18 protein-coding genes are annotated in these 40895 nt (G+C 45.4%); 5 read left to right on the forward strand and 13 right to left on the reverse strand.

Going from position 1 to position 40895, the window contains the following annotated elements; translation table 11 throughout:
- Positions 1–460 precede the first annotated feature (460 nt).
- A complete protein-coding gene (locus CHB62_RS10975) occupies positions 461–925 on the forward strand; it encodes a hypothetical protein (RefSeq protein ID WP_089366886.1) in 465 nt (154 codons plus the stop codon).
- Positions 926–1909: 984 nt separating this feature from the next.
- Positions 1910–3457 carry a sulfatase family protein gene (locus CHB62_RS10985; RefSeq protein WP_009010390.1) on the forward strand — a complete coding sequence of 516 codons (1548 nt, stop codon included), beginning with the start codon at positions 1910–1912 and terminating at the stop codon, positions 3455–3457.
- A gap of 1381 nt (positions 3458–4838) precedes the next feature.
- Here CHB62_RS10985 and CHB62_RS10990 read toward each other — a convergent pair.
- From CHB62_RS10990 to CHB62_RS11005, 4 genes are all read right to left on the reverse strand, one after another.
- Positions 4839–7226: a TonB-dependent receptor gene (locus CHB62_RS10990; RefSeq protein ID WP_089366888.1), complete on the reverse strand. Its 2388-nt coding sequence runs from the start codon at positions 7224–7226 to the stop codon at positions 4839–4841.
- Positions 7227–7402: 176 nt separating this feature from the next.
- The gene (locus CHB62_RS10995) at positions 7403–8275 is read right to left on the reverse strand and encodes a sigma-70 family RNA polymerase sigma factor (RefSeq protein WP_009010387.1); all 873 of its coding nucleotides are present in this window, start codon (positions 8273–8275) and stop codon (positions 7403–7405) included.
- Positions 8276–9832: 1557 nt separating this feature from the next.
- Positions 9833–10345: a hypothetical protein gene (locus tag CHB62_RS11000; RefSeq protein ID WP_141240422.1), complete on the reverse strand. Its 513-nt coding sequence runs from the start codon at positions 10343–10345 to the stop codon at positions 9833–9835.
- 462 nt (positions 10346–10807) lie between these two features.
- On the reverse strand, positions 10808–13312 hold the full coding sequence (locus CHB62_RS11005; protein ID WP_089366889.1) for a YfhO family protein: 2505 nt from the start codon (positions 13310–13312) through the stop codon (positions 10808–10810).
- Positions 13313–13418: 106 nt separating this feature from the next.
- On the opposite strand from CHB62_RS11005, the gene CHB62_RS11010 reads away from it, so the two are divergent.
- The 3 genes from CHB62_RS11010 to CHB62_RS11020 all read left to right on the forward strand — a co-directional run bounded on the left by CHB62_RS11010 (position 13419) and on the right by CHB62_RS11020 (position 15115).
- Complete coding sequence (locus CHB62_RS11010; RefSeq protein ID WP_089366890.1) at positions 13419–14135, forward strand: 5'-methylthioadenosine/adenosylhomocysteine nucleosidase; 717 nt, start codon at positions 13419–13421, stop codon at positions 14133–14135.
- A gap of 256 nt (positions 14136–14391) precedes the next feature.
- A complete protein-coding gene (locus CHB62_RS11015) occupies positions 14392–14880 on the forward strand; it encodes an S-ribosylhomocysteine lyase (protein ID WP_089366891.1) in 489 nt (162 codons plus the stop codon).
- A gap of 46 nt (positions 14881–14926) precedes the next feature.
- Entirely contained in the window at positions 14927–15115 is a 189-nt protein-coding gene (locus CHB62_RS11020) for a hypothetical protein (protein WP_176414868.1), read from the forward strand.
- Between the two features lie 1568 nt (positions 15116–16683).
- On the opposite strand, the gene CHB62_RS11025 is transcribed toward CHB62_RS11020, so the two are convergent.
- From CHB62_RS11025 to CHB62_RS11065, 9 genes are all read right to left on the reverse strand, one after another.
- Positions 16684–17199: a HutD family protein gene (locus CHB62_RS11025; RefSeq protein ID WP_089366893.1), complete on the reverse strand. Its 516-nt coding sequence runs from the start codon at positions 17197–17199 to the stop codon at positions 16684–16686.
- A gap of 285 nt (positions 17200–17484) precedes the next feature.
- On the reverse strand, positions 17485–21264 hold the full coding sequence (locus CHB62_RS11030) for an endo-beta-N-acetylglucosaminidase (RefSeq protein WP_089366894.1): 3780 nt from the start codon (positions 21262–21264) through the stop codon (positions 17485–17487).
- A 200-nt stretch (positions 21265–21464) separates the two neighbouring features.
- On the reverse strand, positions 21465–25211 hold the full coding sequence (locus CHB62_RS11035) for an endo-beta-N-acetylglucosaminidase (RefSeq protein ID WP_089366895.1): 3747 nt from the start codon (positions 25209–25211) through the stop codon (positions 21465–21467).
- 427 nt (positions 25212–25638) lie between these two features.
- Positions 25639–28668 carry a GEVED domain-containing protein gene (locus tag CHB62_RS11040; RefSeq protein WP_089366896.1) on the reverse strand — a complete coding sequence of 1010 codons (3030 nt, stop codon included), beginning with the start codon at positions 28666–28668 and terminating at the stop codon, positions 25639–25641.
- A 99-nt stretch (positions 28669–28767) separates the two neighbouring features.
- Positions 28768–30600: a SusD/RagB family nutrient-binding outer membrane lipoprotein gene (locus CHB62_RS11045; protein ID WP_089366897.1), complete on the reverse strand. Its 1833-nt coding sequence runs from the start codon at positions 30598–30600 to the stop codon at positions 28768–28770.
- A gap of 156 nt (positions 30601–30756) precedes the next feature.
- Positions 30757–34134, reverse strand: a complete 3378-nt coding sequence (locus CHB62_RS11050) for a SusC/RagA family TonB-linked outer membrane protein (protein WP_089366898.1) — start codon at positions 34132–34134, stop codon at positions 30757–30759.
- An 863-nt stretch (positions 34135–34997) separates the two neighbouring features.
- On the reverse strand, positions 34998–36440 hold the full coding sequence (locus tag CHB62_RS11055) for an RNA/DNA-binding domain-containing protein (RefSeq protein ID WP_009010372.1): 1443 nt from the start codon (positions 36438–36440) through the stop codon (positions 34998–35000).
- A gap of 1472 nt (positions 36441–37912) precedes the next feature.
- Positions 37913–39751: a hypothetical protein gene (locus CHB62_RS11060; RefSeq protein WP_089366899.1), complete on the reverse strand. Its 1839-nt coding sequence runs from the start codon at positions 39749–39751 to the stop codon at positions 37913–37915.
- A gap of 24 nt (positions 39752–39775) precedes the next feature.
- Positions 39776–40009, reverse strand: a complete 234-nt coding sequence (locus CHB62_RS11065; protein WP_240616280.1) for an aminotransferase — start codon at positions 40007–40009, stop codon at positions 39776–39778.
- Positions 40010–40895 lie beyond the last annotated feature (886 nt).

The raw sequence follows: 40895 nt of genomic DNA on the forward strand, positions 1-40895 counted from the left end.
AACGAAAGACCAAGAGAAAAATTAAACTTTTCTACTCCAAAGTGTGAGTTCTTTAAACACGTTTTGTAATTTTGCACTTGCTGGTTGACTCTGCGCGGCCGTCTCCGAACACCCATGACAGGAAATATTCGGTCCAAAGCAAGGCTGTTGTCGATTTTTATTCGTACATTTGTCAAGTCGGTGCTTAGTCTATCTCGCTTGTTTCCAACGCTTAACAAAGCAGGTTTCACTATTCGACAAGCCACCGAACAGTCCTCTTTAGTACCGCTTCTTCTATGTGTTCTCCATTCAGGTCATTGAGGAATTAGGAGGTAAAAAAGTCTTATCAATCTCAGAAACGATGCTGTTTTTATATAGAGTACCACGAAAGTTTCTTATCATTTCGTCGATAATTTGCACGCTCCTTATCACTTTTCTTGTTTGGAAAACGACAAGACCAAAGTACGTATGCACGAACAGCATGGGTCCCGTAGTCGTCGATAGTTGGTTGGATAGGGGCTATAAGATAATCGGGAAATATAAGCTCTTAAATCCACAACCCCTCCCGCTCACGAAGAGCGACTGGCTGTTTATCCACAAGCAGCTCCCTATATGGGTGCGTAAACACTATCCTAATTATCGGCACATGCCCACAATAAGCCAACTGTCCATCGATTCCTTAAAGTCGAACACATCCTATCAATTCACCTTACTCCATGATGGCAAACTATTAGAAGAGGATGTCTACCTCCTTTCATTGCCTTCCTCTAACGTAAACCACCCACTGAAGATCTACATCCCCAAGGCCTCTGTCGCTGACGAAAAGCAACTTACGAAGGACGGCAGATTGGTCAGCAAACCCGTCTTAGTCTATCCCTTCTTAACAGAAGCATGGGAGAGAAACATCAACGAAACAAAGCCCTATGGTATAGGCGACATGTGGTAGAGCACGATATATGGCCTTGATAGCCAACGAGTCCAATCTCTTTTGCCCCTACTCCCACCCCATCTTGTCACTATTCCCACCTCAGCTTGTCACTACGCCAGCACCTACTTGCCACTACACCCAACCCAAACTATCACCACTTCAGTACCTATCTGCCACTACTCTCAACTCAACCTGCTACTACGCAAGCACCTATCTGTCACTACGCAAGCCCAAACTTGTAAACATCTTTCGCATTCCTTATTTCCAACACATGCTTTTCAAGCTTCAAGACCATGCCTTTCTACGTTCGAGAACATGCTCTTCTTGCCGATAGAACACGCCCTTCTTGCCCCTTGAAGAGGCCCTTCTCCAGCGCACCTCATAACCTTCTGATTTCATGTAGTTTATAAGCTCCATAGCAGAAGATATTATACCCCTATTTTACGGATAATCAGCTCACTTCCTTGTAGTGATTTTTCGCATACCTCTTCATCACTCTCTTCAGCAGTAACGCTCTGTGTCATCGGTCGGCCAAAAGGCATTTGAAGCCTCACCCCCAGCCCCTCTCCTATTATCAGCAGGCCAGTAGGGGTAACCTCACATACTACTCCCCTCTCCATTCGGAGAGCGGCTGGGGGTGAGGCCTCTGTGGTCTCTGTATGCCGAAGGCCTTCTGTGGTCTCGAAACAGTGCGCAAAAAGGTTCTGTTAGATCTGTGAGTTCTGTGAGAGAAAAACCTCACCAAGAACTGTGTTAGCAGCCCGATAGGGGTAACCTCACATATCACTCCCCTCTCCATTCGGAGAGGGGCTGGGGGTGAGGCTGCCCTTTCCTATCATCATGAATAAAACCTCCTTTCTCTTTGTACACTATAAAAAAAGTGTTATATTTGCACCAGTAAACCTAAATCAAAGCATTTATGTCTAAATCTACTACTGTCTTCTTGGGTATAAGGAAGCGTGCGCTATACCGCAACAAGTAGAGATAAACAACTTTATATATATGCAAACAAAAGTATTATACGGCTTGACAGGGGCACTGGCAATGGGTGCGGTCGTTCCTGCACAGGCACAGAAGAAACCGATGAACATCGTTTTCATTATGAGCGATGACCATTCGTATCAGACGATCAGTGCGTATGACAAACGGTTTATCAGTACTCCTAACATCGATTGGCTGGCTGATAACGGTGTGAAGTTCCAAGAGAGTTTCGTCGCAAACTCGCTTAGTGGGCCTTCACGTGCATGTATGCTCACTGGTAAACACAGCCATGCTAATGGCTTCACCGACAACACCAAGACCTTTGATGGTAGTCAGCAGACCTTCCCAAAGCTACTTCAAAAGCAGGGCTACCAGACTGCCATGATTGGAAAATGGCATCTCACCTCACTCCCAACAGGCTTTAATTACTGGGACATCCTCATCGGACAGGGCGATTACTACAACCCTGACTTCCTTAGTAATGGGAAGAGAATACGCCGTTCGGGCTATGTCACGAATATTATTGCGGACATGGCGATAGACTGGATGGAGCATAAACGCGATAAGACAAAGCCTTTCTGTCTGCTAATGCACAATAAAGCGCCTCATAGAGTATGGAATCCTGACACTTGCGACTTGCGTCTTTATGACGATGTAACCTATCCGTTGCCTAAAACCTTCTATGATGACTATGCTGGAAGACTTGCTGCTCAGAAGCAGAAGATGAGCATCATAAAGGATATGGACCTTGTTTACGATAATAAGATGGCCGACAAAGAGAACGAGATCCATACTACTACGGGACTTGAACCATGGGGACGTGCGAACTACAACCGCATGTCGCCTTCACAACGTGCACAGTGGGATAGCTATTACGACCCTATCATCAAGAAGTTTAAGGAGGATAAACTCTCTGGTAAGGCACTGGCTGAATGGAAGTATCAACGCTATATGCACGATTACATGCGAGTAATTCATTCTGTCGACCGTAACGTTGGGCGTGTCATTGAATACCTCCGTGAACATAACTTACTGGACAATACAATGATTGTCTACACCTCTGATCAGGGGTTCTACATGGGCGAACATGGATGGTTCGACAAGCGTTTTATGTATGAGGAGTCGTTCCGCACGCCACTATTGATTTACTTCCCTGGGGGTAAGCATGGCGTTATCAACGAGATGGTTCAGAACATCGACTATGCTCCAACATTCCTCGATGTGGCTGGCGCAAAGATACCTTCCGATATACAGGGGCGTTCGTTCCTACCTCTGTTAGAGGGTAAGAAGCCATCAGACTGGCGCAAGTCGCTCTATTATCACTACTACGAATACCCTGCCGAGCACTCTGTTTGCCGCCACTATGGTATCCGTACGAAGCGATACACGCTCATTCATTTCTACAACGATATCGACTCTTGGGAGCTATACGACCTGAAGAAAGACCCAGAACAGATGCATAATATCTACGGGAAACCCGGTACGGAGAAGCTAACAAAGAACTTGAAGAAGCAACTCCTGCAGCTTCAGGTGCAATATAATGACCCTATTCGCAATAAGGGACTATAAGTCTTGAGCGTTAACGCTACTGAGATACCCCTACAAAGAGGCTGACTTACAGTGCACAGCGTGTGTGTGTAAGTGCTCTTGTAGGGGTTTCTTTGTGTCTTATCATGCCTGCCTATCGAGGAAAGGACAGATGGGACGGACTGTGTGAGGACTCTTCTTCCATGAAAAACGCAAGGTTCTGTTACTATGAAATATCTTTACAGACACGTTAACCGAACCACTTAGAAAAGCTCTTCATATCCGTTTATTTGACTATCGTAACCTCCTTACTATCAAAGACTTGAAGGCGTGCTATCAAGAAGGGCATGTTCTACATGCAAGAAGGGCGTCTTCAAGGGGCAAGAAAGGCATGTTCTGCATGCTTGAAAGGCCTTGTCTTGGACAGAGTAAAGGCCCCTGTGGATAGGACAGGTAAACATTCTTTACACGACAGGGAGGGGGGACAGGGTAAAAGGAAGACAGGGTAACATGAGAACAAAGGGTAGTAACAGGGGAATAAGAGACAGAGTAACAAAGGAACGAGGGGTAGTAACAGAGGATGAGGAGACAGGGTAACATGAGAACAAAGGGTAGTAACAGAGGAGGAGGAGACAGAGTAACAAAGGAACAGAGGGTAGTAACAGAGGGAGAGGGGGATTGGAGTGTGTAATGTAGATGAAGGAGAATAACAGAGAGAAGGGAGAAAACAAAAGGAGGGGGTGGGGTTTTGGTGGGATTAGTCAACTCATATCGTGGATTGAGTCAATGTGTTTTGTTTGCTAATCGGGTCGTAATCGGATGGAGAAAATATAAGGATAATAGGTTGCTCATACCCTACTCTACGCAGAGAAAGCATGAGAACAATAAGACAGACTATTTTTGTAGAATATTCTGAAAGCTAAAACGTTTCGCAGATCATGAGGTTTTCTCAATAACAAAAGGCTGAAACGTTACGCAGACTATGAGAGTATCTCAATAACAAAAGGCTGAAACGTTGCGCAGACCATGAGACTCTCTCAATAACAAAAGGCTGAAACGTTGCGCAGACTATGAGAGTATCTCAATAACAAAAGGCTAAAATATTGCGCAGACCATGAGATTTTCTCAATAACAAAAGGCTGAAACGTTGCGCAGACCGTGAGACTCTCTCAATAACAATAGGCCGAAACGTTTCGCAGACCATGAGACTCTCTCAATAACAAAAGTCCGAAGCGTTTTGCAGACTATGAGACTCTCTCAATAACAAAAGTCCGAAACGTTTTGCAGACTATGGGGGTATCTCGGTGATCACGCCCCTCCCTTTGGGGGAGGGGACGGGGGAGGGGCCAGTATCTGGGAGTGTTGGGCCAGTCATCTGGGAGTGTTGGGGCCAGTATCTGGGGCTGTTTTGCTCCCTTCTCCCCTAAAACTCCACAGTGACCCTACCGTTTATTTGTCGGCCAGTGAGGTAGTTTGGCACAGCATACTGCTGTCCGGCGATGTCGGTAACCCAGTAGTATGAGTTGACGTTGTTTATCCCGAAGAGGTTTAAACAGTCTATTCCAAGCCAGATGTTCTTAAAGACTGTATTGCTGCGACCGTCATGGTTGTCTAATAGTCGGTAACTCATACCGATGTCGGCACGCTTATAAGCAGGTGCACGGAAGGTGTTATTCTCCAGTTCCTTGTGTGGTGCAGAGAACGGCAGACCGTCGGCATAGGCCAATTTGAGCGACATACGCCATCGTGTAGTCCCTGGGAAGAAGTCTGTAAAGTATAGGTTTAGCGCATAGCGTTGGTCGGTTGGGAGTGGAATACGCTTACCGTTCAACTTCATACTCGTGTTCATCACGCTAAGTGTCAACCATGAGTCAGCACCCGGAACGAACTCACCAAAGAGCTTGAGGTCGAGGCCTGTGGCATGACCCGAGGCCGTGTTCTCACCGTAATAAGTCACCTTCACATTATCGACCGAGTAAGGAACGAGGTGTGAGAGTGCCTTGTAATAAGCCTCAGCAGTGAACTTAAACGGCCTTCCCATCATCTCGAAGCGATAAGTCATGCCTGCCAACGCATGGATAGACTGCTGTGCTCGTATCTTCTGGTTCAATGTTGCGTAGGTGACACCATTGACGATTGACGTGTCGCGAAGCTCCTTATAGAACGGAGCTTGGTAATAGATGCCCCCTGCAAGACGGAAACTTAGGTTGCGGTTCCTGCCCGGTGTGATTGTCAACGAGGCTCGAGGAGAGAACAAACTCTCCCCATTAAAGTCCCAATGGGCAAAACGTACGCCATAGTTCAGCGTGAACAACGTCGGAACAGAGTCACGTGTTTGGAAGTTCCATGTGTCCTGTAAGTAGCTTTCGAAGCGTTTCGCATTCAGTTCGTTACGAGCCCGAAGCGAATAGATCATCTTTAAGTCGCGCCCAGTATGCGGTACGTTATACCCTGCCGAGTCACGGTATTCATATTCAGCCGAGTTCTCCTTGATGCGTTCGAGCTTATAAGTCACAGCCCCTTCGAGCCTGTGTTTACCCATGCGGTGCTGCATCATCAGTTTCAAACTGCGCACATTCGCATTAAGATAGTCGCGGGAATGCTGCATATACGTACCCACCCCGAGGTTCTCAGACGTCTCCGTCTGTGTGAGCCAATACTGTCCTTGTATGTCATAGCGTTCCTGCTCCTTCGTTGTGAAGGCCGAAGCGAGGAGGGAAAGGTCGGTGTGAGCACTCAAATGGCGTGTGATCGCCAGCGAACCAAAGAATGTTCTAAAGAGGTCACGTTCCTTTCCATCGAAATAGACACGGAACTTCTTGACGTTCTGAAGCGTTCCAAAGTTCGTTTCTCGGTCTTCTGGCTCAAAGTCATAACGGTTTTCTGATATATTACCGATAAAGTCCACCTGCCAACGCTTGTTGGGTTTCCATGAGAGATAAGTCTGATAATCGAGGAACGACGGCCGATACTCGCCCTTAGTCTGTAGTGATCCAAGGAGATAACGATTAGTTTTATAACGCACACCATTGGTCCACGTCAACTTCTTCGTAGCCAGTCCGAGGTAGGCCGAAGCCCCTAAGAGAGAGGCCGAAACCGTTGCCTCGGTCCTCTTCGGCCGTTTATAAGTGATGTCTAAGGCCGAACTCATCTTGTCACCATACTTTGCCTCGAAGCCACCCGATGAGAATCCGATGCTCTCAACCATGTCGGGACTGATAATGGAGAGTCCCTCCTGCTGTCCACTTCGCACTAAGAAAGGGCGGAACACCTCTATGTTATTGATATAGACAGAGTTCTCGTCGAATGTTCCTCCACGCACATTATATTGTGAGGATAGCTCCGAGTGGGTTGAAACACCCGCCTGCGTCTGTACTAACTCTTCGACAGCGTTGCCCGAAGTAGAGGGTCCTTGCTTCGTCTTCTGAACGTCTAACTCCTCCGTCGTACCGTGCTGCTTGGTCTTTCCTTGCACTACCACCTCTTGCAGTTCGTTGTCGTCAGCAAGCTGAACGAGTAGTGTCTGCTTCCCTTTTGGGCGCACGAGAACCCTCGTCTTAGTCCTGTAGCCAATCATAGAGAAGCGCACCTTCACGGAGTCTTCACTCTGTAGTTGCATATTGAACTCACCTTTCAGGTTGGTCATCGACAGTTTTCCTTGCGTAACAACCATCACTGAAGCTAACTCGATAGGGTTCCCATCCTTGTCAGAAACCTTCCCTTGTAGCGTAAATGATTGTGCACCTACTATCTGAGCAGCCACGATGAACAATAGTAGTAATATGTATTTCTGAATGTCCTTACGTCTCATACCTTATATAACGATGGTGTTGTGGTTTTATTGTCCTACTCAGTCGCTTAGAAGAGAAAGACTTATCGCAAAGCTCCCCTCGTCCCTCACGATTCTTCGTCAGCCTAAACAAAAAAAGTGGATGCGCCCTATTCGACACATCCACATCTATCATTAATGTTTTGTTGTAGCCTTTCTTAGCCCAAGTACTTCATGAGTACGCGAGCATTACCGCTCTCACGAATCTTCTCGATAGCCTTCTCACGAATCTGGCGAACACGCTCACGGGTAAGTCCCATCTCTGTTCCAATCTCTTCCAGACCCTTCTCTTGGCATCCGATACCGAAGCATTCGGTGACAATCTTTATCTCTCTATCCTTAAGAGTGTTCTGTAGAACGGCCCGAAGGTCGTCTGACATAGACTCGAAATCGACGCTGCGGTCGGTGCGAGAGTCGTCACCTGACGAGAGCATATCACTCATTGAGTTATCGTCATCATCGCTGAAAGGAGCGTCGATACTCATGTGGTGGTTGTCAGCACTTTGACTTTGACGGATGCGAGCTTCGTCGATACCAGTCAACTCAGCCAACTCGTGGATAGAAGGACGACGGTTGTGTTGCTGCACAAACTCGTTCGTTACCTGGTTAATCTTAGATATAGCACCCACCTGATTGAGCGGTAGTCGCACAATACGGCTCTGCTCAGCAATAGCTTGCAGAATACTTTGACGGATCCACCAGACAGCATACGAGATAAACTTAAAGCCACGAGTCTCATCGAATTTCTCGGCCGCTTTAACCAAGCCAATGTTTCCCTCGTCGATAAGGTCGGTCAGAGAGAGACCTTGGTGTTGGTATTGTTTAGCCACAGAGACGACGAAACGGAGGTTAGCCTTAATCAGTTTCTCCTTCGCGCGTTCGCCTTTTCGGCCGCCCTTATGGATTTCCTGTGCCAGTTCAATCTCCTCGTCAACGGTAATCATCGGCTCACGTCCGATCTCAACAAGGTACTTATCGAGTGCCTCACTGGAACGGTTAGTGATACTTTTTGAAATCTTAAGTTGTCTCATGAATGGTTTACTATTTCCTCCTAAAACTATAGCTGTATTCCGTTATCCTAAGTTGATACGGCTTGCAAAGGTACATATAAATATGTGAATAGCCAAATCTCCGTGCGTTTAGTTGTGCTTTTTTATGCTTTTTTATATGTTTCAAGGAGGGAGGGGGGCTACGAGGCAGTGCCTCGTAGAACCGAAGAGCAGGCGACGAGAGTAGGGACAGCAGGGGTCGGAGGCTACGAGGCAGTGCCTCGTAGAACTGAACAGCTGGGGAGGGAGGAGGGGCCATCACCAGCAGGTGTGCTAATTATGCGAGCAGGAAATGTAAGTTTTTTTCGCTAACCAATCCCTTCTACAATCGAAGGGAAGCCGAGTTTGATACAAGAAGAGGCCCTTCTCCATTCGAGAACATGCCTTTCAACGTTCAAGAAGGGCGTCTTCTTCATGCAAGAAGGGCATATTCTCAAACGCTATACGTAATATGTTGATTTCAAAAACGTTACGTTGCCAATAACAGAGAATAACACACCCCTATTTAGAGGACGTTTAACTCAATAAGGTGTAATATTTTTTTATCACCATATTAACTCTCCTCTTTCACATACATCACACCCATCTTTAGCAGTAACGCTCTGTGAACTCTGTATGCCGAAGGCCTTCTGTGGACTCGAAACTGTGCGCAAGATTGCTCCGTGAACTCTGTGCGCTCTGTGAGAGAAAAAACTCACCAGCGTGAGAGAAAAACCTCACCACGCCCCATGCAAGCAGCCCAATAGGGGTATCTCGGTAATCACTCCCCTTCCCTTCGGGGGAGGGGTTGGGGGAGGGGCCACCATCTTGTGGGCTCGAAACAGTACGCAAAAGGGTTCTGTAAGATCTGTGCGCTCTGTGAGAGAAAAACCTCCCCAGCGAGTTGTTTGTGTGTTGTATCATACAGTGGGAGCGTTCTATTTCTCACAGATTTACACAGATGAACAGAACACACAAAGGCCCACAGAGACATTAAGTCAACCGATTTCACAGAACCTTACAGCCACCTTTAGCAGTAACGCTCTGTGGTATCTGTATGCCGGAGGCGTTCTGTGAGTTCGAAACTGTGCGCAAAAAGGTTCTGTTAAATCTGTGAGATCTGTGAGAGAAAAGACTCCCCAGAATAAGAGAAAGAACTAACCTGCGTGAGAGAAAAAAACTCTCCAGAATAAGAGAAAGAACTAACCAAGAACCGTGTTAGCAGCCCAATAGGGGTAACCTCACATACTAACTACCAGTTGGCCCCTCCCCCGTCCCCTCCCCCGAAGGGAAGGGGCGTGATCACCGAGATACCCCTATGGCTAATCATCAACACCTAACAGCCAACATCCAACACCCTTCGTTAGCTGTAACGTTCTGTGATATCTGTATGCCGGAGGCGTTCTGTGAGATCGAAACAGTGCGCAAAAAAGTTCTGTTAAATCTGTGAGATCTGTGAGAGAAAAAACTCCCCAGAAAGAGAGAAAGAACTAACCAAGAACCGTACAAGCTGCCCAGTAAGGGTAACCTCACATACAAAAAATAAAAGGATTTTCCCTTTTACAACACCACCTTATCCGCTGCTTTCTTCAACGTAGCCAAGAAGTGCACTGCCTCCTCGTGTTGATTTTCATGGAAGACATTGTTTTCGCCCACTTTGAGAACGATGTCGTTACCCTCTTCCCGCTGTATATGTAGTCGTCCACGGCGGTCGAGAACTATCGCTTTCACGTCGTCCATCAACAGATGTACCATGTCCTTCGCATGGTGATCATTATGTCGGATATTATAGAAAGGCGGGATAGCCAAGGCATGGATAGGTACGAGATGCAGTTCATGGCTGTTATAGACCACGAGCACAGGCACATGACGACTAATGATGTTATAGTCGACACGTGTTGACAGGTATCGTTTATCCCGTATGTCAATCTCTGGATAATCCTTTTCGATAAAGCGCATTGCCGCAGCAGCATACCGTCCCCTACTCTTTCTACCCACATAACGTGCGTAGAGCACCATTAGACAAATGATAATAATTGCCACAACAGGGATTAGAAACATATATGTATCCATAATCATAAATGTGTTTATTTTGTTAACAGGCGTACTACTCATTGCAATCCCCACAAGGACACCATAGTACGCCCTATCTGTTTATTATCCTGACTCATCGTTACTCCTCTCCAAGGCGCAACTCATAACAGTGGACGCCACAGCCGATACAACCCACAACAGGCCCTTGCAACACGTATCCACCTTATTTTATATATAGCCATCCACCCACATCAGTTCGCCACCCGACCGTAAGCTACAGGCCTATACCTTATCATATATATAGCCGCAAAGCCTATGCTTGAGCCATCACGACATCAATCTACGCCCATCTCATCACCGACCACCGTTCACACCCACCCCTTCCAATCCTTAAGAGGACCTAAGGGGTATCTCGGTGATCACTCCCCTCCCTACAGGGGAGGGGACGGGGGAGGGGCCAGTTCTTGGGTGTTGGGGCACCCCCTTGGCTGTTGCTTGTTGTTATTTCCCCCTCTTCTTCCACTCTACATACCCAGCGCCAGCGATGGCGAGGAGCAAGATCACGATAGCGATATAGGCGATTGTCTCAGTGGTAGAGATACTTGTTGGGTGGAAATCGAGCACCACAGTGTGTTTACCCGGCTTCACACTCACAGCACGGAGGATATAGTTTACACGTCCAATCTCGGCAGGTTGTCCATCGATAGTTGCCTTCCAACCCGGGTAGTAGACCTCAGAGAAGACTACCACACCGCCGTTGCGTGATGAAACAGTGTACTGCAGGTTGTTTGGTTCATACTTATCAAGCTTAACGAAGGCCGTTGAGTCGTTTGCCTTCGCCTGTCCTAACGCTGCTTCAAACTTCTTATCAGCAACCGCCTCATGGCGTACATCGATCTTACCAACCGCTGCATACTCCGCATTAGCATCGTCGACAAAGGTTAGTTTATCGACAAACCAACCGTTACCCTGTGCGTATGGGTTCAGTAGAGGAGCTGTTTGACCACCCTGCAAAGGTAAGATAAAGTACTTCGTGTTCAACATGTTCAGCACAGGGAAGGTCTTCACACCATCCACCGCACGCATGTTACCACCCGTAGCAGCAATGGCCTGCATCGTCTTCTGCATCTCCGGAGCAATGTAAGCATCGATCATCTCTTGATAACGACGGAGCTTAGCAGGGTGATAACCACCGATACTCTTGTGGAAGTAAGAGGTCTCGTTCTCGTTAAAAGTATTCGAAGCAAAATTCAGTACACGATAGTCAAGGCTCTTGTCCTTATCTATCTCCGTGTCAGCAGCCGTTGGCTGTTGTGGCATATCACGTTCGCTCTTCGGTACAAACATCTCGTCATTGAGGTAGCGCTTGTCCACCTGCCACATATCCACAAGACAAAGCACTAACAGAGCGGCCACCATATAGTCGGCACGGAGCTTCTTCATCTTATAAACGAAGAGCAGGGCAAAGCCGATGAGGATGATGACAACCGAACGCCAAGCGTCAGCGCTGACCATAGCCGCACGCATCGTAGAGATGTTAGAAAGGATAGTACCAGCCGTGTTAGCGTCCATTCCCTGCACACTACCAAGCATTTGGCGTTCCTGATCGCTCACAAACGGACCCATCATATCGGGGAACAAAGCCACTAAGAAGGCCACACCAGCTGTCAGAGCAAGGCTGATATAAGCATACTTCATCTTCTTTCCCAAGAGGTCGGGCTCGTCCACGAGGCGTTTCAACGTCAGGGCAGCCAAGAGAGGGATAGTAAATTCGGCAATGACAAGGATACTCGCCACCGTTCGGAACTTTGCATACATCGGTATATAGTCGAGGAAGAAGTTCGTGAAGCCCATGAAGTTATGTCCCCATGAGAGTAGGATAGACAGTACGGTGGCTGCCACAAGGGCCCATTTCGTAGCCCCCTTCACCAAGAAGAGGCCTAAGATGAAGAGGAAGAGGACGAACGCACCGACATAGACAGGGCCGCTCGTACCCGGTTGTGTACCAAAGTATTGTGGGAAAGCATCGTAGAGTTGCGGTATCATCGACTGCACCTGTGGGTCAGCCTTAGCCATTGCCGTCTCGCTCTTACTAAGAGGAACACTCGCCCCGCCCTTTGCGTCGGGCACAAGTAAGGTCATTGTCTCATCAATACCGTAGCTCCATTGCGTGATATAGTCACGGTCTAAGCCCGAACTCGTCTGGTTGGCTCCATCGGCTTTCAGCAACTCGCTCTTGCCACGCATACTCTCTTTCTGATACTGCCAGGTGTGATAAAGGCTTGAGAGATTGATTAATACACCAATCAAAGCAGCTACCGCCAACACGCCCGTAGCCTTAAGGAAGCCCATAAGCTGCTTCTGTCGAACAGCTTGAACAAGGTAGGCAATGACCATAAAGAGTATGATGAACAGATAATAATAGGTCATCTGCACATGGTTAGCCTTCACCTCAAAGGCGGTGAAGATGGCTGTCACGATGAAACCAGACAGGTAACGCCCTCGATAAGCCAGTACTATACCCGCTATCATAGGCGGCAGATAGGCCAAAGCCATTACCTTCCAGAGGTGACCAGCAGCTATGATAATAAGGAAATAGGACGAGAAAGCCCACATGACACTGCCCAATGCGGCCAGAGACTGGCGGAAGTCGAAGGCTCTCAAGAGGATATAAAAACCCAAGAGATAGGCAAAGAGGAACCATACATTCTCTGGTAACCATAGGTGATAAGCGTTCATCACCTGCGACAAGCCGTCGGTCGACTGATAAGAAGGCGACATCTGATAGGTAGGCATACCGCCGAAGATAGAGTTTGTCCAGCGTGTTGTCTCCCCTGTACGGTTCTGATACTCTGTCAATTCCTGCGCCGAGCCGACACCAGCTGAGGCGTCATGGCGATAGAGAATCTTACCCTGAGTGACGGGAACAAAGAAGTATGCGAACGAGATGAGCGCAAACACCACCACTACCACTACATCGGGTAGATATCTTTTCCAAGTTTTCATTCTTATTTATTTTACTTTTGTCGGATGTACAAGATAATGTTTGCAAAGATACAAAAAACTAATAACTTACAATATTCAGCTTCTAACTTTTTCGTACCTTTGCACTATGAAAATAGGAATCATCGTTGCGATGGACAAAGAGTTCGAGCAACTTAAAGCTATTTTGGCTCATTCTCAGACGGAGCATTTCAATCATAAAGACTTCGTCTCAGGCCAGTTGGGAGAGAAGACTGTCATCCTTCAGCAGTGTGGTATTGGTAAGGTGAACGCAGCCATCGGTGCTGTCGAGATGATTAATCGCTTTCATCCCGACTTGATCATCTCCAGTGGCTGTGCTGGTGGGGCTGACACATCGTTAGAGGTGACTGATGTTGTGGTGGCGAAGGAGTGTGCCTACCACGATGCCTACTGTGGCGACGAGGTTGCCTACGGTCAGATTATCGGTATGCCATCACGCTTCAAGGCTCCTGTGAAGCTCATCGAACGGGCATTGTCACTGAACAGTCAGACCGACGGTGAGGGTCTTCACATCAAAGCCGGACTAACCGTAAGTGGCGAGTGGTTTGTCAACTCACGTGAGAAGATGCGTGAGATAATGGCGCATTTCCCTGAGGCAACGGCCGTCGACATGGAGAGTTGTGCCATTGCGCAGGTATGCCATATCTATCAGACACCGTTTGTCTCCTTCCGTGTCATCAGTGATGTACCGCTCAAAGACCATAAAGCCAGCCAGTACTACGACTTCTGGGAGCGTATCGCAAACGGTAGCTTCGAGGTTACAAGGCGCTTTGTAGAGGGGATTGAAGCAGGTGATGGGTGCTGAGTGATGGGGTGTTATTAGCCTTATTGGGCTTATTGGGCCTATTGGCCTTATTGGCCTTATTAGCTTTATTGGGTTATTGGCCCTATTTGCCCCATTGGCCTTATTAGCCCAATAGCCTTATTAGCCCTATTGGCCTTATTGGCCCTATTAGCCCCATCGGCCTTATTAGCCCAATAGCCTTATTGGCCCTATTAGCCTCATTGGCCTTATTAGCCCAATAGCAACAATCAAATTAAGAATCAAAAAACAAAAGACAATGAATAAAATTCCTTCCTTCACCATCGACCACGAGCGACTGCTGCGTGGCATTTACGTAAGTCGTAAGGACGAGGTGGGCAACGAGACCGTTACTACCTTCGATATCCGAATGAAAGAACCAAACCGAGAACCAGTATTGCATGTCGGTGCTATCCATGCTATCGAACACTTGGCTGCCACCTTCCTACGCAACGATCCCGAGTGGAAAGACCGTGTTATCTACTGGGGACCAATGGGTTGCTTGACGGGTAACTACCTCATCCTTCGTGGTGACTTGGCCTCAAAAGATGTCGTAGACCTCATGCGTCGCACCTTCCAGTTCGTTGCCGACTTCGAAGGCGACATCCCTGGTGCTGCGCCACGCGACTGTGGTAACTACCTCCTCCACGACCTCCCCATGGCTAAATGGGAGTCACGAAAATTCCTTACTGAGGTGCTCAATAATATAACTGACGCTAATCTCAATTATCCAGAGAAGGAGGAATAAGGATTGGACTGGGTCAGTTGACGAGTTGACGGTATCAGTTGACAAGTTGACAAGCAGACAAGTTGACGAGTTAATGGTGTCAGTTGGCGAGTTGACAGAGTCAGTTGACAAGTTTACAGGGTCAGTTGACAAGTTAACAAGCGGACAAGTTGACGAGTTGATGGTATCAGTTGACGACTTGACAGAGTCAGTTGACAAGTTAACAAGCGGACAAGTTGACGAGTTGACTGGGTAGTAGACGAGTTAACAAGTTAATTGTTCAAACAGGAAAGGAGTTTACAAGTAAACGAGTGAACAAGCTGTTTCTATGAAATAGCAGGCTATCAACACACCCGCTTCCGCCCCCCTTCCCTATCAAAGAGCAGGATATAAAAGGAAATAGCAGGCTATCAATACACCCACATCCGCCCCCCTTCCCTATCAAAGAGCAGGATATAAAAGGAAGTAGCAGGCAATCAATACACCCACGTCCGCACATCTTCCAAGCCAAAGGATAGGGCGTAAAAAGTAGTAGCGGACGAGGGGGAATGTAAATTCTTTTCACCCCCTCCTAACGAACACATGCCTTTCATGCGTCAAGAACACGCCCTTCTCCCACCAAGAACATGCCCTTCTTGCTGCTTGAAGACGCCCCTCTTGCTGCTTATTAGGCCTCCTCTTCTTCCTCCACCACAACCCCCTGAATTCCTGTTAGTTGTAGATTCTATTCTCATTTATATCCCCCTCATCAATTAAGTGTTCTTCCATAGTAATTTGTCAGGGTTTTTCATAAAAACAAGAAAAGCACATGGGACTCTCTACCGACACAGTTAACACACACAACAAGTCGTTAGGGGCCATCTCTCACAGATGACACAGAACAGTGGGAACACGCAGATAAGATACTAGCTCCCTCCCTCGTCCTCTCCCGCAAAGCGAAGGGGAGTGATTACCGAGATACCGCTATAAGAAAGAGCCTCACCCCCAACCCCTCTCCGAATGGCGAGGGGAGTAATCGCCGAGATGCCCCTATAAAAAGGATGTAGGCTTCATTATGTTCTTTGTTGGCAGTCTTGTAGGGGTAACCTCACATACTACGCCCCTCCCTGCGGGGGAGGGGTTGGGGGAGGGGCCACCTCCTCATGGTCTCGAAACGTGCGCAAAAAGGCTCCGTGAACTCTGTGTGCTCTGTGAGAGAAAAAACTCTCCACTGCGAGTATCCAACAATCTTTCTCTCACAGAAAAACACAGATGAACAGAACACACAGCATTCCACAGAGACATTAAGTCAACCGATATCACAGAGCGTTACAGCTAATGTTAGTTGAAAGGCCTCTGTGAACTCTGTATGCCGGAGGCCTTCTGTGGGCTCGAAACTGCACGCAAAAATGCTCAGTGAACTCTGTGCGCTCTGTGAGAGAAAAAACTCCCCAGCGAGTCTCAAAATGTTCTTTCTCTCACAGAAGAACACAGAAGAACAGAACACACAGCATTCAAAGCAAGTAGTGGCCCCTCCCCCTTCCCCTCCCCCAAAGGGAGGGGCGTGATCACCGAGATACCCCTATAAGAAGGACGAAGGCTTCATGTAGTCCCTTAAACATATCAACAATGGCTATAACGTTCTGTGACCTCTGTATGCCGGAGGCCTTCTGTGAGTTCGAAACTGTGCGCAAAAAGGTTCTGTTAATTCTGTGAGTTCTGTGAGAAAAAACCTCATCAGCGTGAGAGAAAGACCTCACCACGCCCCATACAAGCAGCCCAATAGGGGTAACCTCACATACTACTCCCCTCGCCATTCGGAGAGGGGTTGGGGGTGAGGCCACATTATCCCCCTACCCTCACCACGACCGCCTTACCTTCTAAGGAGAAAGGGCCATCGAGGAGGACTGTATCGTGTCGGTGGATGGGAATGGCATTGACGCAGCAATCCTCAAGGGCAAAGAGGATCGTGCGACGGCTGTCAACGAAGGATTCGTCTGACAAGATACGAGCATCGACAGTCACACCATGGCGCACAATGACATTGAAGTCCACTGCACCCGGCGTATTCTCCGAACAGACACGTTCGTGTCCTTCAAACTCATACAGGGCATTGTGGGACAGCGCAATACGTTGATTATCTTTTATCAGTGTAATCTCACCTTCCAAAGGTAGGATATAACGTGTGAAACCAGAGAAGTCAGAGAACTCGCTCTCCACGCTGTCAATAATGGCCGAAGAGATACGCACGTCAAAACACCGTGCCGACAAATCACCATCAGAAGGTGATATAAACACCTGGCGTGTGACTCCACCCTCCCACGTCGACGTCTTGTAATTTGATTGAGTGATTATTTCCATAATATAATAAAAGGAGAACAACAAGTCACAACAAGCCACAAACAATCACAACCGGCCCCTCCCCCGATCCCTCCTCCAAAGGAAGGAGAGTAGAATGCATGATACTCCTATTAGTTAGGAAATGTCCTTCTGCCATTCATAAGCAAGTTGTTCCCAGTACTTCCCATCTGTCAGTAAAGATTAGTTCACTGGAGAATCGCATCCCCTATTATTGGGGTATCTCACATTTCACTCCCCTCCCTATGGGGGAGGGGCAAGGGGGAGGGGCCAGTCGTGGTTGCCTTTCTACTTCTTCACAACCTTCACAGTCTTGTAAACCTTACCATTTTTAAGCACCTGAACGAGGTACATACCCTTTGTGCCAGTGATAGCTACGTTAACGACCTGACCCTGTGCAGCCTCAAAGCTATTGCTCTGGAGGAGTGCGCCAGTAGTACCGAGCACGTTGATTGTGTAGCGACCATTTTCAGCAAAGCGCATGTTTACGCTCTCAACGAATGGGTTAGGATAAACAGAGAAGCCAAGCTGAGCATCAACTGCATCGATAGCGTTAGCCTCAGAGGTAATCTCAACGATTTCCTCTACTGTCTTCTCAGCTTCGCCCCAGCCGTTCTTCAACTTCAAGGTTACATTCTTCTTACCAGGAGCAGCATAGGTAACGACAGCTGTCTTATCAGTAGATGAAGAGATAACACCATCGCCCAAAGTCCAAGTAGGAACTGTCTTAATCTCGTATGTACCGACAACACCAGGGAAGCCTAATACATCGTTGTTTGGCTTCTGGTCAACATAAGAAGCACCAGAGGTATTCTCGCCACCGCTACCAGCAACAACGACAACAGAACCGTCATAGTTTCTACCAGCAGTACCGAGGTTCTTAAACTTCAAACCGTCAACCTCCTCAAAGGTGAAGTAAGCCTTCAAGTCAGCAGGAACTTCGCCTTCCTTGTAGCCCTTCATCGCCTGTAATACCTCATCGTCGGTAAGTGGTCTGTTCCAAACCTGCACCTCATCAATGACACCATTGAAGCCACTCTTATAGACACCACCACCACCGATGAAGATGTCGGCTACCTGACTGATATCAATACGTCCGTCGGTACGTACTACATCCTCACGACGCTTAGACTCAGTGAAGCTATGGTCAGCCACCTTACGACCGTTGAAGTAGATCTTCTGCATATTGCCTTCATCCTGTGTTACGACGATATGGTTCCATACACCAGGAGTAACATTGTAACCAGTAGACATCACATCCTCGTAAGGATTATCGTGAGCTGTCCAACCCATAGTGTTGAACGAAATCTCATTCGCTTCATGCTTCGTTCTATGACCCTGCCACTCTGGACGGATAGTTACCCAAAGGTCACCCCAGTTGTTATGTGGCCACTTGTCATGGATAGAGTTCTTATTGATAAGGTTTGTACCCTGACTATCATGGCTGAACTTGTCTGCCTTGAACCAGAGAGCGTATGAATAAGACTTACCCTGCTGAACATCACCAGGGATGCGGAACATCTTAGGGTCAGTAATCTCAAGACCACGTGACGCCTTACCCTCACCGAGACGACCCTCGTAAGTGTAAGTTACGTTCTTACCTACCTTCTCTGTTGTCTTGTCAGCAGTGATATCAGTAATCTGAGGAACAGCACCTGTAGCCTCTGGCGTAACCTTTACCTTACCACGGATGATACTTTCCTTGCCATTGCTATCCATAACAACGAGGTCGTATGTACCCTCTGTTGGAACAGCAAACTTTGCACTTGTACCGCTTTCGCCCTGAGCAACAACAGCACCAGTTACCGCATTCTTCAACTTCCATGACTGAGCAGCAGGAACCATGTCATCAAGATACTTGAGTGTGAACTCCTCGTTTGGCTTGATAACAGGACGGTCAGCAACGACATCGCTCAATGGCTGGTCGTAAGCAACCTCCTTATACTCTGACCAAACAATGTCAGAACCCTTCTTACCATCAGGAGATACGGCACGTACACCGAAACGGCAGTCGCGCTTGTCAGCACCTGATACCATTGGAGCATCAACAACGTATGCAGCCCAAGAGGTAGTAGCGGTAAGCAACTGCACTGGCTGGTCTTTCTGTTGGAAGTAGATTTCATAATACCATGTACCTACCTCATCGTTATAAGTCTTCTCCCAGCCTGATTCTTCCTTAGAAGCATACTGCATCTTGAAGTCACAAGCGTTGTAACGACCACGGAGAATCTCAACCTTCTTGATAGTTGGAGTGGCTGTAGCAAAGTCTTTTGCATTGTCGCGGAGCGCCATCTCACCAACACGCAACTCATAATTGGCAGGAGTATTCTCAACAACAAGACCCATCATCGCTACCTTATCACCTGCAGCCAAACCTAAGTCTGAAGCCTTTACGCTGAAAGTCTTCCACTCGCCTACTGTCTCAACAGCAGGCAATGCCACCTCCTTATACTCGGTGACGTGGTCCTTCAGGGCTACAAAGAACTTAGCATGTGTGTCCTTGTCGGCGATAGTCTTATAGGTAACAGAGAACTCATAGTCTGGCTTTACCTCAAGCATTGTCTTAAAGAGTTTCACACGTGAGAATGCAGTCTGCCCAGAGATAGACAAACATGAGCCACCCCAGTAAGCATCATCGAAGGTAAGTTCTGCTTTTGCAAGGCTATTGATATTCCCTGTGTTTACCTGATCAGCACCGTCAGTAATCCACCAACGCCATGTTGGCATGTAATCCTGCGTATTGAGGTTGTACCACTTGTGGTTGAAGGTAACCTTACCATCCTTGCGGAAGCTCAAACCATTACCAAGGTTAAAGCGTGAAACGAATGGAACCTGCTGGATAGTAGACTTCGCTGTGAGGAAGGTTGCAAGTCCGTGGAAGCTCTTTAAGCTTGCATTTGCCAAATTACAATCTGTATTGATGTCTGGTAACAGACCTGGATTGTTATATCCACCACTAAACATAAGCTCCTGCTTCTTCAGATAAGTCTTCTGAATAGCAATGTCAGATGTACCATTGTCGGTAGCACTCTGGTGGATAAGGCTCTGCTTGTGAGCGCCCCAGAAACCAATTGAGATATCATTGTCTAACAATGCACTCCAACTTGGCTGGCGCAAACCACGACCTTGAATATCAAAGCCTGCATAATAATCGAAGCTGCTACGACCCAAACGCTTAGCTGTACTTACAGAGCCACTCAAATGATTTGGACCCCAGTTGTAGTTAGCAAAGAGCATATCGGTAGCAATGTTGTCCTTATCACCAAAGATTTTTTGGTTATGATAACCTAAACCACCATCAAAGTGGATATGTCCATCATCACCTGTACCATCGTACCAATGTACTTCAAACTTCCAGTTAATCTTCTCTGCTTCTTTATGACATGCCACAAAGAAGTCGCTTAATAAAGTCATAGAAGACGCACTGGTATGGAACTCAGAGTTAAAACCAATACCATTGATACCATAAAACTTCATCATACGAACCAATGGCTCTGCATAGACGAACTTACCGTTCTTCTTCTGAGTAAGCTGGTATAAAATTCGACCATAGTTGTCATAGCTCCAACGACTTGGGTAAACCGTATTGCCGTAAGGTATAGACATCACACAGCCCACGGTAACACCGTTCTTATGAGCAACATCAGTCAGACCTGCGGTAGAACGAATCCATGGTGAAGTCCAGTTTCCGTGGATGTCAATATATGACCACAGACTGAAGTTATCGCCCTCAAAGCAATAACGAGGAAGCGCCTTCCACTGAGCGGTAGGGTCGTCAAGCGGTGTCCACAGACACATCTTACGATCGCGCTTCACGCCTTGGCGCACCTGATAGTCACCGTCCTTAATACGCTCGAGTGGGCGAACACGTGAGATAAAGAACTGGTCGTCAATCTCGCTGACGCCCTGTGGTTGCTTCATCTCGCCTTTCAACCACGCTTCAAGGTAGTTTGGCAGGTTTTCAAACTTAGCATCCTGGATGTCCAATGGATGTGTTGGCGTACGCTGTGCACTCACAGTGAGGCAGCTTGCCAATGCCAAGGATGCAAATAAAGTAATCCTTTTCATGAATAATAAATGTTTAGTTTATAAATAATTTTAGGTTTATACAGCTATAAGCATATAACTATATAAGGTTTGTCTCTGTTTAGCAATTATGCTATTTAACTATGCTTTCGGGTTTAAAGATTAGATGTTCTTAATAGATAAAAGGATAAAACAAAAAGTGCCAGAAGGAGATTAGCTCCTTCCAGCACTTAGAGAATTATTTACTTACAGATAAACTTAACTGTACGGAGGGTCTTACCGTCCTTCTTGACATTCACAACGTAAACGCCCTGAGCACCAAGATGGAGACGTACAGACTCTGCACCATTGACAGAAACAGCCTTACTTGCTACCATCTGACCATTGGTAGAGAATACCTGAACGAGGTAGTTACCTGGTGTCTCAACGTCGAAGAGGACATCACGATCGATAGCGTAAACCTTCATGTCAGCAGTCTCAGTGCCGTTGATACCTGTTGGATCAGCCTTCACCTTGATTACCTGGAAGGTACGAGTGTCAGAACCATGTGCGTTCTTCAATGTCAATGTAACCTCATAGTCACCTGCCTTAGCATACTTCAACTTAGCTGTACCAGCCATATCAGTACCATCCTGTGAAACGATAGTAGCCTTCTTAGCTGTCCACTCTGCTGTAGTCTTCACCTGGAAAGTACCAGAAACGAATGCGCTACCTGCGTCGTAAGTTGGAACGTCTGGAACAAGCGTTGTAACGCCTTCACCTTCACCAGCCTTCAATTCACCGTGAGCCAACTTAGCAGTACCCACCTTGCTTGCGAAGTAGTGACTTGCATCAGCGTCAGCCTCGAAGTCCCAGTAAGCCTTCAAACCAGCCTCATTAGCATCGGTAGACATCATTGTGTGAGCAGCCTCTGCTGCTGTGAGCGCCTTGTTGAAGAACTTAACATCATCAACAGTACCATTAATAGCAGCTGCTCCGGCACGACCAAGACTGATACCGAGGACATTATTATCCCACCAAGCATTGTTAGCAAAACCATCTGGATTAATACCATTGCCCTTATGACCATCGTATTCCCAATCGTGAGCTTTAGCAGCCTTACCATTGATATAAACCATCGGTTTGGTTGTAGTACCATTACCCTCCATAGCTAATACAAAGTGTGTCCAAGCACCTGGAACGAAGTCCACCTCCCAACGCTGCTTGTACTCCTTAGCACCACCAGCATTCTTCTCACGGAGTGTCACTTCATAAACACCTGTGTTAGGATCGTATGTAGTCCACATTGTACCCCAGTTGTTCTGTGGCCAACCTGTACCTGGGTCACGCATATCTACAATCTGAGTACCACCAGTGAAGCCATTGAACTTAACCCAGAATGCGAGTGACCATGCCATATTGTTCTTGCTTGTACTGTTGAAACCGAGCTCAGAAACTTTAACGCCTACTGGCTTCTCAAGAGTCTTGATACCTCTTGAACCAGAACCGTCAGCCTTCTTACCCTCGTACTGCATTGTTACCTCGCTGTTAGCAAGAACCTCGATAGAAGTCTCGCTGTTGTTAGCTGTGAGCTTGTTGATATGAGGAACAGCACCTACTGCATCAGAAGTAATCTGGATATAGTTAGCATATCTTACTTCCTTATTAACGCGCGCACCATTCTCATTAACTGCACCTGTAAGAACGAGATCGTAGAAGCCTGTCTGGCTCAAACCATTCTCAACCTTGATTTCATTAGCATTGTTGCTGGTTGCAACAGTTGCACCATTGTGCTCAATCTTCCAGTTACCTGCCTCGTGACGTGGGTCAACATAAGCGATAGTGAAAGCCTCGTTTGGCTTGATAACAGACTTGTCTGCCTTGATTTCGTCGCTATATTCATAGCTATTGAAGATTTCGTGATCCTCGCCCCAAGCGATAGCACTCTCCTTCTTCATATCGAGAGATACTGCAGATACACCGAACTTCACCTTGCCCTGACCCTTAAGGTCTACAGGAACAGAATAGAACATACCTGCCCATGAAGTAGTTACACCCATGAGGATTGGATCCTTACCCTCCTGCTTAGCCCAGAGTTTGAAGAGAGAAGTCTTCACATCTGTGTTGTAGCAAGGCTCGCCCTGACCCTTAGTGTTAGGCATGTTGAAGATAATCTTAGCGTCAACGCCATTCTTTGCAGCGTGCAACAAGGTTGTCTTTACATCGATTGGCTGTGCTGGAGCATCGAAGCTACCACGAACGATTGAGAACTCACCGAGATAGAGATTCAAGTCGGCAGCATTCTCCATCTTGAGCGCAACGAGTGCAAGTGTCTTACCGTTCAAAGTACCATCAACAGTGATAGTCTTCTCAACCCACTTGTCCTCATCAGCCTCATCAGTAGAAGCCAATACTGGATAAGCCTTCTCAGCGTTTACATTATCTTCTGTAGCGAATACCAAAGAAGCATCAGCCTTACCACCCTTAACCTTATAACGGAAGGTGATAACGTCGCCTGTCTTCAAAGCATACTTTGTCTTGAAGAGGTGGAGATACTCCTTAGAAGTAGAACCATGTACACGAACAGTAGAACCACCCATGTAAGCATCGTCCCATACAAACTCTGCATCAAGACCAGTTGCAGGAACATCAGCTGCGGTACGACCGAGCAACTTGCTTGCAAACCACCAACGCCATGTTGGCAAGTAATCCTGTACACCTACGTTAGCCCAAGGACGATCGTTCTTACGTACACCACCGTAGTTGAAGAACTTACCGTTACCGAGGTTGAAGTAAGTAATCAATGGCTCCTGTGTCAAGTCCCAAGACATAGAACTACGTGCGGTCATCATCGCTGACATACCAGCGAAGTCTGTGTTATCAGCATTGTAGTTCAAGCTGTTATTGATTTGGAGAGAGTTAACCGGGTTACGTGAACCACTTGAGAACCAACGCTCAGTACGCAACATATAAGTGCGCTGCTGTGTCTCTGGGTCACTACCCTTCTCACCACGACTCTCGAAGAACATGTTCTGTGAGTGAGCACCCCAAAGACCGATAGAGATTGGATAATTCTTCAACAAAGTCCAACGTGAACCGTATCTTGGCTCGCCACCCTGCATATTAATACCAGCGTAGAGGTCCAATGGGCTACGATCTATTTCCGCTGCCTTATCTACTGAACCCTGCAACAACCAATCTGAGTTCCAGTTGTAGTTGAAGAAGAGGTTAGCAGCCTCGCTGCCTTTTGCTCCAAAGAGGTTCTTGTTGTTATCGTTCAGACCTTTGTCAAAATCAATATTACCTCTCTCATTGGTACCATCATACCAAAGATTCTCATAGATTGGGTTGTAAGGCTTGATTGCCTTATTGAGGTTAACATGGAAATCTTTAAGAGCACGAACCAAACGACCACTACCGAAATAGTCAGAGAACTCAGAGTTATAGCCGAGACCATCGTAACCGAAGTAGTTCATGAAGTCAGCTGCATTCTGAACATTTGCTGTAGAGAGGTTGTTCAAAGTTGTTCTCCAGTCGCCCTTGAGACCACCCCAAGGAATACCAGCAACAGAAGATACAGGCACACCATTCTTATGTGCTGCGTCCAACAAAGCTGCAGGAATACGACCTAAACCACAGTTCCAGTCGCCCCAGTGTGTAACGTATGGCCACATTGAGAACACCTCAGAGTCGAAGACACCATCAGGGAGGGCGTTCTTACTTGGCACGTTCCATGGCAACCAAGCAAGGAGCTTCTTGTCGTTTGTCTCTGTAAGGTCTGTACGAACCTGTGTGTCCGTATAACGGAAACGCTGCTTTGGTTTTACACGAGAGATGAAGAAGTTATCATCGTCATTGATTTTAGGGTTCGACTTTGACCAGCTCTGCAGTTTGCCTGGGAACTGATGAGAGTCAAAGCCCCACTGAATGTAGTTGCTCTTAAGTTCCTGTGCCATCAAGGTTGATGGAATTAGGCAGCAACCAAAAAGAAGTAAATTAATTCTTCTCATAATTGATTTGGGTTTTAATGTTATTGAATAATTATAAATCTTATTACCGTTTAGATCTGCCTCCACTCGTTAGGAGAACAGACGTTGCCCGAGAACTGTATCCTTCGTTGGTACCGCTTAGTAGACTTTACCTGTCATTCGATAGCTTTATAGGTGTCAACTGTGCCTCACGTCTCTCATTTCCAATCGTCGTATTCATGCTCAGCACATCGTGTGCGAAGGCTTAACACCACTTGTGCGGATGCTCTGCACCATTAAAAAAGATGCTAAAGGAACATTCCACTGTTCATAAGACGAGGGTTGCACTACCCTAACAAAAGCCACGTTTTGTCGGACATTTTTATTATCAGAAAGCTTACCTACCAAACAATACAAGGCTACCCGACTCGATAGAATCAAGTCAGATAACCTCATTTTATATCACCTATTACTTAATCGTAATCTTTTGTGTACGGATAACATTGTTGTTCTGCATCTTAACGAGGTAAACACCTGCTGGCAACTCATTTGTATTGAAAGACTTTGGATTAACCAAACTCTTTACAGTCTGACCGTCAGTAGAGAATACCCATGCACGTTCAACATTCTCGAATACTACCTTACCGCCAACAACAGTGAGCTGTGAAGCACCACCTACGTTAGCAGAGATGATGTTAGTAGAACCACCCTCGAGCAACTCTGGCTCGTCAGCAACACCCTTATCATGGGTGTCAGCCTTAGCACCACGAGCAGCATTAGAACCAGTGATAGTCACCTTGAAGTCGATAGCGAAGCCCTTATTGAACTTACCAGTTGGTGTCAAACCACCCTGGAACCATGCGTCACAGAAGACAAGGCGGAGACGGCTCTGACCTGGCTTAGCATCTTCAGGAACCTTGAAGGTGTACTCATTCAACTGCTGTACCTGTGCAGGAACGCCCTTGCGAACCTGACCAAAGAATACTACGCACTCACCCTCGTTAGGATTCTCAGAGAGATTCTCTGGGTTGAACTGCTTGTCGCCATTGAAGTCCATCCAAGCCTTACCCATACAATAGCGGAGGTCGTCATTGCTCTGGTCCTTAATCTGAGTTGCTTCGTAGCCCTGAATCTTCACTTTCACAGTCGCACCCTGTGCCACTTCGAGCTCTTGACTCGTAGCATCCACATAGTTGGTCTCGTTACCTGCAGGACCCTCAGCAGTGTAGTCGATATTCTTAGAACCGCCCTCTGTCTGGAATTTCTTTACATAACGAATTCTCTTTGCTACGTCAGCACCAGCAGCAGCATTGTCGAGTTCAACTGTTCCGTAGCCCTCTTCCTGTGCCTCTGGGAGTTGAGACTGCTGAGCACGTGGCACAGCAATCCACTGTGTCTTTGAGTAAGTCTTAAGGTCAGTACTTACTGAGCGAACACCGATGAAAGGTTTGTCGTCAACACTTGTGAACTGGATGTTAGGAACGAGTGTAGCCCACTGTGATGTACGTCCTACCTCAGACACCTTACCATTCTCACCGTTCTTATAGAGAATCTCGAAGTGGTCGATATTTGCCTCATCGTTATAAACGGTTGGATTCTGTCCTGGGTCCTTATCAATTCCCCATACCGCCTTAACAGAAAGAGAATTCTTTGTTTCTTCCTTCACCTGAACGGTCAAATCCTTCACGTTAGCTGGTGTTGCTGTCACGTCGTCGTTGAGTTCGAGTTTACCAACAAGTACATTATAGTCAGCATCTGAATCCTTCACACGCAGACCGATACGCTCAATCTTCTGACCAGCAGTAATATCATTCAACTCAACCTTCTTCTCTGTCCAGTTTGCGTTCTCGGTGTTACCCAAAGCATAAGCCTTCCAAGCACCATTCACACGTACGATGAGAGAAAGTTTTGAGTCGTTATTGCCTTCTTTGCCAGTCTTGATAGCTACCTTAGCAACTACCTTACCCTTAGAAGGAGTGAGGTTAGTCTTGAAGAGAACAACGTCTGTAGCAGTCGCATTGTTGACACCCTTCAAGCGAAGTGCTGCACCACCTGTGTAAGCATCCTCATTAGTGAATGAAGGCTGTACGTCTGTGCTGGCTACTTCAGTCTCTGGCTTAACAACCATCCAACGATAAGTAGGAACGACATCTTGGCTACTCATGTTATACCATGAGCCTGCAGTCTTCTTACCCTTATAGTTATAGCGTTCGCCATTACCAGTGTTGAAGTGGGTAGCGAAAGGAAGGTTGCCAGAGATAGCTGTGCGCTCTGGAATCCAAGAAGCAAGACCAGCGAAGCTTGCCAATGGAGGATTACCTCCCTGTGCCTCAACCTCATTACCATAGTTCTTAATCTCTGGACGTGACAATGGGTTACGGTTACCACCAGAGAAAGCACGCTCAAGATACTCCTGATAGTTAGACATACGAGACATAGCGTCGCCACCAGTATTATAACTCCAGAAACGACTCTCTGCATGCTCACCCCATAAGCAGATACCACAACGGTTCGCATCAGTATTGTTAAGACTGTTCCAACGTCTGTTCATGCTTACAATCCATACACCAGCGTATAGACCATCAGCTGAGCCCATAGTACGTTCTGCCTCTCTTACAGACTCACCTATATTCCAACTGAAGTCGCTGCTGGCATAATTCAACATCACTTCGGAGATACGCTCATCGGGTTTCTGTCCCCACATGTAACTCGAATTATAAGGTGTCAGACTTTGGTTGGTAGTATAGTACATGATTTTGAAATCATTGAAACCTTCTTCCTTTGCTATCCTATAGAGTTCCTTGTGGAAAGCAATATTATTGGTTTCTCTATACTTGTTAGTGCTTTCCCAGTTATAGTTGATACCATCGAAACCAAGGAAGCGCATACAGTTGATGATAGGATGCGTATAGCGGAAGCTACCATCGCTATTACGAGTCATGATAAAGCTTGCCCAACTGTTAGCAGCTCCACCCGTTGTATGATCGAAGAACTTAATACCAGCGAAGATGCTTGTACCATTGCGGTGAGCAGCATCAGCCCATGAACCTGGTGCTTGGAAAAGTCCGTAGTTCCAGGCACCAAACAGGTTGGTATAGTTCCACATTGAGAAGTTATCGTTAGCAAATGTCTTTGAAGGATAGCCACCGAGGTTCTTTCCAGCACCACCAGGGATATTCATAAAGAGGTTACGATTCTCGTAAGTATCTTGGAGAAGACGGTCAGCACGTGACTCAATAGCACGCTTTCTGACGTGTGAGCGGATAAACTCTACCTCGTCTTTGATGCCCCATGCAGTAAGGTCGGCATCAGTAGGATATTTCTTGCCGTTATCAAGAAGTTCTGCAAAATGCTCAAGAAGGGTCTGATCGCCCAACTTTGACAGGTCGAACACCTGTGTTGAAGCTGTTGAAGAATATGTTTGTGCAGTCACACCGACAGGAGCCATAGCCATCATAGCTGCGATGATCCATGCACTAAGAGTAGATTTTTTATTCATATAATTTAGGTTTTGTAATTAGTACTTGATAGATTTATATCCCAGTAGAGTGACGTTTATACCACCCTACTGGGCTATTGTTTCAATTCAGAGTTTCATTTAGAAGTTTGAAGTGGTCTTATCCCAGAAGAGACGAGTTGCCATCTTGTCTGGACCGCCCAATGCTGGGATACCTGTGTTGTCAACATCCTGCTTTGTTGCGATGTCGCTTGTGCCAGGGAATGGCAGACGACGCATGATATCACCAGGAACTAAACTACCATCAGCCTCATCGATGTTCAATACTGGCAACATACGTGGGAAGCCTGTACGACGGAGGTCAACCCATGCCTCGAAGCCATTAGGATAAGTAGCGAGGTACTTCTGAGTGATAATCTTCTCGAGTTTTGTCTCTTGTGAGTCGCTGTCGTTCCACTTTACACCAACATGGATTGGTGAAGCAGCGTCAGGTGTATCACCTGTTGGATCCTTATAAACATAAGCTACTGGGTTCTCCTGTGCCATGTAGGTGTCAATCCAAGAGTCATACCAGTTTACATTCTGCTGTCCGTTAGGACTCTCACCGTCCATTGACTTCATCTCAGGATCCTCACAGTTACCATGACGGATACCCTCCTCATAGAAGTGCTGAGCCGAACCACCCATGTTCCAACCACGGAGTGCACCCTCTGCACGGAGGAAACAAACCTCAGCATACTTCATCAAATAAAGTGGTGCAGAGTTGAAGTACTGCTCGTTCAGCTTACTGAATGCGATGTACTGGTTCTCATCATATCCCTGACCTTCACCTGGATGTGTACCGGTACGGATACCACAGATACGGCTGTCAGCAGGTGTTGTCTCGCCAGTCTTATTGTTCTTAATAACGTTGTCGTTCTTCTTGAAGAGATATTTCAACCAAGGGTGATTAAAGGTCTTCAATGTGATTTCCATTGTTGCACTCATACGAGCATCACCCCAATTCTCAACGCCTGGCAATGGATGACTAAAGCCCATCACACCTGGACGGATTGAAACGCTCTGTGCCTCGTTCTCAATAACACCATCAGCAACAGCCTCTTCTGCCAATTTCTGTGCACGAACAGGGTCGCTCTTTACCATGTGCATAGCGATACGCAACTTCAATGAGTTGGCATAACGTGCCCATGCCTTCAACGTTCCGTCAGCAGCACCACCATCGGTCATGACAACGAAACGGTCAATAAACGCACTCTTAATCTTCTGCTTGTAGGCAGCTGGCTTCTGATCGAAGTAGTGGAAACAAGCAATGGCTGTGTCGAGGTTGGCAACAGCATCGTTGTAGACATCCTCAACCTTGTTATAGGTGTAAGGACCTACCTGCAAGTTAGTCTTCAACTCACGGTAAGGCATTGGACCATAAACGTCAGCTACCTCAACAGCCTGCTGGTTGAAGAGGGTCAAATAAGCTGCCTTCAACTCAGGAACAGCATTTACCTTCTCATTATTCAAGATAGGTACAAGTGAGGTTTTCATCTCTGTGAATGAACCCCATGCACCACCATAGCACTTCTGGTCGATAGCATATGACGATGCCAAACGAATCTTTGAATACTGGAAGAAAGTATGAGGAATAACCGTGTACTCAGCATAGTTGTCAACACCGAGAGAATACTGATACTGATAAGCATGTGCACCAGGGTTCTCACCGTTCTTACCACCACGCATAGAGAACTGTCCACCAACACCAGCATCGAGCAAGTCTTGCATTGCATTGAGTGCCTCATCTGCTGCTGCAGCGTCTGTAGCCTGACGGAAAGGAATCTGATCCACGTCACCACGGCTTGTCACCTTCTCAACATTCTTGGTTGTTGAGTTGAACTCATCACCAGGGTTGTCATAGTCAAGACATGACTGTAGACCCAGTGTTGGCAATGCCATCGCCATGAGTACGATTATATGTTTACTTTTCATTGTTGTTTATCTTTTGAATATTATTGTATTGTTTAAGCTTATTCGGAGCTAAAGATGTGTAGTAACGGTTTTGTTACGTGGGGAGCAAGACGTCAAACATTATATTTGTTTCTCACTCCCTTTCACGCTCTTCACTCCTTTCTCACTCCTTTTCTCTTAGAAGTTAGCCTTCAATGAGAAACCGAATGAACGTGAAGATGGCATATTGAAGCTCTCAAATGCGCCGAGACCATTCTGTGTAGACAGAGATACGTCTGGGTCTGTTGGTGCATCCTTATAGATGAAGAACAGGTTACGAGCGATGAATGAGAGGGTCAAGTTACGATTCATACCAAAGAGGTCACGGAAGGTGTAACCCAATGAAAGCTCACGAAGACGGAAGTTTGTTCCGTTGTAGAGATAGGTTGATGGGTTGCTTGATGCGCCCAATGCCTGATAATATGACTGGATAGGAACGATGCGACCGCTACCATCATTGAGTTCCATACCTGGTACGTTACCATAGTTGGTTGCAACGATGTTGTTACGCTCTGCGCTGAGACGAGCTGCCTCTGTACGCTCTGAAGCACCGATATAGTCAAGATATGACTCTGTCAATGAGAGTACCTTACCACCGATACGACCGTTGATGAGGAATGAAAGCTGGAACTCCTTATAGTTAAAGGTATTGGTCCAACCCATCTGCCACTTAGAGTTCATGTTACCGAGGAAGCGATCGTTTGAACCTGTCTTGTCGAATGTAGGCTCACCCTTAGCTGTCAAGACAATCTGACCATTTGCATCGCGCATGAAGTCGCCTGCATAGATGTCACCAATAGCACCACCCTTCTGGTAGATTACCTTTGCCTCACCTACAGTCTGCTGATACTTACGTGATGTTCCGTCCTTATCATAACCTGTCTCAAGAATCTTGTTGTCGTTGAATGAGAGGTTATAAGATGTACGCCAACGGAGGTCCTTACCGAACTTGAAGTCGTAGCCAACAGTTGTCTCGAAACCAGTGTTACGTACCTTTGCAGAGTTCAGCAACTCGGTGTTACCACCCAATGAGCCAAGCTCCATGTAGAGGTGACGAACGATGGTGTTATAGAAGGTGAAGTCGAAGCTCAAACGATTGTTCAAGAACAATGACTCGATACCTGTCTCGAATGAACCTGTCTCCTCTGGTACTGGTGAGAAGTCGAGCAACTTGTTACCTGACAATGCACCTGTCTGGAGGTTACGGCTCATCGCACCGTATGCCTTATTAGGGATAGAGTTACCTACTGATGAGTAAGAAACACGATATTTCAAGAAGTTAAACCAGTCTGGCAACTTCACCAACTGACTTACGATAGCATTGGCACCAACACCGAAGTAACCGTAGTTATCGGTATCTATCTTACCCAGCTGCTTGAAGTAACGGAATGGACGATACCAATCGCGACGATAAGAAGCATCGAAGTAAACGGTCTCTTTCCAACCTAACTGTGCTGTGAAGAGGTATGAGCGGTCCCAGTTTGAACTCTTTGAAGTACTTGTTACGCCATAGCCACCTGCGCTGGTCTCGAAGTAGTTAACCATTGTTGGGAGCTTACGCATAAGACGATCGTAGTAAGTTGCAACGGCATCTGTACCCTTCGTCTCGCCCTTGATGGTATGACCTACATAACCTGCTGTTGCTGATACTGAGTAGTCACCGAAGGTCTTGTTATATGACAAGAGGTAGTCGGTATAGAACTCTGTTGTCTTCTCGTCTGAATCCCAAAGACGACCGTAGTCTTCCATTGATGCAGGGAGGAAGGTAGTTGCATAGCGAGTTGCATGGTTCTTGAAACGAATCTGGCTGTAGTTGACACGTGCCTGGAAAGTCAAACCATCATAGATGTCAACATTTGCTTGCAAGGTACCGAAGAGGCGGCTCTCCTTCTGCTGACTGTTACCCATGTTGATCAGCCAGTATGGGTTGTTGTTAGGATGAGAGAGGTATGCCCACTCCTGCTGTGGACCAGTCAGAGTTGTGCGCTGACCAGCTGCCCAAGCAAAGTTTGAACCATTGAGTTTGTAATATGAACCTGGATTTGACAACCACTTACCCTCATCGTTCATGTAATGGTCACGATAGTAATCCATGTCGATGTTCTGAGGTGAGGTATAGAGATGGTAGAGAGGGTTACCTACCGTACCACCACCAGGACGATTCTTTGTCTTTGACTCAGTATAGTTCATCGATGCATCAATGTGCAAACGCTTGAAGAAGTTATAAGTCTGACGGAAGCTAATAGAGTTACGGTTGTATGAGTTGTTACGCATCATACCTATTGCATGGCTATTTGCCACTGACACATAGGTACGTGCTATCTCTGTACCACCAGAAAGTGAGATTGAGTTATTTGTTGTAACACCCGTACGGAAGAAGTTGTCTACATCGTTACCTGCATGGTTGCGGAGATAGACATTATGACGACGTGCCATGATTGGATTGCCACTTGCGTCTGTACCAATCTGCTCCTCTGGATAACCTACCCAACGCTCGTCTAATGGAGTGCGTACTACGAGGTCGTTGTCTGCACGGTCTGCGAGCTTACCGCCCCAGTTGTTCAATGACAATGCACCTGTTGTCTGGTCATAAGCTGCACCATAAGTCTTCTGAATCTTTGGTGTCAACAATGGAGAATCGAAAGTGATGTTTGAGGTTACGTTAATATCAACCTTACCCTCACGACCACGTTTGGTGGTAATCATCACAACACCATTGGCAGCACGTGAACCGTAAAGCGCAGCAGCGTTAGCACCCTTGAGGACATTGATTGACTCGATATCGTCTGGGTTGATCAATGACAATGGGTCAGAACCCTCAGAAGTTCCTGTTGAACCGAAACCCTCTGCGCCCATACCCTGCTGACCACGAATACCATTACTCATTGGTACACCGTCAACAACGATGAGTGGAGAACTGTTACCGAGGATAGAACGGTTACCACGAAGAACAATTTTTGAAGCACCACCAGCACCACCAGCACTTGGCGTAATAGTGATACCAGCTACCTTACCTTCGAGTGAGTTAGCAGCGTTAGGATCCTGCACCTTCATGAGGTCCTCTGCCTTCACCTGCTGTGTTGCATAGGTGAGAGACTTTTCCTTACGCATAATACCCATGGCGGTAACAACAACCTCGTTCATGGTGTTTGCCTCTTCCTTCAATGTCACGTCGATCGTACCCTTACCACCAACAGGGATGGTCTGTGCAGCATAACCGATGTAAGAGAAGACGAGCTTCGCGTTTGCAGTGGTATTGAGGGTATAGTTACCATCAATATCCGTTACTGTGCCATTAGTGGTACCCTCAACAAGGATAGTAGCACCAATGAGCGGTTCGCCGGTTGAGTCAACGACACGACCGGTCACTTTGTGATTACCATTCTGCTGTACTGCCTGTACTGCAGTGCTGGTGTTTGTACCTGCGTAGACACCTGTTGGTGCCAATGCTAATGATAGAGCAAAGGCAGCCGAGAAGTACAGATGCTTCTGCTTTGATTCTTTAAAGATTCTCATCAGGTTTAGGTTTTAAACTTTTATTTATTACTTTCCTAACTTTTTCTTGTTAATTGGGTCGATGTCAGTAGTCTGCTGCTGTCTCGTCCTTCTTTCTCTTAGAAGTCCTCAACGGCTTACTCCGCTACATCAGAAATCCTTGTTCGCTTGCTCCTATCTTATGTAAGAGGTCCTTGTGTGCTTACTCCTGTTAAACCTTTCCTTCGCTTTCGAATGAGTAGTACTCTTTACTTACTCCTTCTCTCTATTTGAAGTTTTCATCTGCTCACCCCCTATATATAATAAGGTGTAACCAATTTAGGTTTTCTTGTTCACTTCTTTTAGCTTTCTCCGAGCGATAACTGCCTAACTCACAGGGCCTACCTCCTTCGTCCTCACCTTCGCAAAGCCCTTATAAGCAGTCTATTATACCTCCCCTCAGTACTCGAACTATTAGATTGGTCTAATGACACCTATCTTTCAAACAACTTAAATACTTATAATACTTACATAAAATTTAATATTTAACATATATAAACATAGAGTGAACGGGTAGACAAGTAGACAAGTTGCTTGTATCAAAGACAAAGTAACATAGTAAGTGGACGAGTGAACAAGTAGACGAGTGAACAAGTTGCTTGCGAAAAAGACAGAGTAACAAGGTAAGTGGAGGAGTGAACGAGTTGCTTGTAATAAAGAAGAAATTTGTTCTCATGTTACCATGTCTACTTCACAAGCAACTCGTTCACTTGTCTACCTGAAAAGAAATTCGAAAACAGAATTTACATTTTGACTCTCACTAAGGGGGGGCAGATTAAGCTAAGTGGCTTTCTAAGATCTCAGCTGACTTAGTCATTTTTTCCATCAGTGACTAAGTTAAGTGACTAAGATAATACACTTATATACTTCTGATTCCTACTATTGGGTTTATCAGGTATTGTCATCTCAAGAAATCCACCTTTTATCAATGGGTCAATATAGCGACTTTTAGCATTGTTACGATGTTTTAGTCCCAAATGGGTTATAATTTCAGTAAGACTTTTAGGCTGTTGACACAAGGCAATAATCTCATTCATTACTTCTGCCGACTTAGTCACAGACTTAGTCACTTTTTCTCCATCAGTGACTAAGTTAAGTGACAAAGATGGCTGTATTGTCACCTCGAAAGCAGTTACTTTACCGACATTGAAGATAGGGTCTGGATTTCCATTCTCCCTTAGCATATTTTTTACACGCTGAATACCACGGTTAAACATATTAACATACTTCATACCACGCATAGCCTCTGCAATAATAGGATTACGATAATCATTTACCGTAGGGAAATTTTCTGGACGAGCCTCCCCATATAAGCCTCCAGCATTGAGAATCTCTATACGATTGCTAAATTGATAAATTCTTATAGGCATATTTGATTGATAATCACGATGCATACAAGCATTCATCAGTAGCTCTCTAAGTGCGAGTTCTGGGTAGTTAAACACAATCTGTTCTCGTAGCATACTCACAGGCATTGGACGTGAAGTTACAATAGCATCTTTTACAAAACTCTCCAACTTAGGTAGTATCGAACATAGACTTCCCCGCATCTGCCTTTCGTTAAGAATTTCGCTTCCTGTATCTTCTCCTGCGAAATGCACATACTGAACATAACAGCCATGAAGAAAGAAAGAGGCATTTATCCCAAAAAGCACAATGGCTGCATTCGTAGGACAGTCATGAACTATGTCATAAAGATGGATTGCTGCCAATTGCTCTTGCAAAGAGCGTTTATCCGTCTTAAGAATATCAGCATCTATTACCTGTGGAAGATATTCATATTTTATAAACTGAGTGTCAATATCCTTTAATGATGATCCAAAACAAGGAGTGGCATCAAAAGTAGCCATATAAGATGTTCTCTTCTCCAAAAGGACTCTTTCTTCTGACTCTGTTGCAATGTCCCGACGAGGTCCTATACGAATAAAGGTACGACCACGATATCGAACTGGTGGAACCAAAGCTGGTGAGACCTCTACGACAAGTAAATCGCCACCTTCAAGCTCAACCCTTTCTACTGACATAATCGGTAATGGTAAGATATTGCCATCAGAGCGAATCCCCGCTATTCGTTTCATCAAGGCATCATCAACTCTTAGTCCAGATAAAGTCCCATTGTCATAAGCACCCAAAATAAGATAACCTTTCTTTCGGGAATTTGGCAAATCGTTTGAAAAAGCACAAATAGCCTCCTGAAACTTATCCATATCACCTGTTGAACTCGTACGTTCTATTCTATAAGTCTCTGTGCTTTGCAAGAGTTCAAGAACTTCTTCTTTTATTACCATAACCTTTATTTATATTCTCATTGAACTTACCCATAGCATTCTTACTTAATGTAGGCTTTATAAATCATGATTTTCCACTTACTATACTCCAGTAAACTTGATAAAACTATCAAAAGTGGTTGTACTTATTTGAGCACCAATATAACATTATGCACTCTATGCAATCCATTTAAGTAGTTATATCCGAAGAATCATTTTTACTCTAAAAAGAATTAAATTAGAATTATCATTTCCATTTATAGAACATTCTGCCAAAAGTATTAACTACAAAATTAAGCATTTCATAATACAACTCCAAGAAAAATAGACATTATTGTGCCACAATAATACTTTTCTTATTCGTTAAGTAGTAGCAACTTTAAGATATACTTTATTTGATGACGTATAACATTAGATTAACAATTGAAAGACAGAATATTCATTTGATCAATCGAAGAAGACAGAATAATCAAGTTTTAAACAGAATAAACACATTTAGATTGAAAGAACTACAAATGACACGAATTGCAAATTAGAGAACATACACACTAAGACGAAATGTACACAATAAACAAATGTTTTTACAGGGGGATCGTGATTACTTCTCACCTCATGGGAATACTCACCTTTTAGTCTATTTTTTTCACAATCAGCTTTTGTAAAGGGCACAAATTACGTTCGAATTGTAAGTATTGCTGATAGCTATTGCTAATAGCTTGGGTAATAAACATTTTAATAAACCTTGCAAACAATTGCTTTGAAGCGAAATAGACCAAACATTAATAACACTCGCAAATATCCTCTGTTCCTCCACGCACCAACGGTGCCTCTGTGCCTAACGATTGCAACGATATAAAACCTCTGTGTTCTCCTTTGCTCTGTGTGACCTATCTTCAAAGTTCTAATCTCAAAAGGTATCACTCCATATTTCGGAAGAACCAGGAGAGGCTCTTCTACATTCAAGAACAGGCCCTTCTTGAGGCAAGAAGGGCGTAGTCTACAAGCAAGAAGGGCGTAGTCTTAAACGCTATACGTAATATCCTGGTTTTATGAAGGTTATAAAGTCGGTTATAGGGGATGTAATATCCTTGGTTAGCAGGCCATTAGCTCGAAGAGTTGTAATGAATTTTTATTATTCTATCATCCCTCATCTCTCCAAAGATTCAGCCCCAAGATTGTAGAAACGGTCCGCGCAATCTTTCTTTGTTTCTTCTGTTAATCAGTCTTCTCTTACCCTTCGTCTTACACTGTTATTCTGTGTCCTCATACCCTGTCGTCCCTGTCTTACACTGTTATTCTGTCTTCACTTATTCTGTCTACCTTTACCTTGTCTCCCCATGTGCACAGGTCTTTAAAACAAGAAACCCCACCACATGCGGATGTAAGTCCTACTGTGGTGGGGTTTATAGTGCCTTGCTTTTATGTGTATAAAAGCATAAACTGAACGTTCTTATTAGGCTTTAGATAAAGCCTTGATGCGTGATGCTATTGCCTTATTTGATGTTGGCAAATGGGGCAAAAGTATTATCTGAGCCAGTAGAAGATTCTTCTATGAATACAGGACGGATAGCCTTTGCTTGTCCCTTAGAGTTCTTTGAGAAGTTCCACTCAGTTGGACCAAAGAAGAAGTCCCAGTTCAGGGCAGCAGCTGTACTACTCATATACTGACCGTAAGCTCCTAAAGAATAAACCATATCTCTATATCCTATCTTAGCTGCTCCGTCTGAACGTCTACCTGTAATAGGTAAGAATAATCCCTTGTTAGCACGAACCAATGCTGTTACGTTTGTGTATTTGTCATATCTCTTTGCCTTTGTTGGGAAAGCTTTCTTTCTCTTATCAGCATCATTCGTACTATTGTTTGTAAAGAATGCACCATAGACTATCGTACCCTTATCGGTGTAGCAATATGCTGGGATGACATTAGCTACAGTGTAAAGCGACTTTAATTCTGTTTCGGTTGGCATACGATATTTTCTTTTATTGTTCCTTGTGTAATACCATGCGATATCACCATGCTTACCATCAGAACTTATTTTCTGAGAAATCTCGTTTTCTCCCCAAACATCTAATCCTGCGATACCCCTAAACGTAAGTGCATTCGCAATGGAACCAAAGCGGAAAAGATCAACATCATCTGTTGTTTGTTCTGGACCACTCTCAAACTGTGAAGACTGGAGTATACCACCAGAAGAAACCTCCTTGCGGTTAGAACCTAACATCACAGCACGGCGTGATATCCACCACTGTGCAGGCGCAATACCCCAATACTGTTGTCCATTCTCCTCATAGTGGATGAAATTACCAGTAGCCCATTGAATACCCTGTACCTCAACAAACGCCTTCTGCTGAGTATCTTCCATCTTCAATATATCTGAGCGATAGACTTTACCAGTCTCGAAATTGAGTGAGTCATATGACCTTTGTAAAACTTTTCCACCTACGTAGGCTGTTACAACAACATCAGTGTATGCACCAGGGATAAAGGCAACATAGGTATATTTACCATCTTTAGAGCTAAATTTCGTACCTGTTTTTGGTCGGAGGACGATGTTCATAACCTCGTCTTCTTCGTTGTTGTTAATATATTTTCCACTATCAAGGTCAAGGATGTCTGAACCTTTTACGTTTGAGATATAGATTGAATCGATGTTTTCAAGAGGACGATTGTTCTCGTCTGTGAAGCGTAATCCCCAGATGGTAACGATACGCTTTAGCTCACCAAGGCTTATGTCGACTTTCTTTCCTTCAACCTTCTTTGGCTTCTGCTTAGTCCATTGGAAGTCGAAACGCTCACCGATTGTCTCTGCAGTACCATCTTGCTCAGTAAGCTTTAACTCAACACGATCTTGTGTTTTGTTGCTTGCCTCATGGTAAAGACTACTTCTCTCTTCGGTTTCTGTAACAGGTGTAATGGTTCTGTTATTGCCTTGTGCAGCCTTACCAGGATAGAGGAAAGCAATCTCGCTATTAGTAGTGAGCGCAGCACTTGAAGCTATTTCACCATCAAAATTACTCTTACCACCTAAATTACTATTTGTTATATAGCTATAGTTAGCAGTATGAAGGTTATCACCACCAACTACGTAAGCTAAGATATCATCTTGTCTACCCCATTCAGACTTAATCTTATGGTCAGCATCTTCACTCAAAACACGTGTAGCAGGTTCCTGCTGCAGTGCGTTTGCACCATCAGCAACGAGGCTATAAGTATGGATAGTTGTATTCTCGGCTGTAGAGCTGTCTACATCGTCATGGCAGCTTGTTAGCAGTGGAGCTGCCATCAAGAAGCATGCTACAGGAAATAAGACATTCTTTTTCATTATCTTCATTTCTAATCGTTATAAATTAATTCTTTAGTAATCTTCTGGTGCATCAAGGAAATTTTGCTGCGTCTTAGAATGAGCAGTACCACTTGTGAATGGGTTTGGAGCAGATCCATTACCATTGCCGCCTGTTGGGTCACCACCCTCTACAGGGTCTGTTGTTGACCCACTAATCGTTAAGATGTGTGACTCAGCTTGTACATTAACAAACGTACAAACTGGCTGAAGATATGCCATCTTCGGTGTCGTTACATTACTTTTCATAACTTAATATCGTTTTTTTGTTTCGCCTAAAAATAGCTGTTACTTGTCTTAAATCTACTAATTTCGTAATAACAATCTACCTCTGATTAATTTCGAGGTGCAAAGTTAGTACTTTGTTCTGATATTAACAAATATTTATGCAATAAAGTTGTACAAGACTATTAATACCTGTTCATTATTGATAAATATCAATTGTAGGGGCTAACTTGACTATTACTCGCCGTTTGTCCTTGCTAAATCAGAGGGGAGCAATGGCGCATTAGTAGCAAAAACTATCGTAAGATATTTCGATGGAGATTAAGATTACTGTCGTTACTATCGCCTTTCATGGCTTATAATCGATTTATTCATACTGAGTTACAGCAGCTATTAAAAATGCAATCTCCCTAAAAATAGAATATAAAGAGCTACTAAGAGCGAAAGAAAAAACCCTCACAACCACTTTTCTTCGTTGGCTTCATTGCCCATGACAGCTAAACAGGACTGGCTCGGCAAACCCTTGAAAATCATACAGAAAACACCCACGGACAAGAAAGAATATCGTTTACACATATTAAAAAGTTGTAATTATTCTATTGTTTTGTTTATCTTTTTTCGTACCTTTGCAGACGGTTTTGCTATTTTTAGCATGCTTAGAAATCAAGGAGTGACCCTAAAGCGGATGGGGCAGAAAGGATAAAAGGTAGTTAAGCAACAAGTGGTTGCGCTTACTATAAATGTACGATTAAATTTTAATACGATATTATTATGTTTCAAAAAAACGAAGACGCTCAGATGTGTGGAGTATCAGCCGCAGAGTCAACCAGCAAGTGCAAAATTACAAAACGTGTTTAAAGAACTCACACTTTGGAGTAGAAAAGTTTAATTTTTCTCTTGGTCTTTCGTT

The organism is Prevotella jejuni, from assembly GCF_900187995.1.
Lineage (GTDB): Bacteria > Bacteroidota > Bacteroidia > Bacteroidales > Bacteroidaceae > Prevotella > Prevotella jejuni.

Coding starts and splice junctions, on each gene's coding strand:
- CHB62_RS11060 (WP_089366899.1), bottom strand. CDS start 39,751: ATGAAGATAATGAAAAAGAATGTCTTATTTCCTGTAGCATGCTTCTTG.
- CHB62_RS11065 (WP_240616280.1), bottom strand. CDS start 40,009: ATGAAAAGTAATGTAACGACACCGAAGATGGCATATCTTCAGCCAGTT.
- CHB62_RS10990 (WP_089366888.1), bottom strand. CDS start 7,226: ATGAGACGTAAGGACATTCAGAAATACATATTACTACTATTGTTCATC.
- CHB62_RS11050 (WP_089366898.1), bottom strand. CDS start 34,134: ATGAGAATCTTTAAAGAATCAAAGCAGAAGCATCTGTACTTCTCGGCT.
- CHB62_RS11055 (WP_009010372.1), bottom strand. CDS start 36,440: ATGGTAATAAAAGAAGAAGTTCTTGAACTCTTGCAAAGCACAGAGACT.
- CHB62_RS11040 (WP_089366896.1), bottom strand. CDS start 28,668: ATGAATAAAAAATCTACTCTTAGTGCATGGATCATCGCAGCTATGATG.
- CHB62_RS10985 (WP_009010390.1), top strand. CDS start 1,910: ATGCAAACAAAAGTATTATACGGCTTGACAGGGGCACTGGCAATGGGT.
- CHB62_RS11030 (WP_089366894.1), bottom strand. CDS start 21,264: ATGAAAAGGATTACTTTATTTGCATCCTTGGCATTGGCAAGCTGCCTC.
- CHB62_RS11035 (WP_089366895.1), bottom strand. CDS start 25,211: ATGAGAAGAATTAATTTACTTCTTTTTGGTTGCTGCCTAATTCCATCA.
- CHB62_RS11025 (WP_089366893.1), bottom strand. CDS start 17,199: ATGGAAATAATCACTCAATCAAATTACAAGACGTCGACGTGGGAGGGT.
- CHB62_RS10995 (WP_009010387.1), bottom strand. CDS start 8,275: ATGAGACAACTTAAGATTTCAAAAAGTATCACTAACCGTTCCAGTGAG.
- CHB62_RS11015 (WP_089366891.1), top strand. CDS start 14,392: ATGAATAAAATTCCTTCCTTCACCATCGACCACGAGCGACTGCTGCGT.
- CHB62_RS10975 (WP_089366886.1), top strand. CDS start 461: ATGGGTCCCGTAGTCGTCGATAGTTGGTTGGATAGGGGCTATAAGATA.
- CHB62_RS11005 (WP_089366889.1), bottom strand. CDS start 13,312: ATGAAAACTTGGAAAAGATATCTACCCGATGTAGTGGTAGTGGTGGTG.
- CHB62_RS11045 (WP_089366897.1), bottom strand. CDS start 30,600: ATGAAAAGTAAACATATAATCGTACTCATGGCGATGGCATTGCCAACA.
- CHB62_RS11000 (WP_141240422.1), bottom strand. CDS start 10,345: ATGGATACATATATGTTTCTAATCCCTGTTGTGGCAATTATTATCATT.
- CHB62_RS11010 (WP_089366890.1), top strand. CDS start 13,419: ATGAAAATAGGAATCATCGTTGCGATGGACAAAGAGTTCGAGCAACTT.